This window comes from Microvirga sp. TS319 (assembly GCF_041276405.1).
Classification (GTDB): domain Bacteria; phylum Pseudomonadota; class Alphaproteobacteria; order Rhizobiales; family Beijerinckiaceae; genus Microvirga.
The window spans coordinates 562,599-620,269 of record NZ_JBGGGT010000001.1; the positions used below are offsets into that span (position 1 = coordinate 562,599).

Consider the following 57,671-nt stretch of genomic DNA (forward strand, 5'->3'; position numbering starts at 1 on the left):
CCATGAAAAAGGCCCGGGTTGGCCCCGGGCCTTGCGACCTTCGACGTGCAGATGGATTAGAAGCCGCCGAACTTGTAGTTCAAGCCCGCACGAATGACCCCGAAATCATTCTCCTGGCGCCGAGCATCCACGACATACACGCCGGTGCCGCCAGGACCCGTGCCGATGTACCCACCGCGGGTGTTGTTCAGATCGACATACATGCCTTCGACCTTGGCCGTCAGGTTGTTGGTGAATGCATACTCGACACCGCCACCCACGGCATAGCCATGACGCACGTCGTCGCCACTGCTGCTGATGGCTCCATCGAGATCATAGCCGCCATAGGCATAGCCACCGGTGACGTAGACCAGGGCCCGATCAAACGCGACACCTGCACGGGCACGAACCGTGCCGAAGTAATCGAGGCTGTCGCGGCCCGCGCGGGGGGTAAACCCGGCCGGGAAAGCACCGGTCGCGACAGTGAACGTCGCGTCCCGGCCAGCGTTGCCAATGTCGGCAAACTGGAGATCGGTCTCCACGCCAACCACGAACTGGCCGATCTGGTAGTTGTATCCAATCTGGCCACCACCTACGAAGCCACCGTTGTCCTCCTTGGCGGCAACCGTGCCCGAGGTCGCCGCAAATGCGCCCGTGAAGGTGCCCACGGGAACACCGATGCTGTCGTCATCGTGGTTCGAGAAACCATAGCCAGCGTTCACGCCCGCGTAGAAACCTGTCCAGGTGAACAGAGGAACGGCAGCGATAGCCGGAAGCGGGGCTGGAGCGACGCGGGAGGGAAGATCAGCGGCAAGCGTCGCAGAGGCGGTCGCAACGACAGCAGTTCCGGCTAACAGGCAAAGGAGAGATGAACGCATGAATCATGTCCTCGGTCTTGGTTCGAGTTCACAACCTAGGGCATATACCTCTTTAGGGGTAGTGCGCTGGCGCAACATGCCGAACGATTAGTTAAACTTGGCCGCTTTCCCGGTCAGCAGCCACAGGTTAAGAGCTTGGGGGCCGTCCAGTGCCCACTGAGCCGAAGCCATTTTGCCTAGCTTGAACCGCGCTGTGTGACTCGACAATCACGGATTACGGTGGACCGCTTAAGTCACAGGAGTTCGCGGCGCAGCCGCCTTATAGTGAGTGCGCACGCTGGTGCTGTCCAGGAACGTCAATCCAAGCTGGATGCCGTGTGCTGGTGCACCAGATGAGCAGCCGCTTCCAGATACATAGGCGGGCCCGGCGGATGAAGGTCTGAGCTGCCCGCCACCATCGCCCCAGTTCAACGGGCACAGCACGCCAGTTGGCACCGTTTACGCGCCGCCAGAGGATGGCCTTGACCGTACGACGAAGATCTTGCGGTGGTGTTTTGTCCTTCGGACGGCACTGCTCCACCAGCGGCTCCAGTATCGCCCATTGTGCATCCGTCAGCATGGCTCCTCCTTCAGACAAGATGAGCAAATCGCCTGCAGACACAATGAATTCAAGCGCTAACAGGACCTAGCACTACTTTGGCATTTTCATCAGTGAGCCAAGGGTGAAGCGGGTTCGGCAGAGCGGACATCGCAGATGCATGGCGTGTGCCAGATGATCAAGCAGCCTGCGTCGGATGGCCGGTAAGCTGGGTTGCGGTGGTGGCCCGCTGGCTTTTCTTTTTTCCCCTGAGGTGGCCCGCAACTGCAGATGCTGCAGGAACAGATAGGCGATCAGCGTCAGCAGCGCGTGCCGGTGCAGCCCGCGCCACGAGCGACCCTCAAAATGATCGAGCCCAAGCTCTTCCTTGAGCTGCTGGTGCGCCTGCTCGCACACCCAGCGGGCTTTGATCAGAGAGGCGAGTTGCTTCAGTGGCGTGTCCGGCGGCAGGTTGGACAGATAGTACTTGCGCTCGCCCGACGCGCGGTGCTCGCCCACCAGCCACACTTCGTTACCCGGCAGATGCTGATTGGCATGCCCGCGCAGGTGCACGGCCGGTCCGTCGGCGACGCGCACGCGCGCAGCAGCGAACTTCGCCCGCAGCGGCTCTTTGTTGCCGCGCCGCCAAGTGACCCACCGCCAAGACGTCCTCGCCAGCCTCGCCTCCGCCGTGACCGCCTCCTGGTCCGGGATCTGTCTCGTGCGGGGTCGGTCGCGCGACGGCGGAGGCGTGATCATCTGCACATCCGCCGCATACACCTTCTGAATGCGCACGGTTCTCACCGCCCAGAGTAGTCCGAGAGCCGAGAGCGCCTGACGGAAGGGCGCGCTGATGCCGTAGCCGGCATCAGCCAGAACGGCCCCGAAGCTCACCCCGGCCTGCAGGACCCGCTGGAGTTCAGCGAGCGCGATTTCGGGCTTGGGCTGTGCAACCCAGAACGCCTCGGGCACGCCCGCGTGCTGCAGGCGGTCCGGATCCTTGATCCAGGTCTCCGGCAGGAACAACCGCAAGACAATGGGGAGCGGTACCTCATCCTCGGCCAGCGTGAGCGAGACCAAGCTCTGGCAGTTGGCTTTCTTGCCCAGAGCGCCGGCATATTGCGGGCTGACCCCCACCGAATGCGTGCCCTTCTTGGGCAGCGCCGTGTCGTCGATCACCAGCACAGCCTTGGGCCCACCCACGAGGCGATTGGCCTGAGCCAGCAGTTCGGCTTCCAGCGGCGCCTCGTCCCATGGGCCAACGGCCACAAAGTGATGCAATTGATCGTAGTCGGCGGGGCCACCGAGCCATCATCGGCTGCAGGCTTTTGCGTTCGCCAGGTCCGATTAACCCGGCCACATAAAGCGGGCACATGCGCCGGCGGGCTGGATGACGCAGCGGTTTGAGGAAGGGCTCAAGCCACGACTGAAGTTCGTGTTCCCACGCCACTGAGGTGCTCATGACGACCTCCTGCGGACAATCCTTCAGGAAGAGGCGTCAGCGAGGCCTGCCGGGTTCCTCACATCTGTCAAAGTAGTGCTAGGGTGTTTGGTAGCGGAACGTTGTTGGGACCAGGTGCGTTGCGCGATTGAGGAGTATGGTTGGCGCTTTGACGGCCTGCGACGCCGAGCTCCTCGCCGCAGGAGGACGTGATGCTGTCCCTTCATCCGCATGCTCGCACCACCCCAGCCGTTCGCCAGGCGATTGCCCGCTCGACCGAGCCCACCGGCGTGCTGGCCCAGCGCTTCAGCGTCAGCACCGAGACGGTCCGCAAGTGGCGCAAACGCGGAGCCGAGGACTGCCAGGACCATTCTAGCCGGCCGCACAAGCTGCCCGGGAAAGCCACCGACGAGGAGCGGGCGATCGTCTGCGCCCTGCGGCAGGCCACCGGCTTTCCGCTCGACGATCTGACCTTCATCGTCACGCACTTCCTGCCCCATCTCAACCGCGATGCGGTCTACCGCATCCTCAAGGCGGAAGGCCTTGGCCGCCTGTCACCGGCGCAGCAGCGCAAACGGGAAAGCGGCACGTTCAAGGACTACGACCTCGGCTTCGTGCACATGGCCATCAAGCATCTGCCGAAGCTGGCGACCGCCAATGGCGAGCGCCGCAAGCGCGTTCTGTATGTGGCGATCGACCGGTGCTCGCGCTGGGTGCATCTGACGGTCAAGGACGATGAGCTGACGGGCAGCGCGATCGCCTTCCTCAAAGAGGCGATCGGCGCTGCCCCCTTCACGATCACGCACGTGCTCACCGACCGCGGCTTATGCTTTACCGCCGATGCTTTCGAGGCGGCCTGCCGCCCGCTGAAGGTGCAGCATCGCACGACCAAGCCCTACACGCCTCAGACGAACGGTCTCGTCGAGCGCTTTAACGGCCGGGTGCAGCGCGAGGTGCTGGGCATCACGATATTCAGCCATCGGGACCTCGAGACGCTGCTCAAGGGCTTCAACCAGGCCTACAACCGAAGACGTCAGCGCGTGCTCAAGGGCGCCTCACCCGAGCAGGTCGTGCGAAGCCGTCTGATCGCCGAGCCGAAGCTGGCCAACCACCGCTCCAAGCCGCCCGATCCATACGCGTTGCCGGAAGCTCTCCAGGTCCTCGCTCACGCCAAGGAGGTTTCGCATCCAGACAGCTAGAAGCTAGCCGCTGTTTGATCGGAAAGCTTCTTGCGCAGCACACGTATTACTTCGCCCAACCTTGCAATTTCTCGCTGCTGACTTTGCCAGGTAAGTCCCGATTGCTGTAGACGCATCAAGAGCATTAGCCTATTAAGCTCGCTGGTCCCGAACAGGGTCCGCCATCTCATAAGGCTTTCAGCAATAGCTAGGATGGCCTGATTTTTGTCCTCATCGAAACATTCTGTGTTCCACAACAGACCCAGGCCGAAGAAAAGCGGGACGTCATAGTATCGCCAAGCTCCATCACTTTGCATAATGAAGTCTTCGACCGCTGTTAAAACGCCGTTGCGCGCGCCTCCCTCCTGAATCGCGACCGGGATTTTATAATCTATTCCGAATTCGCAAACCTCCTGCTCAAACGGGCTCAAATACCCAGGTTGAGCCGGGTGTCGTTCCTCAATCCTCGCCTTGTTATAGTACATGTCTCGTCGGGCACACGGCCATCCCACATCGTGCAAGAGCACGATGTAAGGGGACTTACCCTTGGCCGCATCAATTAGGCGGAGTTCATCCCGAACCGTCTGATAGTTGTGGTCGCCATCAATGAAAAAGTAGTCGAACCGCTCTGCGTCCTTAGCTAGGAAGGAAATCGATTCCGACTCGAAGAGCTTAATCCTTCCCTCCGACTGATGCTTTTCAAGCCAGTCGCGTCCCTCAGGAGCAAGCGCCGGGTCCACTAATGCCAAGTCTGCATTGTTCTTTTCGGCAAGGTCGAGCAGGATCGCAGACAGTTCAGCCTTACTCACCCCGATCTCGCAGATCGCCTTCGGTGGGAACACAGCCGCAAGTTCATTAAATATCGGTTGATAGCATGCCATCGAGTAAGCGTTTAGCCGAAGTCCGAGACCATCTGGCAAAGGCAGCAGCAACTTCGCATCGGCCGTCAAATCATCACTGGTGACTATAGTCGACCAATCCACCTTCTTTGCCATAAGATCTCTCTTTCATGGATCGCGGAGGCCATGGATGCGATGGAGCCAGGCCCCCCTCTCTTTTCATCGAAGCTTTCTTATTGGAAGGGAGTTGTTCGTCAAGAACGGCATAACTCTCCCGAAAAGTAGTTCCTCCCCAAACTCGGCGGAGGATGAGGGACAGGTCCGACTACGAACGTCGCGGTGAATCGCGACCCCAACAGCACGCTGGTCACTGTTGGCGCATTGGGCGGTGGGCTATCCTAAGACGAGGCCAGGGTAGGAAGGAACCCTTGGGAGAACAAGGTCAGGATCAGTGTGGTGATAGGCTTGGTTATACTGCAGGTGCCGTCTCAACTCCACATGCCTTCGAACCTCTGAGATGTAAAAGGAAAGGAGCGGGCCTAGAGGCAGACGAACCCCCTGCACTGTGATCTTCAGTCGGCCTTAAGCCCTTGATCTTTCAAGCAGCTATTCCTGAGCCCATATGCGCTCTTGCCAATCCTCTACTTCGGGAAGGCGTTGCGTGACCCGCAGCCTTGGGGTACCTAGCGCACTTTGGACAACGGGTTATGCAACATGAGTACACTGCGTACAAGGGCGCTCCGGGAACGTCGAGAGGCGGGGATCGCCTACCGTCCTCACATCGATCTTATGTGGGAAGACATCGCACACTTGGTCCGTACAGGCTATCTCGCTGCAGAGGACGTGCGCGATCGTAAGAAAGTGGAAGCGGCAGCGCAGCGGCTCTGGAATGAGCTTGTCCGAAACTTTATCGCCCAAGCGGCCTAAGCACTTCTCTAGATTAGACCGGAACTTGCGAGAGACGCCCATATCCTATACGGCAACGCTCAGAGATACAACTCAGCAGTGAGCTTTGACCTACTGTCTAAGTGACCGCGGAAGCTCGTATAATAGGTCATAAACTTAGTGGTTCTCCAGTAAATATTGGCACAGCGCTACATATTACGTCTGTTCGCTTGTCGCTGTTGCCGCACTTGCGCGTGCGGCAATTCCATGACAGTACACGGCCAAACAATCCTACGGGGGCATCAATGGACCAGAATTCATCCTCTCCGAACGCCGCTGCGTCCCAAAAAGGGCAATACTGGGAAAATTTCTACGCGAAGGCTTCTGTCCCCGAGGCTCCTTCCCAGTTTGCGGCATTCGCCACTGGAGAACTGGAAGACATTCGGACGATCGTTGATGTTGGCTGTGGCAGCGGTCGTGACTCATTCTTTTTTGCGAGCTTAGACTTGAACGTCCTTGGCGTTGACAACAGCGAGGTCGTAATCCAGCGGTGTCTGGACAAAAGTAAGACTCGCCGAGTCCCGAACATCGCCTTCATGCAGGGCTCTGTTTCGTCCTCTGGATTCGAGAATGGGATCCGGGACTACATCGCCAGTTCAAAGTTGACAGGGCCGATCCTCATCTACGCCCGGTTCTTCCTGCATGCCATTACTGAAACGGAAGAGCGAGATTTCCTCGCGGCTGCGTCTCGTCTCACAGGCCTCTTTGGCGGGAAGCTCGCTGTCGAGTTTCGAACGCCCCGGGATCAAGCACAAACGAAAGTTACGCCAGAGCACTACCGTAGGTACGTCGCCCCGCTTGAGATGATCGATCGTGCCCGTAACGTGGGTTTCAAGCTCTCTTACTTTGTTGAAGGTTTCGGCTTCGCCAAGCATAAGCAGGACGACGCTCACGTTGCACGCTGTGTGTTCACTCGTGAATAGCAAACCCTTTGGGACCTGTTAGGCTCCTGCGGTAGCCGCTAAAGGCTCTCCGGCCACGCAAGAAGTATCTGACGAGAAGGCTCAGGAGGTTCTCAAACAATGTCGTATCTTGAGCTTTTTGCAGAAGAGGCCCGAGTCCTGCGGGAAACGTTCTTTCCTCAGTTAGGCTTCAACGGGCCGTCAAATCCATTATTAATCAGCGGGGCATCGGCCAGATACATCCGCCTCTCCAAGCCAGGCGAGGCACCGCTGGCGATAACGAAGTTTCGTCTCTTCCGAGCAGCCCGCGATGGATATGTTTCGATAGACATTCCAAGCTGCTCGATCTGGATAGGAAATCCAGTCGACGGGTTTAACTTTGATGGCCAGTATGAAGCTCTGCTGTCTGGCAATGATCCAACTTTGCTTTCAACCGCACAAAGCGGACTACCAATAATAACCTTTGACCTTGGTCAGGAGGTGAAATTTGATCGCCTCCAGATCTGCGCACAAATAGGCTATTCCGCGCATCACGCATGGGGGATTAAAATTGAAGTCTCCAGCGACGGCGAGGCATGGCGGACTCATTACGATGGGAATGGTCGTGTCTCTGAATACCGTCGACTGCTTCTGAGCAGGGCCGGACAAGGCGATAATCCGCAGACTGCTGCCCATCGCCTTGTTTTCGCGCGAGCCATTGCAAGTTTCTTTGAGACCGGCGTCGTCGACCCAAAGGACGTTCGCACTGAAGCTTCGAAGTTTGGCCTTTCGGAAGAGCACTACCGTTCAGTTATCAAAGAGTTGAACGCACGATTTGTGCATCCATATGAGCGGGAAGTCACCGTTCATGGCATAAAGAGATCGTTTCGCTTCTGGTCAAATTCTGAGAAGCAAGGATACCTTCGCCATTGCAACGAGATTATCGATGCCCTATCTGCCGCAGGCATTGAATGCTCACTCGGCTATGGAGCAGTCCTCGGGCTCATCCGCGGTCGTGATTTCATTCCCCATGATGATGACCTCGATATCATCGCCATCTTTGATCAATCAGTAGCGCATAGCTTTCCTCTTGCACTCTCAATACTTTCATCTGCTCTAGCCAAGAGCAAATTTAATGTGACGGGCAATCATATCGCCCATCGATGGGTTTCGAAGGCTGGCGTATCGTTCTTCTGTGATGTCTTTGTCGGAATCAAGGAAGGCGATTTCATCTCGTTTCTGCCTGGCCCACGGCGTGAAATTCACTATGCCGATGTTTTCCCGCCACTCAAGACGAAGATCTTCGGCCATGAATGTCCGATACCTAGGAATCCTTTCGCATATCTTGAGAAGGTTTACGGTCCCCACTGGGAGACGCCCATCCCTGGATGGAACCATAGCTGGAAGACTGATGATTTCAAGGATTTGATGGGCTCTGCTGCTTGATGGTAGGCGGGAACCGCGAACCTTCTTGGTGTGCGAAGAACCCGTCTGTTCCAAGAACGCTTCCCCCGTCCCACACCCCATAGACCTTACTTTCATTCCAATCGAAAATGAAACTTGCCTGGACAACCTCAGACCAATGCTGACTGAGAATGCTCAAAAACGAAAGGTAATAGCCCAAGCGTGAATTGCTGCCGTTCGCTCTAGCGAAGCTCTTCGGGAAGCCCCATTCGGTAATCCACCAAGGCTTGGACTTATCAATGCCATCTCTGGCCTCATTGAGGATAGATGTGACCTGAGATGCGATGGCGCCTCCAGCGTCGTCAACCGGCTCTGTCAGGCGGGGATAGATATGTACTGCATAAGCGTCCACATACCTATCAATTCCTAGCTCACGCAATGTGCGAAGCGCGACCCCCGGCTCAACTAACGATGCATTCACCTGAGAGAGCCATTCGTTGCTAGGACGCGCTAAGCCGCCGAGTATGACTGGCGTCCCGCGAGTTTGGCTTGTTTCATTGAGCGCGGTACGAGTGAACCTTACGGCCTCAACAAGCTTGTTGAGACCACCCTCGAACTTTGACCAAAATGAATACTCGCGATAGGTCTTTGCGCTGAGAACCGCACCGCCTTGGATGAGCGGCAAGTCGCCATTAAAGTCCGCAGAGTTGAACTCGTTGCCTATCTGTACGGCAGCTAGTTTGAGCTTCCGGGCTTCCACTCCGACAAGAAACTTTAGGAACACATCCTCGAACCTGCTTAGGTCAAGTTCTGACAGTGGTGCAACATCATGGACTAGACCAGAACCGCCCCGCTTTTTCATCTCGGGACCATAAAGGTATTGCTGCGAGAGAAGAACAAAAAGTACTACATTGATATTCTTCTTATTGAAGTACTCGATGACTTCCCAATTTTTCTCCATTTGGGGAACGAGCATAATTCGGACGTTCCGGACTCCATCCTGAGCCATCGCGTCAATTATCGAAGGCCAGTTCTGCTGCCACGCAATTCCTGGGCGATTTACGCCTAGGCTGACCTGACCCACGGAACTAACAACACTGCAGAATAGCAGGACCGAGGCAAAAGTGGCTCTACGGAGAAGATAGATCATTACTATAAATGATTTTCTTAGGTGGAGGTGTCATCTTATTCTAAGGTTATTACCTAAGCCAGCCTTGGCGGCAAGGTGACCTTGCACGAACCTCTCATGCGGCGCGGGGATGGGGCGGCGGTGTCCGCCAAAGTGCGTCGGAGCCAGGCTTCCGCTCTGGCGAAAGCGCGGCATCGGCGTCAGAGCGCCTGGCGGACTCACGTCAAAGCGCAAGGCCGCCTGCCGAATGGAGGAGCTGCCTTCCACCGCACGCACGATCCGCTCACCCAAGTCTCGGGAGAGGAGCAGGCATAGAAAGCCTCCCGACCTACCGTGACCCGCCTTGTGGAAGCGGCTATTCCGATTCCACACAACCGCCGCACGCTCCAATGCAGAGCGTCACACTCAGACTTAGCTCGTGAGAGGTCTGTTCTCAGTCCTGCCATGACGGGTGTAATGTTCCCATCCCGAGCGAAAGACCCCACGCCGGACACTCTCTGCGACATCAGGGTTGGCAGCGAGGTAACGTGCCTCGGAAAAGCTGTCGGGAACCCCAAAGCTCGACGAACGTGTAGAGCTTAGTAAGCGATCTGCCAATTGCCCAACAGAGATCTTGCCATGGGACCTGCGCCTCAATCCGAAAAGATTGGGTGGGCGCAGGCCTATCTCTCTAAGAGTTGACGTGTCTCCTGAATTGACCAAGGACGCGAGGACCTCGAGGGCAGCCTTGTATTTTGCAAGCTCGTTCTCACTCTCGCTAGACTGAGCGGCCAAATGTGCGGTGTTTCCTGTCTTTAGCGTGCGAAGTATTGCCAAGCTCTCGCGGCTTGTTCGCAAGAGATCCTGGAAATGTAGCCCGATTCCAAGAAGAGCTCCAAGTGATCCCTCTTGTCCGCCGACGCTGGTCCTCGTGAGCTTGTTGCGCACTACCGAAGCGAACTCGAGATGTTTGCTTCGGCCGCTTATGACTGAGTTACCGAAGGATGTAATATCGCCACGGTCTCTATGATGATAATTGGCTAAGTATTCTGGAACGATACCAATGTCGGTTTGGGCGAGGAACCTAACATTAAAGTCCCAGTCACCTAAAACTGGGAAGCGCTCATCAAAACGGCCAATATTGTCGTATACATCACGCCTGAACACAAATGCGATCGGCGGGAAGACGTTCCCTTGCGCCAGCTCCATGATGTTGATCGAGTCGAGCCACTCATTATAGGGGCTGCGACCGTGGATAGCGATACCTGATCCGGTAACTTCTTCGGACACGTATGTACTTTTTGTGATAACACCGCCGTAGAGGTGATTCTTTGAGTCATCGAGGAATGATACAGTTCTTTCAAGGAAAGTCGGCTCCCATGTGTCATCGTCATCGTGGATGACGATGTAATCACTTTCGCACGCTGCGATCGCTATATTGGATGCGGCTTCCATTCCCCGATTTACGACGTTATCAACCAGAATAATATTCCGCTCGTCGACGGATAGATTACGACCGCCGGCGGGTACCCTGCCGCCAGTTCCGGTCATCTCCGCGATCACTGACTTCGCAAGCTCGGGGTCGCCTCCATCGTTGACGACGACGTGCACGAAGTCTTTGAACGTTTGGCTGTGAACACTCTCAATGGCTCGACGCAGAAACATTGGGCGGTCAAGAGTGCGAGTAATCACGGCTACAGCGGGTCGCCCTCTACGAGTACTCGTAAGAAATGGGCGTGGCGAAAGGCGTGATGCAATCGCACTCGATGGGCCGTGCAGCTTGGATTGCATCACACGCGCCATTTCTGGCGGGTACTCGAGAGCTATCTGGCCACTCGGCCACAATGATTCCTTGACCCGAAGCTCAGGCTTATCCCACTGATGTCGGTCTTCAGCTGCGAAGACGATAGGAACCTTAAGGTTCCGTCCGAAATCGGCAGAGCGCTCGATGGAGCGAAGCATGTTTACGTTCTTGCGCGTCGGATATATTATAACTTCCGCAAGTTGCTTCCAGCACGTACCAGCTTCATGGGTTAGCGCGCCGATGCCAGATCCGTGGGGGAGTTCGTCCAAGTAGTCGAGGACGCCACAGAAGAGAGGGTCAGACTGTTTAGTTGGTGCATCCGCCAGGATCGCGTCAATTTCTGGTGATTGAGCGGCTCCATTGGTGTTGATCAAGATGCGTTCGACGCTGGGCGCATGGGGTTCAAAGAGGCTTTCAATGAGATGCCGGCTCTCAACCAGACAAGTCTCCGGTTTGAGTGGGTCGTACTTTCCCGCATTGAACATCAAGCCAATAACGCGGGCCGGGTCGAAGTTCTTCGTAGGATCAGGCGAGATAATGCGACCGAAATAAGCTCCCCACCAGTCAGCCTGGGGAAACGCTTGCGCCAAAAGACGTTGGCTTGTCGCCTGCCAGCCGGTGTCAACAATCAACGCCCGAGGGTTGTGGCTCAGAAGAGATTCAATATATCGTTCAAAAGCCTCGCTGTCTTGACCCAGTGCACCATTTATCGTCTTGCCTAATGGTTCCGAGCTGCCGACGATGGAGACCAAGTCACCCGACGGGCGCTGAAGAGCAGGATCCGTTGCTATCTTGGAGGGAACTCCATTGTGCCTAAACAAAGCATTCACGATGTCCCCGACGGTGCCGTGGGGAAACTCTGAGAGGATTAACTGAAGCGTCTGGTCCGGAGATCTACGCCAGGTTCCCTTGGCAATAAGAAACCGAGATGCCCAGAGATAATCTGCATTGGTCAGCGGCTTGAGACGTGCAGACCGCACGAAAGTCTCAAGCGCTCTCCTGATGCGAATTCCCGCGCGGGACATGAACAAGATTTTAGCGTCGAGCTTCTCCTCGAAGTAGACCGCATGCCCATACAGTCGCAGAAGATAAAGCGCGACAACTGGCCCTAAAACATCCCTTCCGAAGTTATAACGGTCATCAGTCATCGATTTCTCTTTTGATGTCTGCGTTTTGACAAGCAGCTGCATTGGAAGATTAACTCTTTGTTATAGTTTGCGCGAAGGCCCGCTAACTGTGTCGAAACTTCACACTTTTGCCCAAGGGCTTACATCTATACCCATAGCGCTCATCTCTTCGAGGAAGAGGAAAAGATCTTCCTCTCTCTCGGTCACTTCGGTGTTTGAGATTGGCAAATGGAGCGCTTGCCAGCCCGCTTGCCTTGCTCGGGTTACATCGCCAAGAAGGGAGTCCCCAATGTGCAAGAACTGCGAACTTTGAGCCTTAAGTACATCTTCCACTTCTTTGAAAATTCGCCCTGATCTTTTACTTACAACGAAATCACAGCTAGAAAAGACATGGTCAAAAAAACGTTTCCCAGCCACACGTTCTGCGATCTCCTCAATTGCGGGGGCAGGAAGATACATGTCACTAAGCAGAATGACTTTCCCTCCTGCGGCTCGAAAGTGCTCAGAGATTTCGAGCAGCATGGCGTTCGGGACAAGGTTTCCGACCTCGTAGTCAACTTCCATCTTTAGGAGGGTAGATTTTGTGTCCTGATCCAACCGAAGAATACGCGCACAAATCTCATTGACATCGTCAATGCTGCCTTCCCGGGAACCCTGAACCGGTGTACGAGCGCGATAGCTTACGCCCATCCCCAATGCCCGTGCCAACAAGACGTCGATTGCTGCAACCTGGATGTCAGGCAGCCGTTCGGCGTCGCGTAGGTAAGCGACGAAGCCTTTTGCCATTTCGAAATAACGACGAGCTTCGGACTTTTTGTTTCTAAGAAGAGCCGTGTCGAATACGTCGAGCGACAGGATCTCGATTCCCTCGAGCAAAGGCCAGATATGTTTCTGTGCAAGCTCATGTCCTCTATCCCGGAACAAGGCCGCACGATCGGAACTTGAGGTGATCACCCGGGCTAAATGACCGAACTGGTGGATGACAGGACTGGGCGCACCAGCTAAAGTGAGATGTTGCATTCTTGTGTATGCCCCCTAGACGCACTTCTTTTCTAAATTGAGAGGCAAGCTTGGCATCTCGAAAGCTTCGCCAGTTGAGGTTCGTGGTCGCATATCCTATTTGGTGGTTGCTTGTCATCCCCGTGTTGCCTGGCAACTCGCCACATGTGAAATTCCTTGCCAGTTCACTCGACTACCAGTTTCAGCGGTTGCAGGGTTGCCCTGATAAGGGGCTGATGCCGCACTTGTAGGATCTAGACGGCCCCGTATACAGTTTCGAACCCCGGACGGGCGATTTCTGCAGGGCTTCGATTTCATGTCTGACGTGACGGAACTATCCGGCGGTTCCTCGCGATCCTAAGCGCCTGGGAGCTCTAGATCGCGTAGCAATACAATAATAGGTTCTTAATGTTGGGATTGTGTAAGCTGTAGTGTCCATCGTCAGAGTTTTTGAGACAGCGGGCGGTCTGAACTAAGGAAGACTCTGGCCCATCTGGTTTCAGATTAGGCGACCTGCATCTGGTGCTGCAAGCGTCGGGTTTGAATGGTCTGGCGTTTGATCCTTTCTCTCTCCATCAAAATGGCCGCTCCGCGTTGGAAGTAGACGTCGGCAGGCGTCAGGTTGCTCAGGCTCTCGTGGTAGCGTTGGTGATTGTAGTGCGCCACAAAGGCCTCGATCTGCGCCTCCAGATCACCGGGGAGGAAGTAGTTCTCCAGCAGAATGCGGTTCTTGAGCGTCTGATGCCAGCGCTCGATCTTGCCCTGCGTCATGGGATGGTACGGCGCCCCACGCACATGGCTCATGCCCTTGCCCTCCAGCCACGAGGCCAGGTCCGACGAGATGTAGCTTGAGCCGTTGTCCGACAAGCAGCCGGGGCCGGTGCACCGCCTCCACCTGCTCAAGGCCAGAGGCTTGCAGCGCCACCTCCAGGGTGTCAGTGACGTCTTCGGCCTTCATGGTAGTGCACAGCTTCCAGGCGAGGATATAGCGCGAGAAGGCGTCGAGCACGGTCGAGAGATAAAACCAGCCCCAGCCGATCACCTTCAGGTACGTGAAGTCAGTCTGCCAGAGCTGGTTGGGCGCAGAGGTCTTATCTTTGAACTCGTCAGAGGCCTTCATCACGATGAAGGCTGGGCTGGCGATCAGGTCCTGCGCTTTGGGCAGGCGGTAGACGGAGGCCTCGGAGACAAAGTAGCCGTGCTGGTCGGTAAAGCGCACCGCCAGCTCCCGTGACGACAGCTCTGGCTCGTCCAGAGCCAATTGGATGATCTGCTCGCGTATCCGATCCGGGATGCGGTTCCAGACCCGCTTCGGCTGGGGGCGCCGATCCTCCAAGGCCTCAGGGCCGCCGGTCTGGGAGAGATCGTACCAGCGGTAGAAGGTCGGCCGTGGAATGCCGATCTTGGCCAGGGTCTCACGCACGGAGAGATGGGACTGCTCCACCAAGCGGATGATCTCGATCTTCTCAGAAGCCGGGTACCTCATGCGCCGTCCTCCCCAGCCCCGCGCATGCTTTTTTTGAGCAGACGGTTCTCGAGAGTGAGATCGGCGACCACCTCCTTGAGGGCGGCCGCCTCCAGGCGCAGGCCCCTGACCTCGTCCGAGGTGGCCTCCCGGGCGGTGTCACCGGCCAGGCGCTTCTTGCCGGCCTCCAGGAACTCCTTGGACCAGCGGTAGTACACGTTGGGCGGAATGCCCTCGCGCCGGCAGAGTTCGGCGATGCTGTCCGCGCCGCGCAGGCCTTCCAGCACGATGCGGATCTTCTCCTCGGCGGAATAGTGCTTGCGGGTGGCGCGGCGGATCTCCTTGACCACCGTCTCGGCCGGCTCTTTCTCCGGCCTCTGCTTCTGTCTCATCGTCATGTCCTCAGGGGCTACGATGAACCAGAAACTCTCCCTTCTTCAACTCGCTCGATCTGTCTCATGAGTGCTGACGGCGGACAGCTGTAGCTCTCGGAGGCCTACGAGGAGTGCGCTACTGACATTCAATGCTAGCTTGAGAACATGGCACGAGTCTGGGCTCTCAGGTAGGAAGCTGCTCTCTTCATTTGGCGCTCCATTGGAGTTCCGAGTGGATAAGTCAACGGACCTGAACGGCCTTTTTCCAGGAGGTCTAGGACATCCTCAATCTCACATGGAAGTCCGCTTCTTGGATCTGCGTAGCGAGGATAAAGAATAAGAGCTGCTGCAACGAGTTCATCAAGTGTGAGCTGGCGCGTGCGTTTCGTGGTTGTGTCCGCCTTGTCATCGGTCAGCCCCCATCCTGCATAGAATGGAGTACCCCAGCACGTTACTGAGCAACCGCGAAGGAGTGCCTCGAAACCCGTTAACGAGGTGATTACATGGACAGACTTCGCGATCTTTAGCCATCCGTTGATATCGCCTTGGTCGACAATGATGTCTGCCAGCGTTGAGGCTATCCTACGATCAATTCTGCCCCGGCGGTGCCCTGCGGCGACATCTGGATGCTCTTTATATACGAGAAACGCCTCGGGCTCGGCTTGGCGCGCGGCCTGAAGCAAAGCTAGATTGGTGCAGACCGTCTGAGCGCCATATGTGATGGATGCATCTGTTTCGACCTGCCCTGTAACTAGCACTATCGGCCGCTTGCCGGCGAACTCGAGTAGGTTCGGTGGGATGTTCGACCCCAGGTTGTATTTTGTTAATCCACTGTGAACGAGTCTCTCGCGGACTCTGCGAGCTCGCCGAAGGATATTGTCGTTGAACGAAGTTTCCATGATGAGAGCTTCAAGCCGGCTTGGACGGCGGGCGTCAAAGTACAGGCCGATGTCATCGAGGCAGACCGACGCTGGTAGGATGAAGCTTGATCCAAGGCCCACCGAACGGACAAAACCATCTTCCATACGGACAACGCGTTGGCCTCGATGCCGCGCTGCAGTTTCTTGCACGCCGCGATCCGTCATTCCCCAAATGATGGTTGTTGCATTAGCGTTCGTTGGCTCCGGTTGGGCAAAGCGGGTTGCAAACCGAATGGTTGAGAATGGCCCACCCAGATAGAGATTCGCGACCGGCCGCTTCCAAAAGGTAAAGCCGTGGCAAATATAAGTCCCTGTGCGTTCCAGGGCATGACGGCGCCAAGCCAAGAGGCGGTCAATCGCTTCCCAGGCAGTTAGGGCCCGGTGGTGAATTGGGTCTGCATAGCGTGTGTAAACCAAGAGGGCCGCGGCAGTTATATCGAGTATGTCCCGAGATCCCGCTGATCTCCTTCGCACTAAGACTTGCGTTGCCTTCTCACTGTCTGCTCGGTCCTGGGTTGCACCCCATCCGGCGTAGAAAGGAACGCCAAAGCATGTGACAGGAAGGCCCCGCATGAGAGCTTCAAATCCGAGTTGACTTGAGACTGTCCAAACCTCATCAACGGCATCCAGCACGGCATGGGGGCTCACGTCGTCTGAGAGAACCTCTATTCCGTATCGTGCAGCGAGGCCGGCGAGATACCCACGGGCATAGCCAGCCTGCACGTCTGGGTGAATGCGCGCAATGAGACGTGCGCCGGGACGTTCAGTCCGAGCTGTCAGGAGCATGCGTGCGAACGTATCCGAGTCCGACAGGGCTCCGGCAACCGAGAGATCACCGCGCACTTGATCCACAAGGAGAATGCGAGGCCGTTTGTCGCCGCTTCCTAAATTGAGGGCTCGATCGGGATTCGCATTGTACTTGGTCAGGCGTTCGCGCTGTATAAGATCGCGCAGAGCGGCGGCTTCACTGCGGAGTTCTTCCGAACTCCCGCCAGCAATAAGAGTTTCCAGCCGGGATGGGACCTCGGCTTGGTAGTAGATGGAGAGATCATCTACAACTATCGAGACTGTGGGGGCTCCGGACTTCCCAAGCCCTACTGAACGCAGGAAGCCATCTTCCAGGTGCCAGAAAGGAAGACCTCGTTGCGCAGCCAATTTCTTCGCTCGCTGAGAGGATCGTTTAAGGCCCCATCCGACAATCCCAGTGCAGTCGGCTCGAGCGCGAAGTGGGAGCAAAGCCTCTGCGCTGAAGAAAGCCGGAAAATGTGGGGTCGAGCACAGGCCGCTCGTTGCTGCAGCTAATCGTTGGCCACTCGGTGGCAGATAGTCATCTGAGATCATCTTGGAACATATGGATTATCAAGTTATAAGCGTTATAACGTGATAATGTGCAGTAGACGGATCAGGCGCATGGACACGGGATCTGCAGCCTGTGGTATGCGGACCGAGGCAGGAACATGGCAGATTATGAGCTTCATCGAAGCGAAAAGTCCTCATCGGTCTGGGTGAGATTGGGATTGTAGTAGCGGTCGTTAGCAAGCAGGTCTGACCACCGACTTCGCAGGTTGAAGCACTCTTTGGAAAACGCATGGCGTCGCTCGGGCGACATGTCCTTTACCCGGGAGGCCGACTCCTTATGGGCGAGGACCGCATAGGGCGTCCAGAGATTTCGGTAGCCCTGCGACAGAAGTTTTAGGCACAGGTCGACGTCATTGAACGCGACCGGAAATGCCGTCTCATCAAAGCCGTCCACTTCGAAAAACTTTTCGCGCGCGACCGCCAGACATGCCGCCGTGACTGCGCTGAAGGTCTGGACTGCCTGAAGGCGTCCCATGTAGCCGGCATGATCGCCCGGGTAGAAGCGGTGTGCGTGCCCAGCCAGTCCGTTCAATCCAATCACGACGCCCCCGTGTTGAATGCGACCGTCGGGATACAGGAGCTTGGCTCCGACAGCTCCGCTCTCAGATCGCGTGGCGTGCGCGACCATTTCTGTGAGCCATTCCGGCGTAATGACTTCGATATCGTTATTCAAAAACAGGAGAACGCTGCCCTGTGCTATACGCGCCGCTCTGTTGTTGATCGCCGCAAAGTTGAACGGGCCAGGGCAGGGGAGAATACGAACCCGCGTGTCCGCCGCCAGGTCTCGAAAGTAGGCCAGGGTCTCGGGTTCACGGCTGTCGTTGTCGGCAATAAGGATCTCGAGGGGCGCGTAGTCTGTGCGGGAGCGCAGACCCTCGATACAGGGGCGCAGCAGATCCATCCGGTCTCGGGTGCAAACAATAGCGGAGACAAGAGGCGCTGGGGAGGGCACAGGACGGGTCACACGGATATGACCCTGGGCATTAACGCTCACGTTGGCCTTTTCTCCACGATACGCGAGCGCTTCCTGAACCGCCTGGGCCCGATCGCTCAGTGTATGGGGCAGTGCTTCGCGCCTGTGATACACGAGGCGTGGAATGTGGAAGATCGCTGCGTCGTCAAGGTGAGCGGTAATCCGGAGACGGGCATGGTCCTGATCGCGCAGGGGGGTATCGGGACCTGCAGCCGCCGTCTTCAGATTCTCGATGCGAATTGCTGTGCCAGGACCCAAGTAGTCCGTCGCGAGGAATAACTCCCGGTCCCAATTCGGCTTGAAGCGTGGCGCACGACGGTTACCGGAGGCATCAACTATGTCATCGTCACCATAAATGAGCCGGACGTCGGGATGGTCCACGGCGGCACAGGCCAGGCGAAGAACGCTATCCGCGGGCATGAGGTCATGGTTTTGAGCGAGAATTGCCCACGCTGAATCCGTAGCATTCAGGCCGGCACGGATGCGTTCGCCCATACTCGCCTCTGAAGAGGCTTCAACCAGTCTGATAGGCCGATCCTCGTGCAGATCATCGGCTAGGCTCCGTAGGCTCGAGGGGGCGCCAACAATAATCCATTCGCAGTGGGGATAGATTTGATCCGCGAAGCAGCGGACCGTCTCGGAACTGGGAACCTCCCCGGTGTCAAGAACCAGGATGAGGGCAAAACGCGGAGGGTTGGTCCAGGTTTGGCTGTGAGCCAGCAGAGACGGGACCTCGGCTGCCCACGGGCGGACCTGCTGCGACAACCATGCCCCGTAGCCCTGGCCTCGCGTCGGTCCAAAGATACGCCGGAGGCGGTTGCGCGCTCGCACCTTCTTGCCGGTGATGCGGGCTGTGATAGCCTCTGTGGCCAAGCGGGGAGAGCGAGCCGCAGCCTCCAGGATCAGGCCGAACTTGGACAGCCGACGCAGGCGGGATGATCCAACTTGGAATCTGATGCGCTCGATGCTGGGGTTCAGACGGAGGCGGTAAATAGGGCGCTCAGTGTGAAACACGATGCGTAACTCGCCCGAGCGTACCGAGGAAGCCGGATAGTCAACGACATCCTGTCCGGCAGGGTCATGCCAGGCCTGGAGCACAGGATGAAGGGCTAATGCGGCTTCGATACCGTTGAGGGACAGTGCAAACCAGCCAGGCTTGAGCCCGGCCGCACTGTGGGCCAGCGTCATCCAGGGCGCTGCCCCGTTGACCCGGAGCCAGCCCGAGTGTTCTTGAACCAAATCCTGGTCGAGCCCCATCATAGTGGGAATTGTGTGTTGAAGAAGCATAGTGAGTTGTCGACCAGTCGATTGCCTGATGATGCGGAGCGTTCCCTGTGGCCCGAAGCTGACACAAGCCTTGTTTTGTCGCGTGAATGCTTCAGAATTGACTTGGACGCTCGGCCCTCGCATGGCATACATCAAAGCCTGCGCGCAACTAGAAACAAACGCGACGTGTCGGCTGGTGCTGTCTTGAACCAACGCGTCCGTCTCATAGTCCTCTGCGGCTGGAAAGCCCTCATTACGCTGATAGGTATAGGCTTTTTGTCACACCTGCCGGAGCGGTCTTGCACTTCGGGCACCTGAGAAGTAGTGCTGAAAGGCACAGCAAGGGTTTATGGAAGTCCGATAGGCATGTCAGAGAAATTATGTTGCGATCTGATCGCCTGCTATACCCTGCGGATCGCAGCCGGTTGCGATTACCCGATTGGCAGAACATTCTTAGCTTAACATGACTAACGCGTCTCTTTTGCAGGTCCAGTTCCGGGTCGTCGGGGCTCTGGTGTTGCGCGAGATGCGAACACGGTTTGGGCGGTCACGGGCAGGATATCTGTGGGCTTTGGTGCAGCCGATCGGACACATCAGCATTCTGACGGTAGTCTTGGCCTCAATGCAGCGTGCAGTTCCGGTTGGTCCCAGCATTCAGCTCTTTCTTGCAACTGGCCTGATCCCTTATCTTCTGTTTATGAACCTTGTCACCCGCCTGATGACGGCCATCGTGTCCAATCAGACCCTCTTTACGTTTCCAATCGTGAAGATCTTGGACGCCGTTGCAGCGCGAGCCCTTCTCGAAATCCTGACGATCTGCTTGATCGGAATGTTAGTGCTCGCAGGGCTCGCCCTTCTCGGCCTCGGCCTGATCCCAGAAGAGCCGGCGAATCTAGCCGGGGCTCTCGCAGCAACGGCGCTTTATGGGATCGGCTTTGGCCTCACCAGCATGGCCATTTATTCCGTTTTTCCGGCTTGGGACAGAATCCAGGCGCTCCTGCTGCTGCCGTTGTATTTTTGCACCGGCATTTTCTACGTCCCCGACACCTTGCCGGTCGCCTTTCGCGACGTGATTGTCTGGAATCCGCTTCTTCATGGCGTGGAGTGGTTTCGTAGCGGCTTCTATGCCAACTATGGTGCCGCGACCCTTGACAAGGGGTATTTCATCGGCTGGGGGGTGAGTCTTCTCCTCGTTGGGCTCGTCTTGGAGCGGGTGGTGTGTCGGGGGAGAGCGACACAGTGATCGAGTTCCAGGGAGTCACAAAGGCCTATCGGACGCCAGTGGGTCGCAAGATCGTGCTGTCGGACTTGTCTGTCATGCTCACGGCGGGTGTGAGCTACGGCATCTTGGGGCCGAACGGAGCGGGGAAGTCGACTTTGCTGCGGATCATTGCGGGGACAGAGCGTCCCGACCGGGGGCGGGTGCGTCGGACCGTTCGAGTGTCATGGCCACTGGGGTTTGCCGGAGGATTTCACGGCAGCCTCACCGGGCGAGAAAACGTCGCCTTCGTCGCCAGGATCTATGGGGAGGATGTGCAACGGGTGATCCGGTTTGTGGAGGACTTTGCCGAATTGGACGAGTATCTGGACATGCCCGTTGGAACCTATTCGTCCGGCATGAAGGCTCGCCTTGCGTTCGGCCTCAGCATGGCGATCGAGTTTGAATGTTATCTCGTTGATGAAATCACGGCTGTCGGCGATTATCGGTTTCAGAAGCGGTGTGCCGAGGCATTCCGGGACCGACGCAAGAATTCGAGTATCATCATGGTGTCGCACAGTATCTCAACGGTTCAGCAATATTGTGATGCTGGCGCGATTCTCGCGGGCGGCAAGCTCCACTTGTATGATTCGGTACAAGAGGCTTCAAAGATTTACCACGCAGCGTTGGTCGAATGAGCGCCAACGCCGAGGGGCAGAAAACCGTGTCTGAGACCAACGAAACGTCAGTTCCGAAGCCGGCTTCGGGATCCGGAGACCTCGTGGCCCGCTCGCGCACTGCCGCACAGTTTTTCGAGCAGGTTGCCAGTGTCGTGGAGCACCGGGGTAACTTCGTCCGACGCTCGACCCAGCGCGGAGTGCAGGTGCTGCAAGAGGGGGCGTGGCGCTCCAGCCGTGCCTGGCCGAAGCGGCGGTTCCGGTCGCCCTTGGCCGTGTCCGCCGTCCTCTGTGTGGTGATCCCGACCCTTCTCGCCGCGATCTACTTTTCGGTTGTTGCCTCGAGCCAGTATGTGTCTGAGGTGCGGATGTCGATCCGCAGCTTTGAGAGCGGCAAGGGACAGGATCTTCTGGGCGCTATCACGGGGTTGCCCCATCTGGGATCAAGCACGAGTGATCTCTACCTCGTGCTTAACTATCTCCATAGTCCGAAAGTCGTTGATGAACTTGATCAGCGCCTGAACTTACGAGCGATGTACTCGCGGGAAGAGATTGACCGGTTCTCGCGGCTGCCGGCTGACGCGACAAAGGATGATGTTGTTCTCTATTGGCAAAAGATGGTTGGTGCCGGCGTTGATCCCGTAGCTGGGGTTCTCACGGTTGAAGTGCGGGCCTTTTCTCCTGAAGACGCCAAGTCCATTGCCGCTGAGGTCGTGCGTTTTAGCGAAGACTTGGTCAATGAGATGTCATCGCGAGCGCGTTCGGATGCCGTTCGATTCGCCGAAGGCGAGCTGAAGCGCGCGGAGCAGAACCTGACCCAGGTGCGAACCGAGGTAGGTGCCTACCGGGACAAGATTGGGATCCTCGACCCCATGAAGACTGCCGAGGTGACAATCGCCGCCATCGCTCGCCTGCAGGATGAGAAGCTCAAGATGGAGCAGGAGCTTTCCACCCGGCGCACCACGCAGGGCGCGAATGCACCGATTGTTCGCAACCTGCAGGCGCGGGTGGAAACCGTCAACTCGCAGATTGCTGAGCTTCAAGCCCGCCTAACGTCGCAGAGACAGCAGACCGATCCAGCCCTGTCTCAGGTGGCGATGCGGTTTGAGGAGTTGCAAACCCAGCAAGGCTTTGCGCAAAAGGCCTACGAGATGTCACTGGCTAATTTGGAAAAGGCGCGCGCGGAAGCCGCGCGCCAGCACCTGTTCCTGGTGCCCTTTGTGCAACCGACTCTCGCCGAGGCGGAAAAGTACCCACGGCGTGTGCTGTCCATCTTCCTCAGCTTCCTTGGCGCAGCGATGCTGTGGGGCATCGGCCTTCTTATCGTAGCCGGGGTGCGAGATCATATGCTGTAAGCTAACCGGGTTTGCGCGGTCCGTCGAGGGCACGCGCTGGCGTAGCGGCGGTATAGGATGTCAAGGCAGGGGCCGCCCGACGGCTCACACGTGAAGAGTTCCGGTCAACCGACTAGAGTAGCATGATTTGGAATATTGAACGGTTCAACTCGAAGGGAGCCTCGGGCTGGCTTGTGACCAATGATCCGGTGGAGACGCCGCGATTACTGCTCTACTTTCACCCGGGCAATTGGACCCCCTTAGAGTGCAATGTCAGCCGGCCCGACGTAAAGGCCGTAGGGGCTCACGCGACCGGCCTGTGCGGCTTCAGGCTGGATGCGCGCATGATGGCACGAGCGGCCAAAACGCCGGTTACAGCCATTTTTGAAGAGCGAACCCGTCTGCTGCTGTATCGGTTCGTCCCGGACCGCTCGTTCATCAAAGGGCAGGTCCTATTTTTGACCTTCCCGGCGTCCTATCCCAACCCATTGGTGGAGGACCTGAAAACCCGCTTTCAGCTGGGCTACAGTCAGGCCGAACGAATCGATCGGAACACGCGGACTTATATGTTCGACATCCGGTTCACCGATTCAATCCTAATCGCCGGCACTTTGAAGGGTGACGAGGCTTTGCAGGTGGCGGATCAGGACCGCTTTCGCCTTGTGACCCAGTTCAGCCCTCCGGCTGAGGCCTTGGCCCAGCGCTTGGACCGGATGTGCGAGATCGCCGTCCACCCAGAGCACGGCGCGACTTTCCTGACGGGCAGTCTGTACGGTCCTCTAACGGCCAGTCTTATGAAGGCCGATTTATCCCAGCCAGAGGCGCTCGCGCACTGGTATGAGAACCTAAGCGAGCAGGACCGCCTGCTTCTAAGCGACCCGGTGGTGCGGCAGCTTTCGAGCGCCGCCCCCCATTACATGATCGACGAGGCGCATCTCGTTCAGGCGCTACGCCTGTTGAGCCGTTTTTCGGCGATTGGAACGACGGAGCAGCCCGAGCAGTTCATTGACCTGCTCCGCGACTCGTTTGGTATCGATGATACCGATCTACCTGACGGGGCCGGCCATCCTGCCCTGTCCACTCGGGCAGCCATCCTTGCGGGATCCGATGCTCTCAAGAAGCTGACAATCTTTGACCAAAAGCTTTACGATCTTGTTGGTCTGACGCTCGGCAAGGGGGACCCGAAGATGGAGGATGCTCGTGCGATCCTTGCGCGGAGAGCATGAGGCTCGTCTCTGCTGCCGAATGCGTTTGCGCAGCCCAGGTGCCTTAGGCGATCATACCCGTCACGGAGTGAGAGCGCTCCACGCGGAGATGCGGCGTCGCGCCATAGAGGCGGGCGATGGATCTCTCGATATGGATACACGTGATGATCTTATGGCAGCCTGTCAGGCCATCGAGGGAACGCTTCGACCGGTCATGGCAATGAACCAGATAATCCGGAAAATCTGATGAACATCCATGTTACGAGGACATCGAATGCTGCTCCCGCACCAGACAAGGCAGCAATTCTGGAGAAGGGCATCCGGAGCGTCACGGTGCGGGCCGCAGGTCTGGCAAGTCTCTCAACGGCCCTATAAGGTGAACTTACTCCCGCCTTCTGCGCCGCTGTCGAGCGGATTCTGCAGGCGAAAGGGCGGGTGATCGTGTCCGGCATGCGGAAAAGCGGACATATTGGCCGCAAGGTTGCTGCGACTTTAGCCTCGACAGGTACACGCGCCTTCTTCGTTCATCACGGTGAGGCGAGCCACGGTGATCTCGGGATGATCACGCCTGACGGTGTCATCATCGCGCTGTCCTGGTCGGGCGAAACAAGCGAACTGGGCAACCTGATTCATTCTTCGCGCCGCTTCGCGGTCGGTCTCATTGCCGTCACCTCGCGCGCCGAAAACACCCTCGGCCGGGCAGCCGACATCGTTCTTGCGCTCCCACGGATTGAGGAGGCTTGCCCGCACGGTCTTGCGCCCACGACCTCAACCATCCTGCAACTGGCGCTTGGTGACGCCATCGCTATGGCGGTGATCGCAGGCTGAGGATTCCAGGCCTCGAACTTCCGGGAGTTTCACCCTGGCGGAATGCTGGGTGCCCGTCTTTTGAAGGTCAAAGACCTAATGCATGTTGGGGATGAGGTACCTGTGGTAACGGAGGATCTGCCCATGTCTGATGTCATCATTGCGATGACCAGTTGCCGATTTGGCTGTGCCGGCGTCATCACATCTGATGGGACCCTTTCAAGCATCGTGACGGGCGGTGATCCCCGCTGGAACATGGATGGTCTTCTCGAGAGGACGGTCGAGGCTGTGATGACGCGTGCACCCTTAACAGTCTCGTCGGAGGCACTCGGGAGCCGTGCTCTGGAGATCATGAACTGCGAGCGGATCACGGCATTGTTCATCGTTGTGGATGGCAAACCTATTGGGATCGTTCATATTCATGATCTGCTGCGGGCAGGGCTTGCGTAAGCTAGGTTTGGAGCCCTGTGGCTAAAGCGAACTAAGCTGCCATCGGTTTTCGCTGAAGCCATTCTACGGAGTCGCAAGCCGGTAGGCTGCCTCAGGCCATCATCTCTCCCGCCAGCGTCAACAACACCGCAGCCTCAAACGTGATAGGCCACGCAAGCAAATTACCCGCCACAGTTAAAGTTACAGTATATCGATGATGATCACTTGTAGGGTGTTCGCCGGTCGAAGTTCCCAAGAAGCGCCAAGACTTCAATTCTCCAGAATTGCAGGAGCATGAGGACGTTCCAAATTCCCTTGCTGTGATTTGCAGGATGAGGATAGAACCTCCGCTCCCAAATATTCGATGAATGATGTAACTACATGCCAGATCTGAACCCAAAACGGGCGTACCAGAAGTTTTTTCAGGACCTGATCGGTGCGTTCAAGCCCGATGTGGCACGCCGAATGTTTGTGGGCGGCGACCAGGATTTCGACCGGGTTGGCTCTGCGGAATTTGCGATTATTCAACATTTTGGGCTGAAGCCGGATGCAAGTCTCGTAGATGTGGGATGCGGATCCGGTCGCTTGGCCCGCTATCTCGTGCAGTGGCCTCACCTGCAGTATCTGGGAACTGACGTAGTTCCGGAGGTGATCGAGTACTGCACGGAGGCCTATCCTCGGCACTTCCGTTTTGCCGAGGTGCAAAATACTGAGATCCCGGCCTCAGACACTTCCGCCGATATGGTGGCCTTCTTCTCCGTCTTCACCCATCTCCTGCACGAGCAGACCTTTCAGTACCTAAGCGAGGCCAAGCGCGTCCTGCGACCCGGCGGGCGGATTGTCTTCTCGTTCCTGGAATACGCGTGTGCGGCCCATCACGACATATTCCGGCATACCTTTCAGCATTTCGATGAGATGAGGCATCTCAACGTCTTTATCGAACGCAATGCGATTGAGTTCTTTGCTGCAGAGTTGGGACTGACAGTCATTGTCATGCGGGGAGGCGATGAGCCGACCATCAAACTCGATGAGCCTGTGCGCCGGCTTGATGGAACAACAATGAGCGGGCATATCTGGCTCGGGCAGTCCCTTTGCGTGCTGGAAAAGCCCACCGACGTGGTGGATCTGGGCGGGGACGCCAAAGAGGCTGGCGAGAGTTCTAAATAGTTTGGCAACAACGAGTTCTGCGGTTTGGCTCACCGATCACGGTTGGGGAGCATCACTGCACCCGGCCCGTCTCGCGGCCGTTGCGAAAACATCACATTGCTTTACCACGATTGGCAAATCCGGTCTTGGCCTGCTGCAGAGCCGGTCAGCGTCTGCTATTGGGTTCTGAATCATAGGAAGGGGCCTGGTGGCCGACTGGTCGAGGGATGGATCTCTTGTGAACCGGCGGGCTCCCGGGATGCTGGGGCGAATGAGCTTGAAGGTTTATTGGAACGCGGTTGGTCGAGGCATCACCATGCGCGCATCCACTATCATGATGGTGGCTTTGCTGGCCGCAGGATGCGAATCGCTGCCTGGTTCTGGTCCTGTGATGCGCGATGTTTCCTCTGAGACATCAGAGCAAACCTATGGCTTCACCCTGGTGGATCTCACCGCCGCAACTGTCGCCCAGTATGCGACACAACCGAAAGTAGACAGGCCTAATTCCGCACGGGTTTTGGCGCCGGCCCGCGTCAGCCTCTCGCCCGGGGATGTCATCCGCGTCGCCGTCGCAGAGACCCGTGAAGGCAATGTATTCGCGCCGCTGTCAGTCGGCGGAACCGTGTTCTCGGCGGTGCGCGTGGATGACACAGGCCATATCACGCTGCCCTATGCCGGTCAGGTGATGGTGAAGGGCCTTGATACCGCCGATGTCGCCGACCTGCTGCGGGAGAAGGTGAAAGCTGCGGCGTTTGAGCCGGAAGTGTATGTGGAGTTGGTCGCAAACAAGTCGAACAACGTTCTCGTTTCAGGGGAGGTGCGCCAGCCCGGTCGCGTGTCCCTCCTCGATGGTCCCAACAGCTTAATCGATGTGATCAACCGTGCGGGCGGACCGCTGCGCCCGCCCCACCACACGGATGTGGTGATCCGCCGGGGGCGCTCCGTTGCGCGGGTGTCCCTCGCCGACGTCCTGGCCGGTCGGAATGGACCGATTTCAAAAGGCGATGAGATCGTCGTAGAGGCCAACGTCAAGACCTTCAATGCTCTGGGGGCTGTCCGTCGCACTGGCCTCAGTGAGTTCCAGAAGCCCGAGCCAACCCTACTTGAAGCTCTGTCTCAGGTCGGCGGGTTGGCCGATAATGCGGCGGATCGGCGGGGCGTCTTTGTATTCCGGTTAGATAATGCAGCGGGGCAGCGCGGAGGGGCGAGCCGGGGATTGCCTGGTCCGATCGTGTTCCGTCTGGATATGTCACGGCCTGACGCGATTTTCGCAGCCCAGCAGTTTGCCATCCGTCCAGATGATACGATCTACGTCACAACGGCGCCAAGTTACGAGTGGGCCAAGCTCATCGCGCCAATCGCCCAAGGAATGGCCGTGGCACGTGGCGCGGTTTCGATCGAAAGCGCCGTGACCAACTAGGCCCTAGCGCTCCAGCAGGCGGTCGATTGTCACTTATTCCAAATTCTTACTCAGCAAGTACGGTTGGTGCCGCGGGCCGCCGTACTTTGATCGCCGTTCGGGCTGGCGAGAACCCGTCATTCGATTACTTTCTCGCCCCGCGCCTGGCGATCCAGCGGGATTGGAATGTGCGGGTTGTCGACGGAGCGACCCCGCCCGGCGACGTGTTCCGGGACGTTGACCCAAGTGAAACCTATCTTCTCTTTTGTCGCTATGTGCCTGCCTATTGGCGGCGCTATGTCGAGCGGAACCATGCACGCCTAATCGGGTGCGGTTACTTCGTCGATGACGACTATGAGGCCCTTGTTCGTGACAGCACCGTGCCTCTTCGGTACCGCTGGAAGGTTTGGCGACTTGGGCTTCGGCCGCAACAGGCCTTGGGGCGGGTCTGGACTCACGTCTGGGCTGGCAGTTGGTGTCTTGCCGACCGATTGAGCGCCCTGAAAGCGGAGGCCCTGTTGCCGGTTGCAGGAGAGCAGGACTTCGCGCGCGGGACGCACTGCCCAACCGGGCCTCTCCGGATCGCATTCCATGCGACAGCCGTTCACCGCCGTGAGCATGAGTGGCTCTTGTCTCTGGTGCCGCAGCTTCGCGCGGCCCTGCCGCAGGCGGTTTTCGAGATCGTTGCCGACCGGTCCTTGGCGGGTCCTTGGCAGGAGATGCCCAATGTCGTTGTGCGCAAGCCGACGCCATGGCCGGTCTATCGTGCCGAAACGGCGCACGACCAGGCTGATATTCTCCTTGTGCCGCTGCTCCCTGCGCCTATCAACGAGGTCCGCTCGTCGACGAAACTGATCGATGCGGCCCGCCTGGGAGCTGTGCCTATTCTATCCGACGCCGCACCCTACGCAGCGTATCGGGATGTGGCGCCTTGCCTTTCGCTAAACCAGGCCGCATGGGTCAATGCCATATGTGAACTTGCGCGTGACGCCGCTCAGCGGCAGCGGATCATGGCACGGCTGCAGGTCCGCCTTGAGCAAACACGACATGGATTGTATCCGCTGCTTCCCCTTTAAGGGGATTTTGGTCGGCTTAGGCTCTGGGGCTATTGGTTGTGTGTCCGCAGGTCCGGTCCAAACTCTGCCTACCCCGCGGGTGTGCCGATAGCATGCATAGTAGGATCGCCCACAGCCTTCAGGGCGGCTTACCTCGGTTTCACATTGGCGCTGTCCAGCGTGGAAGAGGGCTACATCAACCCACACCACCCGGTGGGGGTTGATCCGGTCGGAATGCATGTCTCTTGAGGTGCTGCCAGTTGGCTATCAAGAATGATGTTGCGCCATCGCGCGGATGCGGATCGCTGTTCGAGCATACGGCGCAACGTTTCGTCTAACGAGCAGTGGCCGAGCTAGATGTTCCTGCCGCAATTTTTGCCGAGTTCAATGTGATCGAGCAGGGTTGGGCCAGGACAAGGATGTTGTTCAAGACGAAAACGGACCGCCATCTCGAGGACTCTGGGTGGCTCAAACCAGCCTCGGTGCCCGACACCAGGGGGGCACACCGTATGCCCTACACAGATGTCAAAAGTGCTTCGGGAAGTATCGACATCCATCACCGGTGTTCATGTGCATACCTTAGCCCCAATAGACTGGCGCGCTCTGGCGCAAACTCCAGCGACGGGCTGCTTGCGGCAGGGGGAGGTCCTTCGCCGGCAGAGCGGTCAAGTCAAACGGGGACGCCTCCTCGCCTGACTGGGCTGGCGGATCGGTCTAGGGTAGGGCTTCGTCCAACCGGGGATAGGACCCGAAGCAGCGGGCTAATGCGTTGAAACACAGCATCGGCCAAGGATGGCCACGTTGCGCGATCATAAAAGCTGCCTGGCAGGAGCGAGGATCCCACGAGATGCCTTAGGAAAGCCTGGGCGATCTCTGGATCCGGTGGGGTGGGGGTGCGCCAAAACCGGTTTATATCCTCAATTGTCGAGCCAATGCAGGCCAGCCCTTCCACGCGATAGAAGGTGTTGCCCATGACGAGGACAGGGACACCGGCCGTGATAGCAGCCACACCGGAGGTGCTATTGATGGTCACTAAACCCTTTGAGGCTCTTACAAGAGGTCCCAAGACTCCAGACTGCAGAACCTGAACGCGATCGGTAACGCCATAGCGCTCAGCATGCCTGTGCACGAGTTTTGCGTAGTGGGTGTGCCCACGATCCAGCGGATGAACCTTAAAGACCAACTGATGCGTTGGGTGTGCATGCGCTGCAAACGATGCGAGCGTCTGTATAATGAAGCTCTTGACGGACCAGCCGCGGCCATGCCGGAGAAGTTGCAGGTCGTCGTGGACTTGGAGGGCAACCAGGAAGAACTCGGGGCGGGACGTACCTGTTAGTCGCCGAATAGCCTTGCGATCAATGGGCGTCGCCAGGACCTTGCGGGCAAAAGATCGAGTCCAGTACCGAGCTTCACTCGTGAGGGATCGATCTCGATGGTGCAGGTAAAACGGATAGTGCCTACGCTTTAGGACGGCTGCGAGGTAGTAAGCTGTGGCGGATAGCGCCATAGCCGAGAACTGAGATCTGAGCGGAGGCGCCGCAGGAGAGGGCGGTGCTGTTCGCTGGAGCGCATCCGGCGTGCGTGGTAGCGGCGAGTTGGCATTGTTACCATACAACTCGCAGGTTACATAGTTCGGACGTATATAGCCTTCTTCAAAGCACCAAACCGGAACCTGACGAGCGCGCGCGACCTCTCGCGCAACCCTGTGGATCGGGCGTTCATCGCCAAAGAGGAGCACTGCATCCGGACGCCATTCTTGCAGTTGGGCACTGAAAAACGCTGGCCACACCTCTGGGCTGTCTCGGTAGCGAATGACGCTTGCGCCGCTGGCAAACAAGCGATCGCCACCGTTGAAGACGATCCGTCGGACCTCCATGCCACGTTGCTCCAAGGCGCCGGCGAGGAACGTGAAGAAGCCCCCCACTGGTCCTTGAAGTAGCAGAATTCTCGTCAATATGAGGCCCCTAAGTAGTGCTTGCCCATGCGCCGTTGATCCGGTGCCCTATTTCCGCGCTGCCTGTTGTTGCTTGCGGCGCCTCGACTGTCCCTTCTCCACGATCCTATTGGTGCCCAGAATGAACGCCGCGGCAAAGCATGCAGTCAGCCCGGCAATCGCTAAAGCAACAATGATCGGAAGCATCGATTCGCTCAGTTTTATGAGCTTTATCGGAGGGCCGCCTGTGGGAGTGCAAGGATAAAATACCGCCTATGAGCATTTGGTGAGGAGCGTGTTCTTTCCGCACCAGTGATCCGAGAGCCGGCTTGGGAGATTTGGACAGTGGGATAAGTGGATCTTCTACTCGGCTGCGGCCAATATGTCTGTCGAACTGGAAAAACGATGAGCAAGAAACCCTGCTAGAAGCACTCTTTGGCCTTAAAGGCCAAAGTTGCCATGGCCGCTGTGAAGGGCGAGAAGACCCTGGCCGCGTTGGCCCAACAGTTCGTTGTCGATCCCGGCTAGGTCGCCCAGTGGAAGGCCCAACTCCTCGACGGAGCTGCCGGCGTATTCGGGCCGAGAAGGCTTCAGCCGCAAACCCACTGGTAAACGTGCAGACGCTGCATGCCAAATTCGGCGAACTCATCCTGGCCAACGGTTTTTTAGAGTACGCGCTCGCCAAAGCCAGAGCATGGCCGCCCGCAAAGCGATGATCGCCCCCTGGCATGCGCTGCCGCTGGCCCGGCAGGCTGAGGAACGCAGGATCAGTCGGGGCAGCCTGGAGCCAAGCCGATCTTGAAGTCGGCACAGGGACATCGTCGTCATTCATCCATGCCGGGCGTCAGAAGCCGGATCGTGCGCATCGGCACCCAGCCCACGTCCTGATCGACAGGGACAAGAAAGACGCGGCCAGAGTCCGTTTTCTCGACTTGGCACGTGATCGCCCTCTTCTCGCCGACAGGCCGATAGATCACCGTTGCACCAACATATAACTGGTCGTCCTTGGCAAAATTGAAGCTCGCGGCGGCAGCCCCGCGCCCTGAGGCCGTTTGCTCTTCCTGTGTCGCATCCGTGGGGCGGCCGAGGGTCTCGAACACGAGGCGAGCTACCTCGCGATGGCGGTCGCTCACGACTCTGAGCGCAGTACGGGTGCGATCGGGGTACCAGGAGCCCCCGATCCTCGCGAGGAGATCAGCCACGATCTCGACCTGATCTTCAGCCATTTCCATCACCCTTTTCAGCATGCCCGCGGTCGGGATGGTTTCGATAATCTCGTCGACGGCAGACGAATGCCTGCCATGATGGGGCGCGTCTCACCTCGCATCGGTACCCTGCATCGCGCGCGCGATCCGGCTCAACAAACCGGTCAGGCCGATCATCAACAGGAAACGGTGCACGTAGCCGGCCCCGGCAGGCACCGCCAGGCGGGTGCTCTTCAACCGGCCATGCCGGCCGACAGGAAGACTCTCCCAGTCGATGTCCTGATACCCGTATGGCGGATTGCAAAAGGCCACGCGTTCCGCGTAGCCCGCATAGCCCGGATCACCGGGGGGCAACACGAAACCGGCTTTGCGCCCGCTCGGCGGGGACGATTTCTTCCGGTATAGCCGGTCTGTGTCCAGCACCGTTCCGAGGTAGCGGCCGTGGATGTCGACGACCTCGCCGTCCTTCCACGGGAACCAGCCGATCCATTTCCCCTTCGTATTGAACAGATACCGGTCGTTGCGATGGAGGCGGAAGGCGACCCATTGGCCGGACGAGTCGAAAAAATTCTGAACTTTCGTTGCCGCTGTCCCACCCTTCGCCGGCTTGGACGGAGCATCCGGGGCTTTGACAGGGAGTACCTGCGCGGGTGCACTTGCCTTTTGCGGCGGTTTCTCGGGGGGCGCCACAGGAGGGGTCGAGTTTTCTTGCGGAAGCCGTGCCTGGACTGGCGTGCCCGCAGGCTCCCGGCCTGGATTCGACAGGGCGGTGGCCACCCTTGCCGCTGGAGCGACTGATTGGCGTTCCGTGCCGCTCGATGCAAGGGGCGCGTTGAGCGAGAGCGATGCTCCACCATCCCGATACGGCAGGGCCTGGCCTGTCCTTGGCCAAGAGGTCGTTTTCGGACGGCCGGTTTGAGACGGTAGCGGCTGGAACGTGTTTGTGGAGATCCACCCGATCTCGCGGCGCACCGGAACAAGGTACGCGCGGCCGCGCTCGATCTTCTCGACCGTGCAGGTGATCGTCCGCGTATCACCCGGAGGGCAATAGGCAACCACGGCGCCAACAGGGATCTCGACCCCGTCAGTGGCGCCCGGCGTCACGTCCTGCCCGGTCGGCTCCGGGGTCGGGCCCAAAGCCTCGTTGCGCGCCGCGTCCCTCCGGCGAAGCTCAGCGAGGATGAGACGCGCCACGTCGCGGTGGCGGCTGGAAATCCCGTTCGGTGCAGGGCGCGGCCTCTCCGGATGCCAGGATCCCCCGATCCTCGCGAGTAGCTCGGCCACAATGTCGATGTCCCGTACTGCCATTTGCTTCATCATTGCGAAAGACGCGCCATGATGAGCCATTTACGAAAAGTAAACCAAAGCTTTGTCGTGAACAGAGTTAATTCCTAAAGGCGGGTGTTGTCTCAGCGTTGGCAACGGGGCAGAGCAGAAGAGCAACAGACCTTAACCATTCGGGCAGCCCCGAGACTCTGCCGCCGAAACGAACGGCCTCGCATCAGATACCCGCCTGAAACAGTCCCCAGAAAAGGGGAATGTGGATAAGACTGGGGGAAGCTCGGGCCTGTCCTCGGCGGTCGCGGTGGGACGTGAAAGTTCCCTGCGTGGACACCGATTTTTTCGTTTTCTCAGAAAGGTTTGATTCAGAGTCTGGGGAGCAAATCCCGCGCCTGTTTTCGCGTATTAGGTGCGACCGTGCTCCCATCGAAACTGCACATTGCCTTCACGATCATAGCGCTGATCACCCTCGGAAAAGCACCGATGGTAAAGCCTCTGAGAAATCCGGATAGTGAAGTGATCATCCGCGTTGTGATCCTTCGTGATGACGAGACGAAAGGTTGAGCGTGCCTTAGCGCATCGTGCGGACCCGGCGGGCCGCGCTAGCGAAAAGTGGATCCGGTATTCGCTGACGCGGCCCTTCGGGTCCGCTCAAACGATGCGCTCCACTAGGAGGGAGCATCGAACTCGATGCTCTAGAAGGAAGTATCGAACTTGCTGGAAAAGGGCCCCGCCTGGAAGGCGGGGCGCGCTAAAGGCGCATAAGTCAGCATCTGTATGGGGGCATGACAGATGCAGGGAAGTCAGAGGACCCCTGGCTTTGGTTATATGGCTAAGGTTTGTGTATTCACCTAGGCCAAATGGTCTATGTTGCCGATGTGCATCAACCGCTTTGATCGGGCGCGCAGCATGAGGAAATCCCAGCTGCACTCCTTCGAGGTCATTGAGGATGATCGCCTTTCCTCACGCAATGACAGGAACTCGATCAGCTTTTTCGCTGGAGTCAGCGGCTGAAGCCCCAGGGACAAAGCCAGAAGAATTCGATGCGGCTCTCAAGGCACTCGTGCTTCTTGAGCGCTTGTCCTGATCGCCCGTTTTGCATTCCTTCGGCCAGAGCCCGTCGGAGCTTTGGTTGTCTCGGAGCGGCAGAAATCGATTGCCGCTTCCAAAAACGCTTGGCGGGCTTGGGAGTGTTGGCTCACGGCCCTGATCCAGGGCTTGTCCGCAATGAGCGTCACCAGCCGTTCCGGCATCAGGCGCAATTTTTCCTCCTCGGCAGCTACCATCCGTTCATAAGCATGCAGCAGCTTTGATGGTCTGGCCATGAACACTCCCAACATTGATGGTCGGCACTCTGGGTAAAACTCCCGGCCTCCAATTCACCTTTAGCGGGAGATCAGTCTAGCGATCGTTAAAGTCGGCCGACGGTTTCTGACTGCGATCGTCGAAAAGGCCAGCCAGGGTCCCGTCCGGTCCATAGCGGGCGTACTCACTGTCGTTGCTGTCGGCGACGAACACCACGTCGCAATCGGCGCCGCTGGTCAGCAGGTTGACACGGTTTGGCTCCCGTTGCCGTGGGTTGTTGATCAGACGGAACTGGCGCACGTCCGGGATCTTCAGGGCGAACTGGGCCGCTGATCGGCGTAGCGCGGCAGAAATCTGGGCGTCCTCCAGGGAACGAGCCCTTCAGCACCAGTACACGTGGCCCCTTCCAAGCCCCGAGGGACTGGGTAACCGTATCCGTCTGCATGGCATGGCTCGGGATCGTGCGCAGTAGGTTGGGCTGGCAACTCCTTGCCGCGGAAATCGTCCTCCGAGACAAACACGTTCAGGACAGCTGCGGGCTGTCCCGCATGCGTCGGGTGGCTTCGGCCACGTCCACGACAGGCAAGTCGGCAGAACGAAATGAATGCCGTCCTCTGTAGCCACCGCTCTACACTCGCAGCGATTGTCTCTTTCGAAAGAGGTACTACTGACGCCGAGCAAGATGTATGCAATGCTCTTTCGGATTGTTGACAATTGAGGGCTGCAAGCGTCCACTTCCTATAAGCCACGTCGCATCAGCGTGAGACTTAGGCTCTCGGCGACGGGCCTGGAGGGACGAGCGATGAGCACTCGGCGTACAGTGATTCAAGGGGCTGTGCTTGCGGTAGTGTCTACCTTGGCCATCGTGGCAACCGGAGTAGCCTCGGTCGAGGCCGCGGACAAGGAACTCAAAATCGGCTTCGTCGGAGTCACCAGCGGCCCGGCTGCCGCATGGGGGACATCCAATGTCCGCTCGATGCAAACCCGAGCCGAATGGTTGAATCAAGCTGGCGGCGTGCGGATCGGGGATACAACCTATAACATCAACATCGTCACGTTCGATGATCAAAAGGATCCCAAGCGAGCGATTGCCGGCATGGAGAAGATGGCTCAGGAGGGCATTCACTATGTCGTCGGGCCAAATGTCGACGATGGCGCGGCGGCAGTCCGACCTGTCGCCGAGAAGGCAGGCATCATCTACTTCCCCTACGCCTTCCCAAAAGAACTCTATGTGAAGCCCGCATCGAATGCTGTGCTTGGCATGATCGCCAGCTATCAGTCAGGTCCTGCGATCTACAAATACTTGAAAGAAAATAAGGGAGTTAAAAGCATCGCCTTTATCGCGGCCAATGAGTCCGATCCTCTCAGTCAACGCGACAGCGGCGTTGCCGCCGCGAAGGCCCTCGGCCTACAGATTCTCGCCGAGAAAGACACCTACCAGAATGACACTCGCGACTTCACTCCGGTGTTGACGCCGATCGTCAAGCTGAAGCCGGATCTGCTGGTGCTCTCAGGCGTAGCCCCTGCCAACGCGCCTCTCCTGATCCGCGCAGCAAGAGAACTCGGCTTTAATGGACTGATCTCAACCGAGACGGCTCACGACGCCAAGGTGCTGGCCGAAGGAGCAGGTGACCTCGCCAATGGCTTCATATCGGTGGGCGGCGCCTCGACTCCCGAGATCCGCTCCCCCGTCATGGCGGAGTTTATCGATCGCTATACGAAGAAGTTCGGCGAGTACAATGACGAGTCGAATACAAAGGTATACGCGCTCGAGTACATCCTTGAGACACTGAAAGCCAATCCCAAAGCGGTTGACAGCGTTGATGAGTTCAAGAAGGCGATCGACACGTTCTCCGCTCCAAACCCCTTCATGAAGGGCGACAATAAACTCAAGTATGTCGGTATGACCTCGTTTGGTCAGAAGCGCCAGATCTCGGTTCCGATGGTCGTCAATGAGTACCAAAACGGTGAGTTCAAGACATTGTTCATTGGTGAGGTCGACTGAACTTCTTGACAGTGGCACCATGAGCGGACCTGCTCATGGTGCAATTCATAGATTACCGACTGGATTCCTTCATGGAGCAGGTGGTCGCAAACGGACTGTATCTCGGGGCGCAGTACGCGCTCATTGCTCTCGGGTTGACGCTGATATTCGCCCTGATGAATGTCTTGAACTTTGCGCATGGTCAGATGTACGTCCTTGGCGGGTTCGTTACTTACTATGTCTATGGCCAGCTCGGTCTTCCCTTTGCTGTGGCGCTGCTGGCATCCGGAGCAACGCTCGCTGCCGCGGGTGCTCTTATCGAGAAATTTCTCTTCCGACCCGTGATCCGGAGAAGCATTCGCGAGGAAAGCACGATGTTGCTCGCAGCAGCCATCGCGTTCTTTCTCGATGCGATTATTCTACTTCTTTTCGGCGAGAAGCAGCGTGGCGTACCGAAGATCATCAATGGAGTGTTCCTGTCAGATGCCTTGATCATGCCTTATGATCGCATGCTGATCGGTGCCGTGGCGCTTGTCATGATCGCGGCCTTCATGCTGCTCATGCAATATACGAAGCCTGGTCGGGCAATGCGCGCACTGGCTCAGGACCGCGTCGCCGCGCAACTGATGGGAGTTCGCGTTGACCGTTACTCCATGATCGGGTTCGCACTCGGTGCCATGCTGGCTGGCGTGGTCGGGGGGCTTCTTGTAGCGATTACGGGCGTAAACTCCGGGATAGGAGGGCCAATCTCGGTCAAGGCCTTCATGATGGTCATGATCGGTGGAGCAGGCGTCGTCGGGGGAGCTATTGCAGGAGGCTTCATCCTCGGCATGCTCGAGTCCGTGGGACTGAGTGTACTGCATGCCTATGGCGACATCACGTATTTGGTCATTTTCGCGGCCTTGATGGTGTTCCTCAGCATTCGCCCCAATGGGCTGATGGGTAAACCATGGGGGTGATGTGACATGCCAGTCTCGAAGCTGATGTGGGTCCTCGGTTTCCTGGCTATGTCGCTCGTGGCGATTCCCTGGATCATCGTCGTGACCGGACGTTCAGACCTGTACTATACATTAACGTCGGTTGCGCTGCTTGCCATTGCCAGTGGTGGCGTCTGGCTCACATTCTATATTGGGCGCATCAACATCGGCCAAGCGGCCTATGCGCTGCTTGGCGGCTATGTCTCCGCGATTCTCATCGTTCGCTATGGCGTGCCGTTCTGGTTCACGCTGCCGCTCGCCGGCCTTCTATGCGCCGGGGCGAGCGTTCTGATCGGCGTTCCGATTCTACGGCTGAGAGGGGTCTACTTCGCCATGGTGACGCTGGTTCTCACGGAGGTCGCCCGCCTTCTGGCCCTCGCGCTTCCGGTGACCAACGGCGCCAAAGGCCTTGTGAACATTCCGCTCCCTGATGCAGTCACACTATTCGGCGTCGAGTTGCTACCGGATTTCGCAACGCTGGAAAATCCGCGGCGTGCCTTCTATTTCGCTGCCGTCGTCCTGATGGTCATCTGCTATGCGGGCCTTTACCGTTTGGTCCATTCCCGCATCGGCAGGCTTTGTCTATCGCTCCAGCAGAATGAGGAACTGGCCACGTCGATTGGCGTCAATGTCGCCTACTTGCGCCTTGTCATCTACGCGATCTCGTCCTTTCTGGGTGGGATCGCCGGAGCGATGTTCATCGCCATCTCCCAGTCCATCTATCCGTCGAGCTTTACAACGGCCGATTCCATCAATTTCATGCTTAATTGTTTCCTCGGCGGGCTGGCCTATGTCCTCGGGCCGATACTCGGGACCTTCCTTCTCTATTTCGGCTGGGACCTCTTGTTCAAGGCGGGCCAGTTTCAGCTCCTGATCTTTTCCTCGGTGCTGATCGTCCTCATGCTGACGCTGCCCAATGGTCTGCTCAGCCTCCGTCCGTGGAAGCAGATGAAGGGGTCCGTTGGTGGATGATATTCTTCAGGTTTCCGGCTTGACGAAACGGTTTGGCGGTCTCACCGCTGTCAACAATGTCTCGTTCTCCGTGCGCGAGGGTGAAGTTCTCTCGGTCATCGGGCCGAACGGGGCTGGAAAATCTACGCTTTTTAAGCTCGTTGCCTCGTTCCTGCGACCGAGCGCGGGCGAAGTTCGCTTTCAAGGAAAACGCATCTCGGGCCTCGCGCCTCATGTCGTGGCTCGGATGGGGGTCGTTCGAACCTTCCAGGAGACGACGATTTTCAAAGGCATGACGGTGCGCGAGAACGTCATCATCGCTCACCAACTGAGAGCCCGGGCCAGCCTCCCGGGATTCTATATTAGGTCCCCCACGGCGCGAAAGGATGAGTCCGAGTTCGGAAGGTCTGCCGATGACATTCTTGAGTTTCTCGGTCTCGATCATATCCAGGATGAGCCCGCACTAGCCCTCCCGCACGGACATCTCCGGGCGCTTGGAATGGCGATTGGTCTCGCGACCAATCCCAAGGTCCTTCTGCTCGATGAGCCGTTTGCCGGGATGAACCATGACGAAACGATGCGTGCCGTCGAGATGGTAAAGGACGTGCGTGAACGGGGGGTCACCATACTCTTGGTTGAGCACGACATGCCGGCCGTAATGCAGATCTCCCATCGAATCGTCGTGCTGAACTTTGGGGAAAAGATTGCGGAAGGAACTCCGACCGAGATCCAGCAGAACGAGAAGGTCATCGAGGCCTATCTCGGGATCGAGGACAAGACGATCGGATTTTGAAACATGGCCAAGCTGCTGACATGCAGAAACGTGGAGCTCTATTACGATCACGTCCATGCCTTGAAAGGCATTTCGCTCGAGATCAATGAAGGTGAGACAGTTGCCTTGATCGGAGCGAACGGCGCCGGCAAGTCGTCCATCTTGCGAGCGATCACGGGGCTGAAACGGATCTGGTCCGGCGAGATCCATTATCAGGGCGGACGCATCGATCGTTGTCAGCCGGACGAGATCGTCAAGATGGGAATCGTCATGGTGCCGGAGGGGCGGCGGGTCTTTCCTTATATGTCGGTCAAGGACAATCTCCTCATGGGGGCCTTCACTCGGACCGACCGGGCTGGCGTAGGCATGAGCCTTGACATGGTCCTGAACCGTTTCCCCCGCCTTAAAGAGCGCTATTCCCAATCAGCCGGGACCATGAGTGGTGGTGAACAGCAGATGCTGGTGATCGGCCGGGCATTGATGGCCAAGCCGCGCCTGCTCTTGCTCGACGAACCATCCCTCGGAATCGCACCCAAGCTGGTCCAGGATATCGCGCGATCGATCGTTGCCATCAACAGGGACGAAAAAGTCAGCGTGCTGCTGGTTGAACAGAATTCCCGCATGGCGCTCAGGATTTCGCAGCGCGCCTACGCGCTCACGACTGGCCGGATCGCACTGGCTGGTCAGTCGGCCGAGATGCTGGATGATGAGCGTATCAAGCATCTTTATCTAGGTGGGGAACTTCAGTAGCAGATAGGCCACGCCATGCAGATTTGTGTCGTCAACCCAAATACGACGGCCTCGATGACCCGGAAGATCGGCAGTGCAGCCGCCGCTGTCGCGGCCAAGGGGACAGAAATCATCGCCGTCAATCCAAAGCTCGGCCCGCCGAGCATCGAAGGATATTTTGACGAGGCATTCTCTGTTCCCGGATTGATCGATGAGATCGGCAACGCGCCAGGCGCGGACGCTTACATCATAGCGTGCTTCGATGACACCGGTCTCGATGCTGCTCGCTGCATCACCGACGCGCCGGTAATCGGGATCGGTGAGGCCGCGTTTCATATGGCGACGCTTATTGCGGGACAGTTCAGCGTCGTAACGACATTATCTCGCTCGATACCGGCGATTGAAGGCAATCTGGTCCGATATGGACTCCGAACCCGCTGCGTCAAAGTGCGGGCGTCGGATGTACCGGTACTCGACTTGGAAGCTCCCGGTTCAAGCGCCCGTCAACGCATTTCGGATGAGATCTCCGCCGCAATCCGCGATGATCGTGCCGAGGCAATCGTCCTTGGCTGTGCTGGGATGACGGATCTCGCACGCTCCTTGGAGCAGGAGCACGGAATACCCGTCCTCGATGGAGTGACCTGCGCGGTCAAGCTCTGCGAGGCTCTTGAGGCCCTTGGCCTCAAGACTTCGAAGGTCGGGGGCTACGCCATGCCTCGGGCAAAAACCTATTCCGGTCTTTTCGCGCGCTTTTCACCAAGCGGAAGAGATACGCTCAAAAGCGACGGGGACCGGTCCGACAGGGGACTGAAAGACACGTGAAACGGACTGATACAAAAGATACCTCCACGGTCTTTGCCCGGAGCCGAAAACCAAGCGTCCGCTGGGTTGATGTTTATTCCAGGCTGAGGGACACGATTGTGTCGCACCGCCTCCCTCCAGGAACGAAGCTGCCCGAAGATGAACTAGCAGCGATCTATTCCGTGAGCCGAACCGCCATCCGGTCCGCGCTGCAGGCCTTGGCCCATGATCGTTTGGTGAGACTTGAGCCGAATCGGGGAGCCTTTGTCGCGCAACCGTCAAAGCAGGAGGCGCGAGAGATCTTCGACGCACGGATGCTCATCGAGCCACGGGTCGCAGCACTGGCGGCGTCAGCCGCCAAGCGACCTGATATCGTGCGGTTACGCCGGCATCTCGATGACGAGGAGGAGGCCCTTCACGCTGGCCAAGTCAACGCGGCGATCTCCCTATCAGCACGGTTTCACGTGGCAATCGCCGAGGTCGCCGCGCATTCGATCCTGACAGAACTTGTCACGGATCTCGTGTCGCGCTCGTCGCTCATCATTGCTCTGTATTGGTGCCGGCGCGATATCACCTGTGAAACTCATGCTCATCATGCACTCGTTGACGCACTCGCCCGGCATAAGATCAGCCATGCGTCCGAACTCATGGCTGATCACTTGGCAGACCTCGTGACAGGGCTCGATCTGACACCTAAGGATATTGGCCCAGGACGTCTCTCCGAGGTGCTGCGATAGGGAGATCCGGCTTTTCGCACGGTGCGCGTCAGGATCCTCGCAGCCATGATTTTGTTAGCGGGCCTTACCCTCTCCGTTGCCGCAGCCGAAGGCACAGGATCCGAGGACAGGATCTCCGATCCATCCTGGCACCATCATCTCTGGTCCCAAAAGTTCGACGCCGCCCCGCTCGGTAGACAACAGGATCCATCAACTCCCCATCCATCTCAGGCAAGGATACGAGCCGCCCGGACTGCGTTCCGTTCGGGTCGCAGGTCTGCCATCCTTCACTTCTAGAGCATCGGACGTGAAACGTGGGCCCACTTCTGGGATCCAATGCGATACTCCAAGCCTTCAATGGCGCGATGCGCTAGTGTATGGCTAGATCGTCTTGCCAGCAATCAACATACTGGCGAAACTCGCGCATGAACGTGACGGCCAGTGCAGAGGTAGAATGCTGACTTGATCGCAAGGAGACGAAGCCCGCATCAATGGATGGCGTGAATGGTTTCGCCACGATCCCTTTGTCCTGAAACTCGGCTGCAGAGTAGGGGTCGACCAGGCTGATCCCACCGCCTTCTGCCACGAGCAGGCAGGCGATGTGGGATAAGGGGGTCTCAAGTGAGATCGTGCGTGGAATATCGGCGAGAGCCATATCGACCCGCGATCGAAAGAAAGTGCCTGGGCCGATGCCCACGAAATGTTCACCTCCGAGATCTATCGGCTTGATGGATTGGCGCCGGGCCAGCGGGTGGTCCTTTCGCATAATGGCAACGGCCGCGACCGGGAAAGTCTCGATCTCGAGTCCGGTCCGATCGAGCGGGCTATCCGCATATCCGAAGTCAGCCTGACCGCTCGCAACGGCATCGAGAACAAGATGCGATGGCACTCCGCTGAGGGTAATATGGACATCCGGCCTCTGAACAGAAAATCGGGCGACAAAACGGGTCAGGATACTTCCGGCCAGGGCCGGCATCGCGGAAATCCGGAGTGAACCGGCCGTCTGCGCCCGAAGCGCCTGAGCGAATGCCTCGATCCGTGTCAGTCCGACAAAGGACCGTTCGACCTCCTCAAGCAGCGCAGTCGCCTCGGCTGTCGGTACGATATGGTTACCGCGTCGCTCGAATAGGGCCAGGCCGGTCGTCTCCTCCAGGCTTCGGATCAGACGGCTGATGGCGGGCTGCGTGACAAAGAGTGCCTCGGAGGCGCTCGTGATGCTACCGGTGAGCATGACTGCGCGAAAAGCCTCGATCTGACGGGAGCTGATCTCCATATGGGTCCTGCGTAGCATAACGTTGAAGCATGCTACCCTCAATAAATCTGATTTGACCTTATGGAAAGCGCTGCACGATTATCGAGGGCCGTTTCGGTGGATTGGCAAGCCCGGATGCGGATGCCGCAGGGCGAAAAGACCAAATGAGGGAATAAGGATATGAGCACGTTGAAAGTTCTAAGCGCCGTTCTCGGCCTGACCGTTGCAGCGAGTGGGGCCTCGGCGCAGGAGAAGACCGTCAAGATCGCCACCGAAGGCGCCTACGCGCCGTGGAACTTCACCGGCCCGGGTGGCAAGCTGGAAGGCTTCGAGATCGACCTCGCCAACGACCTGTGCGCACGCATGAAGGTGAAGTGCGAGATCGTGGCGCAGGACTGGGACGGCATCATCCCGGCGCTCCAGGCCAAGAAGTACGACGCCATCATGGCCGGCATGAGCATCACGCCAAAGCGGCAGGAGGTGATGAGCTTTTCCCGTCCTTACGCCCTTCCGATCAATACCTTCGCCGTCGGGGCTTCCGGAGATATTGCCAAGCTGCCGGGCGACGGCAAGCGAATCGACCTGACCGCGGATGAGGCCGCGGGCAAGGCTGCAATCGCCGCGATGGCGCCGGCGCTGAAAGGCAAAACCCTCGGAGTTCAGGGCTCCACGACAGCCTCTGCTTTCGCCGATCAGTACCTCAAGGGCTTGGTCGAGATCCGCGAATACAAAACGACCGAGCAGCACGATCTCGATCTCGCTGCCGGCCGCATCGATGCCGTCCTGGCGAACATGACAGTTCTGACCGCGACGATCGCGAAGCCGGAAATGAAAGATGTCAAGCTCGCCGGTCCCACGCTCCTCGGCGGCCCCTTCGGGCCCGGCATCGGTGTCGGCCTTCGCAAGGATGGCACGGACCTGAAGAAGATGTTTGACGAAGCGATTGCCGCTGCCTCTGCTGATGGAACGATCAAAGCGCTCAGCATGAAGTGGTTCAAGGTCGACATCGCGCCCTAACTCCAAGTCCCGTTGTTACCGCGGGGCGGCCCTGGGCGCGCCTCGCCTTTTATGAACACGATTGCATGACGCATCATCGACCAGACCGAGAGCCCGATATCGCCGTCGTCGGCGGAGGTATCATGGGAGCCTGCGTGGCGTGGGGGCTGGCACGGCGGGGACTGAGCGTCTGCGTGCTGGACGAAGGCGACATTGCCCTGCGAGCCTCCCGGGCGAACTTCGCTCTTGTCTGGGTGCAAGGGAAGGGCCTCGGGTTTCCCGCCTACGGCGCCTGGACGAAATCCGCGGCCGAGGCTTGGCCCCGCTTGGCCTCGGAACTCATGTCCGATACGGGCGTCGATGTCGGGCTCGATCAGCCGGGCGGGTTCACGCTCTGCCTGTCGGACCGCGAATTGCAGGTGAATGCCGACGCGATGGTGCGCCTGCACAACCAGCGCGATACCGTCACATATCCCTATGAAGTCCTGGATCATTCACAGACGAGGGCGCGGCTGCCTGACATCGGTCCCGATGTCAGCGGATCGATCTATTGTCCCCTCGACGGGCATGTGAATTCGCTGCGCCTATTCCGGGCCCTGCACGTTGCGTTGAAGGCGCGCGGCGTTGACTACCGGGCGGACCATGCAGTCACCGCTATCGAGCCGCGTGCCGGTGGCTTCGCCCTGAAGGGAGTTTGGGGCGAGGTGAGCGCTGCAAAAGTTGTCCTCGCAGCTGGGTTGGGCAACGCCCGGCTGGCGCCGATGGTTGGCCTCGAGGCGCCCCTGAAGCCGAGCCGGGGACAGATTATCGTTACCGAGAAAGCCGCCCCTTTCCTGCGTTATCCCGTCGTCACGGTTCGCCAGACCGACGAAGGGGGTGTCATGATCGGCGACAGTGAGGAGGCAGATGGCTCAAGCCTTAGAATTGATCACTCCATCTCCTCCGTCATGGCCGACAGGGCCATCCGGATGTTTCCCCTGCTCGGTGACCTGAATGTCGTCAGGACCTGGTCGGCCTTCCGTGTCATGACGCTGGACGGCTGCCCTGTATACGAGCAATCGGAAACCTGCCCCGGTGCCTTCATGGCGATGGCCCATTCAGGCGTGACTTTGGCACCCCAGCATGCCTTCTCGCTTGCGGATTACGTCGCCGATGGGGTGATCCCCGAGGAAACCGCTGTCTTCTCGACCAGGAGGTTCCGTGTTCCAGCGTCTGTCTGATCGCGCTTCGGGTGAAGTCATCTTTACCTTCGACGGGCGTCCGATCACGGCGTCTGTCGGCGACAGCGTCGCCGCGGCGCTGCTTGCCGCAGGCATCCGCGTCTGCCGCACGACCCCGGTCTCCGGGACTCCGCGGGGGCCCTACTGCCTCATGGGTGTGTGTTTCGAATGCCTGGTGAGGATCGATGGCATGGACAACCGCCAGGGGTGCCTCGTGACAGTGCAGGAAGGCATGCGGGTGGAGACCCAACGCGGCGCACGCACTCTGACAATGGAGCCGACCCAATGACGGAAGGTGCGGTCCGTAGAGGATGCGGGGTTGCGGACCTCGCGGATGATTACGACGTCATCGTCGTCGGTGCGGGACCTGCGGGCCTGTCAGCGGCAACGACACTTGCGGGATTGAAGGCACGGACACTCCTCGTCGACGAAAATCAGGCGCCGGGTGGCCAGATCTATCGCGCCATCACCGTGGCGCGGTCGGCAGATCGCCGGAGGCTGGGTGAGGATTATTGGCGCGGGCGCGGCATCGCCGAGAATTTTCTCCGCTCGGAGGCGGAGTATGCGCCGGCGACAACCGCCTGGAGCATCCAATCCGTACAGGACGATACGGGACGGACGATCGGCCAGGACGTCGGTCTCTCGTCGAGCGGTATGGCGCGTCTCATCCGTGCAAAGCAGGTGGTGCTCGCAACGGGAGCCCTGGAGCGCCCCTTCCCGATTCCGGGCTGGACACTTCCGGGCGTCATGACCGCGGGGTCCGCCCAGATCGCCCTGAAGACCTCTGGCCTCATCCCAAGCGGAAAGGTCGTGATCGCAGGAACGGGTCCGCTGCTCTATCTCCTTGCGGCGCAGTTGATTGAAGCGGGCGCAATGGTGTCGGCCGTCCTCGACACGACGCCGAGGGAGAACTGGCTTCGAGCCTTTCGGCATGCCCCGGGCTTTCTGATCTCGCCCTATCTCGCCAAGGGGCTGAAGCTGCTCGGAAAGGTACAGCGACGCACCCGGGTGATCCGATGGGTTTCCGCATTGTCAGCGAAAGGCGAGGGGGGACTGAGGGAAGTCGTCTGGACGGCTGGCGGCCGCGAGCACCGCATGCCTGCGGATCTCCTTCTGCTCCACCAGGGCGTGGTCCCCAACGTCAATTTCTCAAATGCCGCGGGTTGCGCTCACCATTGGGACGAGGCCCAGCTCACATTCCGGCCGCAGGTCGACGAATGGTTTGCAAGCTCGGTTGTCGGTCTCTCCCTTGCGGGCGACGGGGCTGGTATCGGGGGCGCCGAGGCGGCGGAGATCCAGGGACGTATCGCAGGACTGGGCTGCGCCTCCCATCTCGGTCTCGTCGCACCGGTGGAGCGTGATCGGCTTGCTGCGCCTCTCCGGAGATCCCTCGCACAGGCCACGCGGGGCAGGCGATTTCTCGATGCGTTGTACCGGCCCGCCGAAGCGTTCCGGGTACCGCAAGGCCCTGACACGATCGTGTGCCGCTGCGAGGAGATCTCAGCCGGACAGATCCGAGCATCGGTGAGTGCCGGCGCAGTCGGGCCGAATCAGATGAAGGTGTTTCTCCGGTGCGGCATGGGCCCATGCCAAGGCAGGCTCTGCGGGCTGACCGTAACCGAACTGATCGCGAACGAGCGTAGCAAGCATCCGTCGGAGATCGGGTATTACCGGCTGCGCTTTCCAGTCAAGCCATTGAAGCTGCGCGAGCTCGCCGCCTTGCCGCAGACAGACACTGCGAAGGTTGCCGTCTTGGCCGACCTCGCCGATACGCACCATTCCACTTACGTAACCGAAAGGAAGTCTCAGTGACGGAACGCCATATTCAAACGCCGATCATGCATCGTGTTGTCGTGCACAACGACCTGGTCTTTGTCGGCGGAACGGTCGCGGACGATCTCTCCGTTGGATTGGAGGGGCAGACCGAGCAGATTCTAGCTAAATTCGACCAATACTTGGGCGCCGCCGGCACCGACAAATCCCGCTTGTTGTCCGCGACGATCTTCCTGACAGATCTCAACCGTAAGCCGGAGATGGACGCAGCCTGGAAGCGCTGGCTGGATCCCAAGGACTTTCCGGCCCGCGCGACCGTCGGTGTTGCGGATCTTGGCGACGACACCCTTGTCGAGATCATGATTACGGCAACACGCTGAAACAGAACCAGAGCATCGGACGCGGGAAGTGGACTTGCACTTTTGGGTCCGCACGATGCGCTAGCGAGCACCTCGACTTGAACGCCGTTCCGAGCGAGACAGCTCTCCAGCGTCGGACGTAAAATCGAATCCGCGTCCGACGCTTTAACATTTTGATCTTGAGCATCTTTCACCCAAAACCGGGTGTCCGGGAATACGGTCTTGTGCCGGCAGCCCGGACCAGGAGGTTCGCTCTTGATCAGGCCGATTGTATCTGCGTCTCAAGGACGACGACCTCGGCGCCGCATGTAATGCCCCAGATACGGTACTGAGGTTCATGTGAGTTCTCGCAAAGAACCTGTACAACCCGGTACGTTTCTGGACGGGCTCGCCGGGGGTGAGCGGGTTGAACGATCTGGCCGACCTGGAACTTGGCACTCATCGAAAGTCTCCGCGTCATATCAATCGGCGTCGCCCCGACCATGTGTCTCGGAGACAACGGGGGCACGCCTGCGGTCCGTTCCAGCATTGGAGTGGGACGGACCCAATTTCAACCGCGCCTTGCCGTGAGCTGAAGCGGCATCTTGCGCGTCGGTGCTCGAGGCCACTTGAGGCGGGAAAACGCCGCTTCGCCGATGTCGCAACGAGATGGCGGGATTTCCGAATATCCTGGCTGCAACGATCATCTGATGGAGATGGGCGAGATGCAGCACATAGGGCTGGCGGTTCAGGCGTTGGCGTCGGGCGATCTCCACAGCAACGTCGTTGCGCATCGCTTCAGGATAGACCTCCAGGCTCTCGCGCTCCCAGTCGTACCAGCGATCGATCTCGGCAATTGCCGCCAAGCTGACCTGTATGGCTGCCTCCAGGTCCGCCAGTGCCGTCTTACTCCGCTCTCGCATCGCGTCGTTCCGCTCGATACGGTTCATCCTTGGACAAGGCGCAACATTCTCACTCCCTCACGTGGGATCGGTGACGGCCTTTCACAATCATCAGCTGAAGACCTTGGTACGGCACCGGGCTGACTTGCGGCCCTGGATTGTTAAGCCGGTGTCGCCGCCTCTTTTGATGAGGCGCCGATACTCTCTCCGGATGAGGGCAAGAACATCTGGAGATCGCCGGACGAAAGGCCCCGCAGCAGGCGGATCCTGATCACACTCCGGCAGGGCTGTACCAATGCGAGGCTCTCCGTCATCAGTGCCTCCGGCCTGACCGCGAACTCAGCTTATGGCCCCACGGTTCGTCCGACAACTTGGTACGGCAGCGGACAAATTCCTGCCAGGCTTGGAACTGTGTCGCGGAGCTTCTCCTTTAACCGTTGGATTCCAGCAGAGGAAACCACAGTGAGGAGTGCCGCTTTGACTTTGCGCTCGTGCCTTCAGACACGAGCGGAAGTCGGGACGCGGGGCTCTCTCGGAAAGCCAAACTGCTCCGGCAGACGAATGGTCAGGCCGCATTGGCGGTGAGGCGCAAGCAGACCCAGGCCCTTCAACAAGGGAGATGATCATGGCGATGACTGCGGGTGATATCCTTGTCGAAACACTGATCGACTGGGACGTCGACATGGTATTCGGTCTCCCAGGCGATGGTATCAACGGCATCATCGAGTCACTCCGCAAGGCCGAGGATCGGATCCGGTTCGTTCAGGTGCGGCATGAGGAGGCCGCCGCCTTCATGGCGTGCGCACACGCCAAATGGACGGGGCGGCTCGGCGTCTGCATCGCCACCTCCGGGCCCGGGGGAATCCATCTCCTCAATGGGTTGTACGATGCAAAGCTCGACGGTCAGCCGGTGCTCGCCATCACGGGACTCCAGTTTCACGATCTCCTGCATACCTACACGCAGCAGGACGTCGAGCTCGACAAGCTCTTCATGGATGTCTGCGTCTACAATTCACGGATCATGGGCGCGGCCCACGTGCAGAACGTCGCGGAGCTCGCCTGCCGCACGGCACTGGCGTATCGGGGCGTCGCTCATGTCACGATGCCGGTGGACCTGCAGGATCAGACCGTCAAGGAAGATATGCGCTCGAAGCGGAACCGTCCGGACCACGTCTCCTCCCTGATGGCCGAGAGCGCCCACATGCCGAGCGAGGACCAACTCGCCCATGCCGCCTCGATCCTGAACGAGGGGCGGAAGATCGTTGTTATGGCGGGACGGGGAGCCCTTGGAGCGAGAGGTGAGGTGGAAGCAGTCGCCGAGCGGCTCGGCGCCCCTGTCGTGAAGCCGCTTCTCGGAAAAGGCGTCTTGCCGGATGAGCATCCCTATACGACAGGCGGAACCGGCCTCCTGGGAACACGGCCCTCGCAGGAGGCCCTTGAGAATTGCGACACGCTTTTGATCGTCGGCTCCAGCTTCCCGTATATCGAGTATTACCCGAAGCCGGGTGAAGCCAAGTGCGTCCAGGTCGAGCTCGACCCGAAGCGTGTTGGCCTGCGCTGTCCCGTCGACGCGGCCCTCGTGGGCGATTCCGCACGAGTTCTGCGGGCGCTATTGCCCAAACTCGACCATCACCAAGACCGCTCGTTTCTGGAAAAGGCGCAGGCGGGTGTCGCCAAATGGCGCGACCTCATGCATGAGCGCGGAACCCGGACCGACACGCCCATGAAGCCGCAGGTCGTCGCCCACGAGCTCAACAAGCTCCTGTCCGACGACGCGATCATCACCACGGATTCCGGAACCATCACGAGCTGGGCCGCGCGTCACATCGACATGCGCGGCAATATGATGTTTTCGTGCTCCGGAAACCTCGCCACCATGGCATGCGGCCTGCCCTATGCGAATGCCGCAGCCCTTGCCTATCCTGGCCGACAGGTCGTCGCCTTTGTGGGCGATGGCGGGATCACGATGCTGCTCGGGGAGCTTGCAACCGCCGTCAAGTACGATCTCGACGTGAAGATCATTGTGATCAAGAACAATACGCTCGGCCAGATCAAATGGGAGCAAATGGTCTTCCTGGGCAATCCGGAATATGCGTGTGAGCTTCAGCCGATCGACTTCGCCACGGTTGCGCAGGGTTTCGGCTGCACGGGCTTCACCATCGAGGATCCTGCGACCTGCGCCGACATCCTGCGCCAGGCGCTCGCCGCACCTGGACCCGTCGTGATCCAGGCGGTCGTCGATCCGAACGAGCCTCCCATGCCGCCCAAGGTCGATCTCAAGCAGACGGCTCACCTCGCCGAGGCGCTTGCGCGCGGCACACCGAACGCCACATCCATCGCGCTCACGATTGCGTCGGACAAGGTGCGGGAGATTATCTGAGAGGCCCGTCATGGCACTCGCCCATCCCATCCTCGATTCGAAAGAGATCGCCGCGGCAAAAGCATCCAAGACCGAGGGCGTCCCGGGATGGGATGCAATCGCCAATATCGAGGATCTGCGCGAGCTCGCCAGGAACCGGGTTCCGAAGACCTTCTTCGAGTATGTCGAAGCCGGCTCCTACGACGAGATCACCCTGGGGGCGAACAGGTCCGCGCTCGATGCGTTGGAACTGCGTCAGCAGGTGATGGTGGACGTCTCCTCTCGCGTCCAGGCAACGACCATCGTCGGCCAGCCGGTCTCTCTCCCGGTCGCCCTTGCACCGGCGGGTCTGACGGGAGCCGTGTATCCGAACGGTGAGATCCATGCAGCACAGGCGGCAGAGGCGTTCGGCGTTCCCTTCTGCCTGAGCACGATGTCCGTCTGCTCGATCGAGGACGTGGCGGCTGCCGTCGCGAAGCCCTTCTGGTTCCAGCTCTATCTGATGAAGGATCGCGGGTTCAGCCAGTCGCTCATCGAACGGGCCCATGCGGCGCGATGCCCGGTGCTGGTGCTGACCATGGATCTGCATGTGGAGGGGCAGCGCACGGCCGATGTACATAACGGCCTCGGCATCCCGCCAAGGCTGACGCTCACCAATATCCTCGATATTGCCAAGCATCCGCGCTGGGCCTTCGGAATGGTGCGGAGCAAGGAATACACTTTCGGAAATCTGAAGGATGCGATCAGGAACTCGGGCAATCTCGGTATTCTGTCGGAATGGGTCAAGCAGCAGTTCGATCCATCTTTTGATCGGAGCGACCTCGAGTGGGTGCGCAAGCTCTGGCCGGGCAAGCTGATCGTGAAGGGCATCCTCGATCCGCAGGATGCCGAGATCGCGGTCGCCGCAGGCGCGGATGCGGTCCTCGTGTCGAACCATGGCGGGCGCCAACTCGATGGTGCTCCCTCGACCGTGGAGGCATTCCCCCCCATACGCGATGCCGTGGGAGACCGGACCGAGCTTCTCTTCGATAGCGGGATCCGCTCGGGGCTCGACGTTCTGAAGGCCCTCGCCCTGGGCGCACGGGCGTGCTTCATCGGCAGGGCCTATCTCTATGGATTGGGTGCCCGAGGCAAAGTAGGCGTTTGCAAGGCCCTTTCGTTGATATCGGAAGAACTCGACACTGGAATGGCGCTCACGGGCGTAACGGATGTGAAGGCGGTTTCACGCGATGTCCTCGTGCATCCTGACGAGTGATGCAAGACCGCCGGTAACCGGAGGAGTCTGAGATGGCCAACGTGGCCCTGACCGAGGCCGAGCAGCTGTCGTCGGATAATCGCCGGAGGCATCCTGACCGGCGCATCGAGCGGGCGCCGGACGGACGCATCAGAACCGCCTATACGGAAGTTCCGGACCTGGACGCGAAAGCGCTGCTTCGAGAGCTCGAGGCCGCACTCGAGGGTGAAGTCCGCTTCGACGATGGCAGCCGGGCACTTTATGCAACGGATTCCTCGAATTATCGCCAGGTGCCCATCGGAGTCGTCATTCCGAAAACGCGCGGCGACGTCGTCAAGGCCATCGAGATCTGCCGGCAGCATCACGCTCCTGTTCTGCCACGTGGGGGCGGAACGAGCCTTGCGGGCGAGTGCTGCAACACCGCCGTCGTCATCGATTTCTCGAAATACCTGAACAGGGTGCTCGACATCGATCCCGTACGCCGACTGGCTCGTGTCGAGCCGGGCTGTATCCTGGACGATCTGCGGGATGAGGCCGCAAAGCATGGCCTTACCTTTGGGCCGGACCCGGCCACGCACGATCACAACACTCTTGGCGGCATGATCGGCAACGATTCCGGCGGCGTTCATGCAGTCATGAACGGGATCACGGTGCATAACGTGCAGGCGCTGGAGGTTCTGACCTATGAGGGGCTGGAACTGAGTGTCGGACCGACGGATGACGGGACATTCCGCTCGATCCTGCGCTCAGGGGGGCGCCGTGCCGAGATCTATCGTCGACTCGATGAACTGCGTAACCGCTACGGCGATCGCATCCGATCGAAGTTTCCGGATATCCCGCGCCGGGTATCCGGTTATGAGAACCTCGATCAGCTTCTTCCTGAAAAGGGCATGAATGTTGCCCGCGCGCTCGTCGGTACCGAAGGCACGTGCGTGACTGTCCTAGAAGCGACCCTCAACCTCATTCACAATCCTCATGAACGGGTCATCGTAATCGTCGGCTTCCCGGACATCTACCAGGCGGCGGATGCCGTGCCTCGCGTTCTCAAGCACCATCCGATTGGCCTCGAGGGCTTCGACGAAACCCTTGTCGACCGGTACAGGACAAAGGGGCTGCACACCGACGACCTGAAGATCTTGCCGAAAGGCCAGGGATGGCTCCTGGTCGAATTCGGGGGCGACAGCGAGGATGACGCCGCCGCGAAAGCCCAGAGGTTCGTGGATGAGTTCAAGAGCATCGATGGGGTCGATCCGAAGCTCATCCGCGACAAGGCCCAGCAGAAGCGGATCTGGAACGTGCGCGATGATTCCCTCGGGGCGGAATCCTACGTGCCTAATCATCCCGACACATGGCCGGGATGGGAGGACAGCGCGGTCGCTCCCGATCAACTCGGGGCTTATCTCCGGGAGTTGAAGGCTCTCTTCCGCAAATACGGTTACGATCCCGTCATTTACGGCCATTTCGGCGGCGGCGTCGTCCATTGCGCCATCGCGTTCGATCTCTACGACGAGCCGGGAATCGAACAATGGCGCCGGTTCCTCGACGAGGCGGCGGAGCTCGTCGTGCGCCATGACGGATCGCTGTCGGGGGAGCATGGGGACGGTCAGGCGCGAGGAGCCCTTCTTGAAAAGATGTACGGGCCGGAACTGGTCCAGGCGTTCCGCGAGTTCAAGGCAATCTGGGATCCCCATTGGCACATGAATCCCGGTAAGGTCGTCGATCCCTATCCGATCATCTCGGATCTCCGGGTCGGACCGAGCTATCATCCCCGCGAGCTCAAGACCCATTTCAGCTTCCCGAACGAAGGAGGCTTCGAGCGCGCCGTTCAGCGCTGCGTCGGTGTGGGAAAGTGCCGCCGGCATGACAGCCATGAGGAGGTCATGTGCCCGAGCTACCTCGTAACGCACGAGGAGAAATACACGACACGCGGCCGTGCCCGGCTGCTCTTCGAGATGCTGCACGGCGGCCCGCTCAAGAACGGATGGCGAAGCAAGGCCGTCGAAGATGCGCTGGGCCTGTGTCTGGCCTGCAAGGGTTGCAAGAGCGACTGTCCGGTCGGCGTCGACATGGCGAGCTACAAGGCCGAGTTCCGCGCCCATCACTATGCCTGGCGACTGCGGCCACGGCACGCCTATGCCATGGGACGCATCCATTGGCTCGCGCGCGAGGCATCGCGCATGCCCTGGCTCGCCAACACGATGATGCGGGCTCCGCTTCTGAGCAGCCTCGCCAAGGCGGTCGGCGGGATCGCGCAGCAGCGCTCCATCCCGCCCCTTGCCCACGAGCCCTTCACCGATTGGTTCCGTCGGCGCCGCGCGCCACGGAGCACGGGGCAGCGCGTCCTCCTGTGGCCTGACACCTTCAACAATTACTTCCGGCCAGGAACGGCCATCGCGGCGACGAAAACTCTCGAAGCACTCGGTTTTCAGGTCGTCATTCCGGATCGGCCTCTGTGCTGCGGCCGCCCGCTATACGATTGGGGTTGGCTCGGAGCAGCCGAGCGACTATGGCGACAGACCATGACGACGTTGTTCGAGGAGATCCGGGCCGGCACACCCCTCATCGGCCTCGAGCCTGCCTGCCTGGCGGCCTTCAAGGACGAGCTTCTCAATCTTTTCCCCGAGGATGACTTGGCCCAGCGACTCTCCAGGCAAAGCATCTTCTTCAGCGATTTCGTCAACGAGCATGCCGACGGCATCGCACTGCCGAAAGACGGATCGGACAGAGCGCTGGTGCAGATCCACTGTCATCACCACGCAGTGATCAAGGCCGAGGGTGAGCGCCAACTGCTCGACCGGGTCGGTCTGACCTACGACGTCGTGCCATCGGGATGCTGCGGCATGGCGGGTGCCTTCGGCTTCAGCGCCGAAACCTACGACGTCGCGATGGAGATAGGTGAGCGGGTGCTGCTGCCGACCGTGCGGGCGGCCGATCGAGGAACACTTATCCTGGCTGACGGCTACAGCTGCCGGGAACAGATCGAGCAGGGCACGGGACGGGAAACGCTTCATGTGGCGGAGCTCCTGGCCCACCGCATGGGTCTGTGAGGAGACTGCCGATGCGGCCGGTGGGAAAAACGATCTGGGCCATCGCGGAGGGCGAAATTGCGTCATACAGCACGAGCCAGGATCGGACTTTCGTGTCCCACGTAACGGCCTGCATCCTCAATGCCGGGCCGTCCGATGCAAGGGGCAGGATCACGGTGTTTTTCTCGGACAGAAATCCGGTTGGGCCGTACTGCGTGAGGGTGCCGGCTGGGCGCACGCTGCACCTGCGATTCAATGACCTTCAGGATCCCGACCCTATTCCTCGTGATACGGACTACGCGTCGCTATTCGAATCCGATGTGCCCGATCGTCATTCGGCATACCTGGCTCGACTCGAGAAAGGCTGAGCTCACACTCCTCACGACGACAGCCTACAGCCAGGATTGGGTGAGCGCGGGCGGAAACGGAATGGTAGCGGTATGCGGCGGATCGAAGATTACGCCTTGATCGGCGATTGCGAGACGGCCGCGCTCGTTTCGAGGGACGGCTCGATCGACTGGCTTTGCTGGCCACGCTTTGACTCGGAAGCATGTTTCGCGGCCTTGCTGGGAACACCCGAGCACGGACGCTGGCTCATTGCGCCTTCCTGCGGCGTAAACCGGGCCACGCGGCGATATCGCGACGACGCGCTCATTCTCGAGACCACGTTCGAAACGGATCAAGGGATCGTCACGCTCATCGACTTCATGCCAGTCCGTGATTCCGGATCGGATCTCGTCCGCATTGTCAGGTGCGAGAAGGGCGAGGTGCCAATGAGGGTCGAGTTCACCCTCCGGTTCGATTATGGCCGGCTGATGCCCTGGATGGAACGACCGGATGAACGCTGCTGGCAGGTCGTTGCAGGCCCGCATTCGGCAGTTCTTCGAACGGACGTGCCCGTCCAGGCGCAGCATTACGGGATAACGGCCGATTTCACCGTCCGCGAGGACCGACCGGAACCGTTCGTCCTCAGCTACCGGGCCTCGCACCTGCCGCTTCCCGAGCCCGTCGATGCCGAGAATGCGTTGCACCGGACCGAGCAATGGTGGCGCCGCTGGATCAGCCATTGTTCCTATAAGGGGGCTTGGGCAGAGCCGGTTCAGCGCTCGCTCATCACGATCAAGGCCATGACCTATCGCCCGACTGGAGGGATCATAGCAGCTCCGACCACATCTCTCCCGGAAAGGCAGGGCGGTCAACGGAACTGGGATTATCGGTTCTGCTGGCTCCGGGATGCCACCTTCATGGTCGCCTGTCTGCTCAAGGCAGGGTTTCGCGACGAGGCGCGCGCCTGGCGCGACTGGCTCCTGCGCGCCGTCGCCGGAATGCCCGCGCAGGTCCAGCCGATCTATGGGATCGCCGGTGAGCACCGGCTGAACGAGTGGGAGGCATCATGGCTGCCCGGCTTTAACGGCGCCAAGCCGGTCAGGGTCGGGAATGCGGCATTCACACAATTTCAGCTCGATGTTTTCGGAGAAGTGATGAATGCCCTGCATTTCGCCAGGCGGGCGGAGATCGCTCCAAGCGAAGCCGGATGGCATCTGCAGAAGGCTCTTCTCGATCATCTCGGTGAAGTCTGGGACGAGCCGGACGAAGGGATCTGGGAGGTCCGAGCGGGACGCCAACACTTCGTGCACTCGAAGGTCATGGCCTGGGTGGGCGTCGACCGTGCGATAAAGGCGACTGAATTATGCGGCCTGGAAGGGCCGGTCGAGCAATGGAAGACGCTCCGCAACCGGATCCATGCCGAGGTATGCGAGCGTGGCTTCGATCCCCAGAGAGGGGCGTTCGTTCAGGCATTCGGTTCACAGTATCTGGATGCGAGCACACTCGTCATTCCGATTGTCGGCTTCCTGCCTGTAACCGATCCGAGGATGCAAAGCACGATTGCGGTAATCGAGCGTGACCTCATACGGGATGGCTTCGTCCTCCGTTACGATACGGGCAAAACGAAGGATGGATTGCCGCCAGGAGAGGGGGCTTTCCTTGTCTGCAGCTTCTGGCTCGCGGAGAACTATTCTCTTCAGGGACGACATGATGAGGCGCGGGATCTGTTCGAGCGTCTCCTTACATTGCGCAACGATGTCGGTCTCCTGGCTGAGGAATACGACCCGGCGGCCAAGACGTTCCTGGGGAACTTTCCGCAGGCGCTGTCACACCTTGCCCTGGTCAACACGGCTCACAAGCTTTCATGCGAGCCCGATGCAGCGCGTGCGAGCCTCGACCCTTGAGCGACTGACGTGGCGGGAATCGTAAAGGACAGAGTTCTATGACCGGGAGAGCGGTGTGATGAGCGATATGAAAGCACAGGACTTGCGCAGGAGCGACGATCGCGTCCGCTCGAATCCGGTTGCCGTCGTGACCGGATCCTCCGCCGGTGTCGGACGCGCGACGGCGATCGAATTCGGCCGGCGCGGTTACGATGTCGCCCTTCTGGCGCGTGGAGGCGAGGGGCTGGAGGGCGCTCGCCGGGATGTGGAAGCCGTTGGCGGCGAGGTGCTCGTGATCCCCGTCGATACGGCGGATTGCGCCGGCATGTTCGCGGCTGCCGATGCCATCCTGGCACGCTGGAGGCGGATCGACGTATGGGTCAACAACGCCATGGCGACCGTCGTCGGTCCTGTCGACCGGATTCCAGCATCCGAATACAAACGGGTGACCGAGGTGACATATCTCGGAGTCATTCATGGCACGCTGGCGGCCCTCAGGCACATGCGCGCGCGCAACAAAGGCACTATCGTTCAGATCGGCTCGGCCCTCGCCTATCGGTCGATCCCCCTGCAATCCGCCTATTGCGGTGCGAAGGCGGCGATCCGGGGCTTTACGGATTCGCTCCGAACCGAGCTTCTGCACGATCACAGCGCCATCCGTCTGACGATGGTGCAGCTGCCTGGCGTCAACACTCCCCAGTTCGACTGGTCCCGGACCCACGAGAAATATCATCATCAGCCTGTCGGGGCATGCTACGAGCCTGAGGTCGTTGCGAGGTCCATTGTCGATGCGGCGGAGGAGGGACCGCGCGAGCTCTGGGTCGGCACTCCAGCCATCATGGCCATTCTGGGCAATATGGTTGCTCCCGGACTGCTCGACAAATATCTCGCGAAAACCGCCTACGACCAGCAGCTCTCGTCAAAGCCCGTGCGCCCCGATGACCCCGATATTCTCTTCGAACCGGCCCGTAAGGATCACGGAGTACGGGGGCGTTTCAGT

At 59.0% G+C, this 57,671-nt stretch carries 44 protein-coding genes and 4 pseudogenes (1 of these 48 only partly in view); 31 read left to right on the forward strand and 17 right to left on the reverse strand.

Annotated elements, in window-relative coordinates:
* Positions 1–56 precede the first annotated feature (56 nt).
* From AB8841_RS02590 to AB8841_RS02600, 3 genes and pseudogenes are all read right to left on the reverse strand, one after another.
* Entirely contained in the window at positions 57–857 is an 801-nt protein-coding gene (locus tag AB8841_RS02590; RefSeq protein WP_370434307.1) for an outer membrane protein, read from the reverse strand.
* A 252-nt stretch (positions 858–1,109) separates the two neighbouring features.
* Positions 1,110–1,416 (reverse strand): annotated as a pseudogene (locus tag AB8841_RS02595) (transposase); the annotation flags it as partial.
* A 157-nt stretch (positions 1,417–1,573) separates the two neighbouring features.
* Positions 1,574–2,836: pseudogene (locus AB8841_RS02600) on the reverse strand (IS701 family transposase).
* A 191-nt stretch (positions 2,837–3,027) separates the two neighbouring features.
* Here AB8841_RS02600 and AB8841_RS02605 point away from each other — a divergent pair.
* A complete protein-coding gene (locus AB8841_RS02605; RefSeq protein ID WP_370434308.1) occupies positions 3,028–4,014 on the forward strand; it encodes a DDE-type integrase/transposase/recombinase in 987 nt (328 codons plus the stop codon).
* Here the strand turns inward: AB8841_RS02605 and AB8841_RS02610 are convergent.
* Positions 4,011–4,988 carry a class I SAM-dependent methyltransferase gene (locus AB8841_RS02610; protein ID WP_370434309.1) on the reverse strand — a complete coding sequence of 326 codons (978 nt, stop codon included), beginning with the start codon at positions 4,986–4,988 and terminating at the stop codon, positions 4,011–4,013. The two genes, AB8841_RS02605 and AB8841_RS02610, sit on opposite strands and share 4 nt — an antisense overlap.
* 1,034 nt (positions 4,989–6,022) lie before the next feature.
* On the opposite strand from AB8841_RS02610, the gene AB8841_RS02615 reads away from it, so the two are divergent.
* Both AB8841_RS02615 and AB8841_RS02620 read left to right on the forward strand, forming a co-directional pair.
* The gene (locus tag AB8841_RS02615; protein ID WP_370434310.1) at positions 6,023–6,700 is read left to right on the forward strand and encodes a class I SAM-dependent methyltransferase; all 678 of its coding nucleotides are present in this window, start codon (positions 6,023–6,025) and stop codon (positions 6,698–6,700) included.
* A 99-nt stretch (positions 6,701–6,799) separates the two neighbouring features.
* The gene (locus AB8841_RS02620; RefSeq protein ID WP_370434311.1) at positions 6,800–8,104 is read left to right on the forward strand and encodes a LicD family protein; all 1,305 of its coding nucleotides are present in this window, start codon (positions 6,800–6,802) and stop codon (positions 8,102–8,104) included.
* Here AB8841_RS02620 and AB8841_RS02625 read toward each other — a convergent pair.
* The 6 genes and pseudogenes from AB8841_RS02625 to AB8841_RS02650 all read right to left on the reverse strand — a co-directional run bounded on the left by AB8841_RS02625 (position 8,076) and on the right by AB8841_RS02650 (position 19,451).
* Entirely contained in the window at positions 8,076–9,038 is a 963-nt protein-coding gene (locus AB8841_RS02625) for a hypothetical protein (RefSeq protein ID WP_370434312.1), read from the reverse strand. The two genes, AB8841_RS02620 and AB8841_RS02625, sit on opposite strands and share 29 nt — an antisense overlap.
* A 564-nt stretch (positions 9,039–9,602) precedes the next feature.
* Positions 9,603–12,122: a glycosyltransferase family 2 protein gene (locus AB8841_RS02630; RefSeq protein ID WP_370434313.1), complete on the reverse strand. Its 2,520-nt coding sequence runs from the start codon at positions 12,120–12,122 to the stop codon at positions 9,603–9,605.
* Between the two features lie 99 nt (positions 12,123–12,221).
* Positions 12,222–13,121 carry an HAD family hydrolase gene (locus AB8841_RS02635; protein WP_370434314.1) on the reverse strand — a complete coding sequence of 300 codons (900 nt, stop codon included), beginning with the start codon at positions 13,119–13,121 and terminating at the stop codon, positions 12,222–12,224.
* A 483-nt stretch (positions 13,122–13,604) separates the two neighbouring features.
* Positions 13,605–14,957: pseudogene (locus AB8841_RS02640) on the reverse strand (IS3 family transposase).
* A 134-nt stretch (positions 14,958–15,091) separates the two neighbouring features.
* On the reverse strand, positions 15,092–17,200 hold the full coding sequence (locus AB8841_RS02645; protein ID WP_370434315.1) for a capsular polysaccharide biosynthesis protein: 2,109 nt from the start codon (positions 17,198–17,200) through the stop codon (positions 15,092–15,094).
* Between the two features lie 133 nt (positions 17,201–17,333).
* Positions 17,334–19,451 carry a glycosyltransferase gene (locus AB8841_RS02650; protein WP_370434316.1) on the reverse strand — a complete coding sequence of 706 codons (2,118 nt, stop codon included), beginning with the start codon at positions 19,449–19,451 and terminating at the stop codon, positions 17,334–17,336.
* 469 nt (positions 19,452–19,920) lie between these two features.
* Between AB8841_RS02650 and AB8841_RS02655 the strand changes: the two genes are divergently transcribed.
* The 9 genes from AB8841_RS02655 to AB8841_RS02695 all read left to right on the forward strand — a co-directional run bounded on the left by AB8841_RS02655 (position 19,921) and on the right by AB8841_RS02695 (position 28,728).
* Positions 19,921–20,700, forward strand: coding sequence for an ABC transporter permease (locus AB8841_RS02655; RefSeq protein WP_370434317.1), 780 nt, complete (start codon positions 19,921–19,923; stop codon positions 20,698–20,700).
* The gene (locus tag AB8841_RS02660) at positions 20,697–21,353 is read left to right on the forward strand and encodes an ABC transporter ATP-binding protein (RefSeq protein WP_370434318.1); all 657 of its coding nucleotides are present in this window, start codon (positions 20,697–20,699) and stop codon (positions 21,351–21,353) included. Before AB8841_RS02655 ends, AB8841_RS02660 begins: the two co-directional genes overlap by 4 nt.
* Complete coding sequence (locus AB8841_RS02665) at positions 21,350–22,687, forward strand: hypothetical protein (RefSeq protein ID WP_370434319.1); 1,338 nt, start codon at positions 21,350–21,352, stop codon at positions 22,685–22,687. Before AB8841_RS02660 ends, AB8841_RS02665 begins: the two co-directional genes overlap by 4 nt.
* Positions 22,688–22,809: 122 nt before the next feature.
* Positions 22,810–23,892 (forward strand): hypothetical protein, encoded by a 1,083-nt coding sequence (locus AB8841_RS02670; protein ID WP_370434320.1) that lies wholly within the window; start codon positions 22,810–22,812, stop codon positions 23,890–23,892.
* A 396-nt stretch (positions 23,893–24,288) separates the two neighbouring features.
* Positions 24,289–24,699, forward strand: coding sequence for an SIS domain-containing protein (locus AB8841_RS02675; protein ID WP_370435512.1), 411 nt, complete (start codon positions 24,289–24,291; stop codon positions 24,697–24,699).
* A 123-nt stretch (positions 24,700–24,822) separates the two neighbouring features.
* Positions 24,823–25,128: a CBS domain-containing protein gene (locus tag AB8841_RS02680; RefSeq protein ID WP_370434321.1), complete on the forward strand. Its 306-nt coding sequence runs from the start codon at positions 24,823–24,825 to the stop codon at positions 25,126–25,128.
* Between the two features lie 360 nt (positions 25,129–25,488).
* Positions 25,489–26,274, forward strand: a complete 786-nt coding sequence (locus AB8841_RS02685) for a class I SAM-dependent methyltransferase (RefSeq protein ID WP_370434322.1) — start codon at positions 25,489–25,491, stop codon at positions 26,272–26,274.
* A gap of 250 nt (positions 26,275–26,524) precedes the next feature.
* Positions 26,525–27,673, forward strand: coding sequence for a polysaccharide biosynthesis/export family protein (locus tag AB8841_RS02690; protein ID WP_370434323.1), 1,149 nt, complete (start codon positions 26,525–26,527; stop codon positions 27,671–27,673).
* A gap of 26 nt (positions 27,674–27,699) precedes the next feature.
* Positions 27,700–28,728, forward strand: a complete 1,029-nt coding sequence (locus tag AB8841_RS02695; protein ID WP_370434324.1) for a hypothetical protein — start codon at positions 27,700–27,702, stop codon at positions 28,726–28,728.
* Positions 28,729–29,377: 649 nt separating this feature from the next.
* Here the strand turns inward: AB8841_RS02695 and AB8841_RS02700 are convergent.
* Positions 29,378–30,583, reverse strand: coding sequence for a DUF6716 putative glycosyltransferase (locus AB8841_RS02700; RefSeq protein ID WP_370435513.1), 1,206 nt, complete (start codon positions 30,581–30,583; stop codon positions 29,378–29,380).
* A gap of 516 nt (positions 30,584–31,099) precedes the next feature.
* On the opposite strand from AB8841_RS02700, the pseudogene AB8841_RS02705 reads away from it, so the two are divergent.
* Positions 31,100–31,424, forward strand: a pseudogene (locus AB8841_RS02705) (IS3 family transposase); the annotation flags it as partial.
* 40 nt (positions 31,425–31,464) lie between these two features.
* On the opposite strand, the gene AB8841_RS02710 reads toward AB8841_RS02705, so the two are convergent.
* The 4 genes from AB8841_RS02710 to AB8841_RS02725 form a co-directional block, all read right to left on the reverse strand.
* Positions 31,465–31,866: a hypothetical protein gene (locus AB8841_RS02710; RefSeq protein ID WP_370434325.1), complete on the reverse strand. Its 402-nt coding sequence runs from the start codon at positions 31,864–31,866 to the stop codon at positions 31,465–31,467.
* Positions 31,867–31,956: 90 nt separating this feature from the next.
* Entirely contained in the window at positions 31,957–33,153 is a 1,197-nt protein-coding gene (locus AB8841_RS02715; protein ID WP_370434326.1) for a hypothetical protein, read from the reverse strand.
* 1,025 nt (positions 33,154–34,178) lie between these two features.
* The gene (locus AB8841_RS02720) at positions 34,179–34,451 is read right to left on the reverse strand and encodes a hypothetical protein (protein ID WP_370434327.1); all 273 of its coding nucleotides are present in this window, start codon (positions 34,449–34,451) and stop codon (positions 34,179–34,181) included.
* 76 nt (positions 34,452–34,527) lie between these two features.
* Positions 34,528–34,731 (reverse strand): hypothetical protein, encoded by a 204-nt coding sequence (locus AB8841_RS02725; RefSeq protein ID WP_370434328.1) that lies wholly within the window; start codon positions 34,729–34,731, stop codon positions 34,528–34,530.
* Between the two features lie 502 nt (positions 34,732–35,233).
* On the opposite strand from AB8841_RS02725, the gene AB8841_RS02730 reads away from it, so the two are divergent.
* From AB8841_RS02730 to AB8841_RS02760, 7 genes are all read left to right on the forward strand, one after another.
* Positions 35,234–36,436: an ABC transporter substrate-binding protein gene (locus tag AB8841_RS02730; RefSeq protein ID WP_370434329.1), complete on the forward strand. Its 1,203-nt coding sequence runs from the start codon at positions 35,234–35,236 to the stop codon at positions 36,434–36,436.
* A gap of 71 nt (positions 36,437–36,507) precedes the next feature.
* Positions 36,508–37,374, forward strand: coding sequence for a branched-chain amino acid ABC transporter permease (locus AB8841_RS02735; protein WP_370434330.1), 867 nt, complete (start codon positions 36,508–36,510; stop codon positions 37,372–37,374).
* Between the two features lie 6 nt (positions 37,375–37,380).
* Positions 37,381–38,364 carry a branched-chain amino acid ABC transporter permease gene (locus tag AB8841_RS02740; RefSeq protein ID WP_370434331.1) on the forward strand — a complete coding sequence of 328 codons (984 nt, stop codon included), beginning with the start codon at positions 37,381–37,383 and terminating at the stop codon, positions 38,362–38,364.
* On the forward strand, positions 38,357–39,136 hold the full coding sequence (locus AB8841_RS02745) for an ABC transporter ATP-binding protein (protein WP_370434332.1): 780 nt from the start codon (positions 38,357–38,359) through the stop codon (positions 39,134–39,136). The genes AB8841_RS02740 and AB8841_RS02745 overlap by 8 nt, the downstream gene beginning before the upstream one ends.
* A 3-nt stretch (positions 39,137–39,139) precedes the next feature.
* Positions 39,140–39,865, forward strand: coding sequence for an ABC transporter ATP-binding protein (locus AB8841_RS02750; RefSeq protein ID WP_370434333.1), 726 nt, complete (start codon positions 39,140–39,142; stop codon positions 39,863–39,865).
* Positions 39,866–39,880: 15 nt separating this feature from the next.
* Entirely contained in the window at positions 39,881–40,666 is a 786-nt protein-coding gene (locus AB8841_RS02755) for an aspartate/glutamate racemase family protein (RefSeq protein ID WP_370434334.1), read from the forward strand.
* The gene (locus tag AB8841_RS02760) at positions 40,663–41,382 is read left to right on the forward strand and encodes a GntR family transcriptional regulator (RefSeq protein ID WP_370434335.1); all 720 of its coding nucleotides are present in this window, start codon (positions 40,663–40,665) and stop codon (positions 41,380–41,382) included. The genes AB8841_RS02755 and AB8841_RS02760 overlap by 4 nt, the downstream gene beginning before the upstream one ends.
* 349 nt (positions 41,383–41,731) lie before the next feature.
* Here AB8841_RS02760 and AB8841_RS02765 read toward each other — a convergent pair whose 3' ends face one another.
* Positions 41,732–42,652 (reverse strand): LysR family transcriptional regulator, encoded by a 921-nt coding sequence (locus tag AB8841_RS02765; protein WP_370434336.1) that lies wholly within the window; start codon positions 42,650–42,652, stop codon positions 41,732–41,734.
* Positions 42,653–42,793: 141 nt separating this feature from the next.
* On the opposite strand from AB8841_RS02765, the gene AB8841_RS02770 reads away from it, so the two are divergent.
* From AB8841_RS02770 to AB8841_RS02790, 5 genes are all read left to right on the forward strand, one after another.
* The gene (locus tag AB8841_RS02770; protein WP_370434337.1) at positions 42,794–43,630 is read left to right on the forward strand and encodes a lysine/arginine/ornithine ABC transporter substrate-binding protein; all 837 of its coding nucleotides are present in this window, start codon (positions 42,794–42,796) and stop codon (positions 43,628–43,630) included.
* Between the two features lie 65 nt (positions 43,631–43,695).
* A complete protein-coding gene (locus AB8841_RS02775; RefSeq protein ID WP_370434338.1) occupies positions 43,696–44,829 on the forward strand; it encodes an NAD(P)/FAD-dependent oxidoreductase in 1,134 nt (377 codons plus the stop codon).
* Positions 44,810–45,118: a (2Fe-2S)-binding protein gene (locus AB8841_RS02780; protein ID WP_370434339.1), complete on the forward strand. Its 309-nt coding sequence runs from the start codon at positions 44,810–44,812 to the stop codon at positions 45,116–45,118. Before AB8841_RS02775 ends, AB8841_RS02780 begins: the two co-directional genes overlap by 20 nt.
* Positions 45,115–46,641 (forward strand): FAD-dependent oxidoreductase, encoded by a 1,527-nt coding sequence (locus AB8841_RS02785; RefSeq protein ID WP_370434340.1) that lies wholly within the window; start codon positions 45,115–45,117, stop codon positions 46,639–46,641. Before AB8841_RS02780 ends, AB8841_RS02785 begins: the two co-directional genes overlap by 4 nt.
* Complete coding sequence (locus AB8841_RS02790) at positions 46,638–46,982, forward strand: RidA family protein (protein WP_370434341.1); 345 nt, start codon at positions 46,638–46,640, stop codon at positions 46,980–46,982. Before AB8841_RS02785 ends, AB8841_RS02790 begins: the two co-directional genes overlap by 4 nt.
* A 440-nt stretch (positions 46,983–47,422) precedes the next feature.
* Here AB8841_RS02790 and AB8841_RS02795 read toward each other — a convergent pair whose 3' ends face one another.
* Positions 47,423–47,890, reverse strand: coding sequence for a hypothetical protein (locus AB8841_RS02795; RefSeq protein ID WP_370434342.1), 468 nt, complete (start codon positions 47,888–47,890; stop codon positions 47,423–47,425).
* A gap of 577 nt (positions 47,891–48,467) precedes the next feature.
* Between AB8841_RS02795 and AB8841_RS02800 the strand changes: the two genes are divergently transcribed.
* The 6 genes from AB8841_RS02800 to AB8841_RS02825 all read left to right on the forward strand — a co-directional run.
* Positions 48,468–50,222 carry a thiamine pyrophosphate-dependent enzyme gene (locus tag AB8841_RS02800; protein ID WP_370434343.1) on the forward strand — a complete coding sequence of 585 codons (1,755 nt, stop codon included), beginning with the start codon at positions 48,468–48,470 and terminating at the stop codon, positions 50,220–50,222.
* Between the two features lie 10 nt (positions 50,223–50,232).
* Positions 50,233–51,456, forward strand: a complete 1,224-nt coding sequence (locus tag AB8841_RS02805) for an L-lactate dehydrogenase (protein ID WP_370434344.1) — start codon at positions 50,233–50,235, stop codon at positions 51,454–51,456.
* 32 nt (positions 51,457–51,488) lie between these two features.
* Positions 51,489–54,482: an FAD-binding and (Fe-S)-binding domain-containing protein gene (locus tag AB8841_RS02810; RefSeq protein ID WP_370434345.1), complete on the forward strand. Its 2,994-nt coding sequence runs from the start codon at positions 51,489–51,491 to the stop codon at positions 54,480–54,482.
* Positions 54,483–54,493: 11 nt separating this feature from the next.
* Positions 54,494–54,829 carry a sensory rhodopsin transducer gene (locus tag AB8841_RS02815; RefSeq protein ID WP_370434346.1) on the forward strand — a complete coding sequence of 112 codons (336 nt, stop codon included), beginning with the start codon at positions 54,494–54,496 and terminating at the stop codon, positions 54,827–54,829.
* A 72-nt stretch (positions 54,830–54,901) separates the two neighbouring features.
* Entirely contained in the window at positions 54,902–56,692 is a 1,791-nt protein-coding gene (locus tag AB8841_RS02820; protein WP_370434347.1) for a glycoside hydrolase family 15 protein, read from the forward strand.
* 58 nt (positions 56,693–56,750) lie between these two features.
* Positions 56,751–57,671, forward strand: partial view of an SDR family oxidoreductase gene (locus AB8841_RS02825; protein WP_370434348.1) — the 5' portion only. 141 nt of this gene lie beyond the right edge of the window; 921 of the gene's 1,062 nt are visible here — the first part of the coding sequence; its start codon is at positions 56,751–56,753; its stop codon lies beyond the right edge, outside the window.

Excerpts from the sequence above, each read along its gene's own strand:
- AB8841_RS02590 (WP_370434307.1), bottom strand. The coding sequence starts at position 857 with ATGCGTTCATCTCTCCTTTGCCTGTTAGCCGGAACTGCTGTCGTTGCG.
- AB8841_RS02605 (WP_370434308.1), top strand. The coding sequence starts at position 3,028 with ATGCTGTCCCTTCATCCGCATGCTCGCACCACCCCAGCCGTTCGCCAG.
- AB8841_RS02610 (WP_370434309.1), bottom strand. The coding sequence starts at position 4,988 with ATGGCAAAGAAGGTGGATTGGTCGACTATAGTCACCAGTGATGATTTG.
- AB8841_RS02615 (WP_370434310.1), top strand. The coding sequence starts at position 6,023 with ATGGACCAGAATTCATCCTCTCCGAACGCCGCTGCGTCCCAAAAAGGG.
- AB8841_RS02620 (WP_370434311.1), top strand. The coding sequence starts at position 6,800 with ATGTCGTATCTTGAGCTTTTTGCAGAAGAGGCCCGAGTCCTGCGGGAA.
- AB8841_RS02625 (WP_370434312.1), bottom strand. The coding sequence starts at position 9,038 with ATGCTCGTTCCCCAAATGGAGAAAAATTGGGAAGTCATCGAGTACTTC.
- AB8841_RS02630 (WP_370434313.1), bottom strand. The coding sequence starts at position 12,122 with ATGACTGATGACCGTTATAACTTCGGAAGGGATGTTTTAGGGCCAGTT.
- AB8841_RS02635 (WP_370434314.1), bottom strand. The coding sequence starts at position 13,121 with ATGCAACATCTCACTTTAGCTGGTGCGCCCAGTCCTGTCATCCACCAG.
- AB8841_RS02645 (WP_370434315.1), bottom strand. The coding sequence starts at position 17,200 with ATGATCTCAGATGACTATCTGCCACCGAGTGGCCAACGATTAGCTGCA.
- AB8841_RS02650 (WP_370434316.1), bottom strand. The coding sequence starts at position 19,451 with ATGATGGGGCTCGACCAGGATTTGGTTCAAGAACACTCGGGCTGGCTC.
- AB8841_RS02655 (WP_370434317.1), top strand. The coding sequence starts at position 19,921 with ATGACTAACGCGTCTCTTTTGCAGGTCCAGTTCCGGGTCGTCGGGGCT.
- AB8841_RS02665 (WP_370434319.1), top strand. The coding sequence starts at position 21,350 with ATGAGCGCCAACGCCGAGGGGCAGAAAACCGTGTCTGAGACCAACGAA.
- AB8841_RS02670 (WP_370434320.1), top strand. The coding sequence starts at position 22,810 with ATGATTTGGAATATTGAACGGTTCAACTCGAAGGGAGCCTCGGGCTGG.
- AB8841_RS02680 (WP_370434321.1), top strand. The coding sequence starts at position 24,823 with ATGTCTGATGTCATCATTGCGATGACCAGTTGCCGATTTGGCTGTGCC.
- AB8841_RS02685 (WP_370434322.1), top strand. The coding sequence starts at position 25,489 with ATGCCAGATCTGAACCCAAAACGGGCGTACCAGAAGTTTTTTCAGGAC.
- AB8841_RS02690 (WP_370434323.1), top strand. The coding sequence starts at position 26,525 with ATGAGCTTGAAGGTTTATTGGAACGCGGTTGGTCGAGGCATCACCATG.
- AB8841_RS02700 (WP_370435513.1), bottom strand. The coding sequence starts at position 30,583 with ATGGAGGTCCGACGGATCGTCTTCAACGGTGGCGATCGCTTGTTTGCC.
- AB8841_RS02710 (WP_370434325.1), bottom strand. The coding sequence starts at position 31,866 with ATGGCTGAAGATCAGGTCGAGATCGTGGCTGATCTCCTCGCGAGGATC.
- AB8841_RS02715 (WP_370434326.1), bottom strand. The coding sequence starts at position 33,153 with ATGGCAGTACGGGACATCGACATTGTGGCCGAGCTACTCGCGAGGATC.
- AB8841_RS02720 (WP_370434327.1), bottom strand. The coding sequence starts at position 34,451 with ATGGCCAGACCATCAAAGCTGCTGCATGCTTATGAACGGATGGTAGCT.
- AB8841_RS02730 (WP_370434329.1), top strand. The coding sequence starts at position 35,234 with ATGAGCACTCGGCGTACAGTGATTCAAGGGGCTGTGCTTGCGGTAGTG.
- AB8841_RS02735 (WP_370434330.1), top strand. The coding sequence starts at position 36,508 with ATGGAGCAGGTGGTCGCAAACGGACTGTATCTCGGGGCGCAGTACGCG.
- AB8841_RS02740 (WP_370434331.1), top strand. The coding sequence starts at position 37,381 with ATGCCAGTCTCGAAGCTGATGTGGGTCCTCGGTTTCCTGGCTATGTCG.
- AB8841_RS02750 (WP_370434333.1), top strand. The coding sequence starts at position 39,140 with ATGGCCAAGCTGCTGACATGCAGAAACGTGGAGCTCTATTACGATCAC.
- AB8841_RS02755 (WP_370434334.1), top strand. The coding sequence starts at position 39,881 with ATGCAGATTTGTGTCGTCAACCCAAATACGACGGCCTCGATGACCCGG.
- AB8841_RS02765 (WP_370434336.1), bottom strand. The coding sequence starts at position 42,652 with ATGCTACGCAGGACCCATATGGAGATCAGCTCCCGTCAGATCGAGGCT.
- AB8841_RS02770 (WP_370434337.1), top strand. The coding sequence starts at position 42,794 with ATGAGCACGTTGAAAGTTCTAAGCGCCGTTCTCGGCCTGACCGTTGCA.
- AB8841_RS02775 (WP_370434338.1), top strand. The coding sequence starts at position 43,696 with ATGACGCATCATCGACCAGACCGAGAGCCCGATATCGCCGTCGTCGGC.
- AB8841_RS02785 (WP_370434340.1), top strand. The coding sequence starts at position 45,115 with ATGACGGAAGGTGCGGTCCGTAGAGGATGCGGGGTTGCGGACCTCGCG.
- AB8841_RS02795 (WP_370434342.1), bottom strand. The coding sequence starts at position 47,890 with ATGAACCGTATCGAGCGGAACGACGCGATGCGAGAGCGGAGTAAGACG.
- AB8841_RS02800 (WP_370434343.1), top strand. The coding sequence starts at position 48,468 with ATGGCGATGACTGCGGGTGATATCCTTGTCGAAACACTGATCGACTGG.
- AB8841_RS02805 (WP_370434344.1), top strand. The coding sequence starts at position 50,233 with ATGGCACTCGCCCATCCCATCCTCGATTCGAAAGAGATCGCCGCGGCA.
- AB8841_RS02810 (WP_370434345.1), top strand. The coding sequence starts at position 51,489 with ATGGCCAACGTGGCCCTGACCGAGGCCGAGCAGCTGTCGTCGGATAAT.
- AB8841_RS02815 (WP_370434346.1), top strand. The coding sequence starts at position 54,494 with ATGCGGCCGGTGGGAAAAACGATCTGGGCCATCGCGGAGGGCGAAATT.
- AB8841_RS02820 (WP_370434347.1), top strand. The coding sequence starts at position 54,902 with ATGCGGCGGATCGAAGATTACGCCTTGATCGGCGATTGCGAGACGGCC.